This window comes from Azospirillum sp. NS33 (assembly GCF_059703765.1).
The window spans coordinates 55,577-110,980 of record NZ_BAAKJB010000012.1; the positions used below are offsets into that span (position 1 = coordinate 55,577).

50 protein-coding genes, 2 tRNA genes and 1 pseudogene (1 of these 53 running past the window's edge) are annotated in these 55,404 nt (G+C 70.4%); 26 read left to right on the plus strand and 27 right to left on the minus strand.

Translation table 11 applies throughout. The annotated features are described in order from the left end of the window. The 3 genes in view from AC6H2I_RS12570 to AC6H2I_RS12580 are tightly spaced (each overlapping or abutting the next) and all read left to right on the plus strand, a layout consistent with a single transcriptional unit that may run on beyond the window. Positions 1 to 201 carry the end of a hypothetical protein gene (locus AC6H2I_RS12570; RefSeq protein WP_497500982.1) on the plus strand. Its footprint begins 369 nt before the window's first position, so only the last 201 of its 570 coding nucleotides appear in the window; its start codon lies off the left edge, out of view; it ends in the stop codon at positions 199 to 201. Further along, positions 198 to 842, plus strand: a complete 645-nt coding sequence (locus AC6H2I_RS12575; protein WP_497500983.1) for a hypothetical protein — start codon at positions 198 to 200, stop codon at positions 840 to 842. Before AC6H2I_RS12570 ends, AC6H2I_RS12575 begins: the two co-directional genes overlap by 4 nt. Beyond that, entirely contained in the window at positions 839 to 1,432 is a 594-nt protein-coding gene (locus AC6H2I_RS12580) for a hypothetical protein (RefSeq protein WP_497500984.1), read from the plus strand. The genes AC6H2I_RS12575 and AC6H2I_RS12580 overlap by 4 nt, the downstream gene beginning before the upstream one ends. Before the next feature lie 16 nt (positions 1,433 to 1,448). On the opposite strand, the gene AC6H2I_RS12585 is transcribed toward AC6H2I_RS12580, so the two are convergent. Beyond that, positions 1,449 to 2,942, minus strand: coding sequence for a pyruvate kinase (locus tag AC6H2I_RS12585; protein ID WP_497500985.1), 1,494 nt, complete (start codon positions 2,940 to 2,942; stop codon positions 1,449 to 1,451). 162 nt (positions 2,943 to 3,104) lie between these two features. Here AC6H2I_RS12585 and AC6H2I_RS12590 point away from each other — a divergent pair, with 162 nt between their 5' ends. Further along, complete coding sequence (locus AC6H2I_RS12590; protein ID WP_497500986.1) at positions 3,105 to 4,928, plus strand: extracellular solute-binding protein; 1,824 nt, start codon at positions 3,105 to 3,107, stop codon at positions 4,926 to 4,928. 55 nt (positions 4,929 to 4,983) lie between these two features. On the opposite strand, the gene AC6H2I_RS12595 is transcribed toward AC6H2I_RS12590, so the two are convergent. Next, positions 4,984 to 5,808: an IS5 family transposase gene (locus AC6H2I_RS12595; protein WP_497500987.1), complete on the minus strand. Its 825-nt coding sequence runs from the start codon at positions 5,806 to 5,808 to the stop codon at positions 4,984 to 4,986. 54 nt (positions 5,809 to 5,862) lie between these two features. Between AC6H2I_RS12595 and AC6H2I_RS12600 the strand changes: the two are divergent. After that, positions 5,863 to 6,441, plus strand: a pseudogene (locus tag AC6H2I_RS12600) (Mu-like prophage major head subunit gpT family protein); the annotation flags it as partial. Positions 6,442 to 6,711: 270 nt separating this feature from the next. On the opposite strand, the gene AC6H2I_RS12605 reads toward AC6H2I_RS12600, so the two are convergent. The 6 genes from AC6H2I_RS12605 to AC6H2I_RS12630 all read right to left on the minus strand — a co-directional run bounded on the left by AC6H2I_RS12605 (position 6,712) and on the right by AC6H2I_RS12630 (position 12,198). After that, positions 6,712 to 7,674, minus strand: a complete 963-nt coding sequence (locus AC6H2I_RS12605; protein ID WP_497500988.1) for a LysR substrate-binding domain-containing protein — start codon at positions 7,672 to 7,674, stop codon at positions 6,712 to 6,714. Between the two features lie 113 nt (positions 7,675 to 7,787). Further along, positions 7,788 to 8,033 carry a hypothetical protein gene (locus AC6H2I_RS12610; RefSeq protein WP_497500989.1) on the minus strand — a complete coding sequence of 82 codons (246 nt, stop codon included), beginning with the start codon at positions 8,031 to 8,033 and terminating at the stop codon, positions 7,788 to 7,790. A gap of 4 nt (positions 8,034 to 8,037) precedes the next feature. Next, entirely contained in the window at positions 8,038 to 8,529 is a 492-nt protein-coding gene (locus AC6H2I_RS12615; RefSeq protein WP_497500990.1) for an aromatic-ring-hydroxylating dioxygenase subunit beta, read from the minus strand. A 4-nt stretch (positions 8,530 to 8,533) separates the two neighbouring features. Further along, the gene (locus tag AC6H2I_RS12620) at positions 8,534 to 9,700 is read right to left on the minus strand and encodes an aromatic ring-hydroxylating oxygenase subunit alpha (protein ID WP_497500991.1); all 1,167 of its coding nucleotides are present in this window, start codon (positions 9,698 to 9,700) and stop codon (positions 8,534 to 8,536) included. Further along, positions 9,697 to 11,136, minus strand: coding sequence for an MmgE/PrpD family protein (locus tag AC6H2I_RS12625; protein ID WP_497500992.1), 1,440 nt, complete (start codon positions 11,134 to 11,136; stop codon positions 9,697 to 9,699). Before AC6H2I_RS12625 ends, AC6H2I_RS12620 begins: the two co-directional genes overlap by 4 nt. A gap of 108 nt (positions 11,137 to 11,244) precedes the next feature. Next, on the minus strand, positions 11,245 to 12,198 hold the full coding sequence (locus tag AC6H2I_RS12630) for a PDR/VanB family oxidoreductase (protein ID WP_497500993.1): 954 nt from the start codon (positions 12,196 to 12,198) through the stop codon (positions 11,245 to 11,247). 203 nt (positions 12,199 to 12,401) lie between these two features. On the opposite strand from AC6H2I_RS12630, the gene AC6H2I_RS12635 reads away from it, so the two are divergent. Genes AC6H2I_RS12635 through AC6H2I_RS12645 form a run of 3 tightly spaced genes read left to right on the plus strand, consistent with a single transcriptional unit; the run spans position 12,402 to position 14,732 of the window. Further along, complete coding sequence (locus AC6H2I_RS12635) at positions 12,402 to 13,169, plus strand: Rieske 2Fe-2S domain-containing protein (RefSeq protein WP_497500994.1); 768 nt, start codon at positions 12,402 to 12,404, stop codon at positions 13,167 to 13,169. A 27-nt stretch (positions 13,170 to 13,196) separates the two neighbouring features. Continuing rightward, the gene (locus tag AC6H2I_RS12640; protein WP_497500995.1) at positions 13,197 to 14,075 is read left to right on the plus strand and encodes a hypothetical protein; all 879 of its coding nucleotides are present in this window, start codon (positions 13,197 to 13,199) and stop codon (positions 14,073 to 14,075) included. A 9-nt stretch (positions 14,076 to 14,084) separates the two neighbouring features. Then, positions 14,085 to 14,732, plus strand: coding sequence for a glutathione S-transferase family protein (locus tag AC6H2I_RS12645; protein WP_497500996.1), 648 nt, complete (start codon positions 14,085 to 14,087; stop codon positions 14,730 to 14,732). 31 nt (positions 14,733 to 14,763) lie between these two features. On the opposite strand, the gene AC6H2I_RS12650 is transcribed toward AC6H2I_RS12645, so the two are convergent. The 4 genes from AC6H2I_RS12650 to AC6H2I_RS12665 are packed head-to-tail and all read right to left on the minus strand — an operon-like array spanning position 14,764 to position 17,716. Further along, the gene (locus AC6H2I_RS12650) at positions 14,764 to 15,600 is read right to left on the minus strand and encodes an alpha/beta fold hydrolase (RefSeq protein WP_497500997.1); all 837 of its coding nucleotides are present in this window, start codon (positions 15,598 to 15,600) and stop codon (positions 14,764 to 14,766) included. Positions 15,601 to 15,617: 17 nt separating this feature from the next. Next, entirely contained in the window at positions 15,618 to 16,037 is a 420-nt protein-coding gene (locus tag AC6H2I_RS12655) for a VOC family protein (RefSeq protein WP_497500998.1), read from the minus strand. 34 nt (positions 16,038 to 16,071) lie between these two features. Beyond that, positions 16,072 to 16,866, minus strand: coding sequence for an ABC transporter permease (locus AC6H2I_RS12660; RefSeq protein ID WP_497501000.1), 795 nt, complete (start codon positions 16,864 to 16,866; stop codon positions 16,072 to 16,074). 4 nt (positions 16,867 to 16,870) lie between these two features. Beyond that, positions 16,871 to 17,716, minus strand: a complete 846-nt coding sequence (locus tag AC6H2I_RS12665; protein WP_497501001.1) for an ABC transporter ATP-binding protein — start codon at positions 17,714 to 17,716, stop codon at positions 16,871 to 16,873. Positions 17,717 to 17,984: 268 nt separating this feature from the next. On the opposite strand from AC6H2I_RS12665, the gene AC6H2I_RS12670 reads away from it, so the two are divergent. The 9 genes from AC6H2I_RS12670 to AC6H2I_RS12710 all read left to right on the plus strand — a co-directional run bounded on the left by AC6H2I_RS12670 (position 17,985) and on the right by AC6H2I_RS12710 (position 28,714). Continuing rightward, positions 17,985 to 18,977, plus strand: a complete 993-nt coding sequence (locus AC6H2I_RS12670) for an ABC transporter substrate-binding protein (RefSeq protein ID WP_497501002.1) — start codon at positions 17,985 to 17,987, stop codon at positions 18,975 to 18,977. Between the two features lie 199 nt (positions 18,978 to 19,176). Continuing rightward, positions 19,177 to 21,066 (plus strand): extracellular solute-binding protein, encoded by a 1,890-nt coding sequence (locus AC6H2I_RS12675; protein ID WP_497501003.1) that lies wholly within the window; start codon positions 19,177 to 19,179, stop codon positions 21,064 to 21,066. Positions 21,067 to 21,103: 37 nt separating this feature from the next. Beyond that, complete coding sequence (locus AC6H2I_RS12680; protein WP_497501004.1) at positions 21,104 to 22,213, plus strand: microcin C ABC transporter permease YejB; 1,110 nt, start codon at positions 21,104 to 21,106, stop codon at positions 22,211 to 22,213. A 1-nt stretch (position 22,214) separates the two neighbouring features. Then, positions 22,215 to 23,333 (plus strand): ABC transporter permease, encoded by a 1,119-nt coding sequence (locus tag AC6H2I_RS12685; RefSeq protein WP_497501005.1) that lies wholly within the window; start codon positions 22,215 to 22,217, stop codon positions 23,331 to 23,333. 32 nt (positions 23,334 to 23,365) lie between these two features. After that, positions 23,366 to 24,988, plus strand: a complete 1,623-nt coding sequence (locus tag AC6H2I_RS12690) for an ABC transporter ATP-binding protein (protein ID WP_497501006.1) — start codon at positions 23,366 to 23,368, stop codon at positions 24,986 to 24,988. 92 nt (positions 24,989 to 25,080) lie between these two features. Beyond that, a complete protein-coding gene (locus AC6H2I_RS12695; protein WP_497501007.1) occupies positions 25,081 to 25,386 on the plus strand; it encodes an STAS domain-containing protein in 306 nt (101 codons plus the stop codon). Positions 25,387 to 25,395: 9 nt separating this feature from the next. Next, a complete protein-coding gene (locus AC6H2I_RS12700; protein ID WP_497501008.1) occupies positions 25,396 to 26,235 on the plus strand; it encodes an ATP-binding protein in 840 nt (279 codons plus the stop codon). Further along, positions 26,232 to 27,488 carry a response regulator gene (locus tag AC6H2I_RS12705; protein ID WP_497501009.1) on the plus strand — a complete coding sequence of 419 codons (1,257 nt, stop codon included), beginning with the start codon at positions 26,232 to 26,234 and terminating at the stop codon, positions 27,486 to 27,488. The genes AC6H2I_RS12700 and AC6H2I_RS12705 overlap by 4 nt, the downstream gene beginning before the upstream one ends. A gap of 50 nt (positions 27,489 to 27,538) precedes the next feature. Beyond that, positions 27,539 to 28,714 carry a PP2C family protein-serine/threonine phosphatase gene (locus AC6H2I_RS12710; RefSeq protein WP_497501010.1) on the plus strand — a complete coding sequence of 392 codons (1,176 nt, stop codon included), beginning with the start codon at positions 27,539 to 27,541 and terminating at the stop codon, positions 28,712 to 28,714. A 78-nt stretch (positions 28,715 to 28,792) separates the two neighbouring features. Here AC6H2I_RS12710 and AC6H2I_RS12715 read toward each other — a convergent pair whose 3' ends face one another. Further along, a complete protein-coding gene (locus AC6H2I_RS12715; RefSeq protein ID WP_497501011.1) occupies positions 28,793 to 30,448 on the minus strand; it encodes a putative bifunctional diguanylate cyclase/phosphodiesterase in 1,656 nt (551 codons plus the stop codon). A 389-nt stretch (positions 30,449 to 30,837) separates the two neighbouring features. Here AC6H2I_RS12715 and AC6H2I_RS12720 point away from each other — a divergent pair, with 389 nt between their 5' ends. Then, a complete protein-coding gene (locus AC6H2I_RS12720; protein ID WP_497501012.1) occupies positions 30,838 to 31,677 on the plus strand; it encodes a universal stress protein in 840 nt (279 codons plus the stop codon). Between the two features lie 210 nt (positions 31,678 to 31,887). Here the strand turns inward: AC6H2I_RS12720 and AC6H2I_RS12725 are convergent, their stop codons facing one another. Further along, positions 31,888 to 32,331, minus strand: a complete 444-nt coding sequence (locus AC6H2I_RS12725; protein ID WP_497501013.1) for a hypothetical protein — start codon at positions 32,329 to 32,331, stop codon at positions 31,888 to 31,890. Between the two features lie 192 nt (positions 32,332 to 32,523). On the opposite strand from AC6H2I_RS12725, the gene AC6H2I_RS12730 reads away from it, so the two are divergent. After that, positions 32,524 to 32,600 (plus strand) — tRNA-Arg (locus AC6H2I_RS12730). An 864-nt stretch (positions 32,601 to 33,464) separates the two neighbouring features. Here AC6H2I_RS12730 and AC6H2I_RS12735 read toward each other — a convergent pair. The 4 genes from AC6H2I_RS12735 to AC6H2I_RS12750 form a co-directional block, all read right to left on the minus strand. Beyond that, the gene (locus AC6H2I_RS12735; protein ID WP_497501014.1) at positions 33,465 to 34,565 is read right to left on the minus strand and encodes a HEPN domain-containing protein; all 1,101 of its coding nucleotides are present in this window, start codon (positions 34,563 to 34,565) and stop codon (positions 33,465 to 33,467) included. Between the two features lie 224 nt (positions 34,566 to 34,789). Continuing rightward, positions 34,790 to 35,050, minus strand: coding sequence for a hypothetical protein (locus AC6H2I_RS12740; protein WP_497501015.1), 261 nt, complete (start codon positions 35,048 to 35,050; stop codon positions 34,790 to 34,792). Between the two features lie 175 nt (positions 35,051 to 35,225). Then, positions 35,226 to 35,666 (minus strand): hypothetical protein, encoded by a 441-nt coding sequence (locus tag AC6H2I_RS12745; RefSeq protein WP_497501016.1) that lies wholly within the window; start codon positions 35,664 to 35,666, stop codon positions 35,226 to 35,228. Positions 35,667 to 35,782: 116 nt separating this feature from the next. Beyond that, the gene (locus AC6H2I_RS12750; RefSeq protein ID WP_497501017.1) at positions 35,783 to 38,287 is read right to left on the minus strand and encodes a MobA/MobL family protein; all 2,505 of its coding nucleotides are present in this window, start codon (positions 38,285 to 38,287) and stop codon (positions 35,783 to 35,785) included. Between the two features lie 221 nt (positions 38,288 to 38,508). Between AC6H2I_RS12750 and AC6H2I_RS12755 the strand changes: the two genes are divergently transcribed. Further along, a complete protein-coding gene (locus AC6H2I_RS12755; RefSeq protein WP_497501018.1) occupies positions 38,509 to 38,883 on the plus strand; it encodes a hypothetical protein in 375 nt (124 codons plus the stop codon). A gap of 451 nt (positions 38,884 to 39,334) precedes the next feature. Beyond that, positions 39,335 to 39,643 carry a hypothetical protein gene (locus AC6H2I_RS12760; RefSeq protein ID WP_497501019.1) on the plus strand — a complete coding sequence of 103 codons (309 nt, stop codon included), beginning with the start codon at positions 39,335 to 39,337 and terminating at the stop codon, positions 39,641 to 39,643. A 394-nt stretch (positions 39,644 to 40,037) separates the two neighbouring features. Here AC6H2I_RS12760 and AC6H2I_RS12765 read toward each other — a convergent pair whose 3' ends face one another. The 4 genes from AC6H2I_RS12765 to AC6H2I_RS12780 all read right to left on the minus strand — a co-directional run bounded on the left by AC6H2I_RS12765 (position 40,038) and on the right by AC6H2I_RS12780 (position 43,777). After that, positions 40,038 to 41,309, minus strand: coding sequence for a replication initiation protein (locus tag AC6H2I_RS12765; protein WP_497501020.1), 1,272 nt, complete (start codon positions 41,307 to 41,309; stop codon positions 40,038 to 40,040). Positions 41,310 to 41,776: 467 nt separating this feature from the next. After that, entirely contained in the window at positions 41,777 to 42,928 is a 1,152-nt protein-coding gene (locus AC6H2I_RS12770) for an integrase (protein WP_497501021.1), read from the minus strand. A gap of 69 nt (positions 42,929 to 42,997) precedes the next feature. Further along, positions 42,998 to 43,071: transfer RNA gene (locus tag AC6H2I_RS12775), tRNA-Gly, on the minus strand. 91 nt (positions 43,072 to 43,162) lie between these two features. After that, positions 43,163 to 43,777 carry a GNAT family N-acetyltransferase gene (locus AC6H2I_RS12780; RefSeq protein WP_497501022.1) on the minus strand — a complete coding sequence of 205 codons (615 nt, stop codon included), beginning with the start codon at positions 43,775 to 43,777 and terminating at the stop codon, positions 43,163 to 43,165. 407 nt (positions 43,778 to 44,184) lie between these two features. Between AC6H2I_RS12780 and apaG the strand changes: the two genes are divergently transcribed. After that, positions 44,185 to 44,577: a Co2+/Mg2+ efflux facilitator ApaG/CorD gene (gene apaG / locus AC6H2I_RS12785; RefSeq protein ID WP_497501023.1), complete on the plus strand. Its 393-nt coding sequence runs from the start codon at positions 44,185 to 44,187 to the stop codon at positions 44,575 to 44,577. Positions 44,578 to 44,816: 239 nt separating this feature from the next. After that, positions 44,817 to 45,407, plus strand: a complete 591-nt coding sequence (gene folE, locus AC6H2I_RS12790; RefSeq protein ID WP_497501081.1) for a GTP cyclohydrolase I FolE — start codon at positions 44,817 to 44,819, stop codon at positions 45,405 to 45,407. 6 nt (positions 45,408 to 45,413) lie between these two features. Here the strand turns inward: folE and AC6H2I_RS12795 are convergent, their stop codons facing one another. Both AC6H2I_RS12795 and AC6H2I_RS12800 read right to left on the minus strand, forming a co-directional pair. Continuing rightward, positions 45,414 to 46,022: a helix-turn-helix domain-containing protein gene (locus AC6H2I_RS12795; RefSeq protein WP_497501024.1), complete on the minus strand. Its 609-nt coding sequence runs from the start codon at positions 46,020 to 46,022 to the stop codon at positions 45,414 to 45,416. A 248-nt stretch (positions 46,023 to 46,270) separates the two neighbouring features. Next, positions 46,271 to 47,155 (minus strand): Rossmann-fold NAD(P)-binding domain-containing protein, encoded by an 885-nt coding sequence (locus tag AC6H2I_RS12800; protein ID WP_497501025.1) that lies wholly within the window; start codon positions 47,153 to 47,155, stop codon positions 46,271 to 46,273. Positions 47,156 to 47,234: 79 nt separating this feature from the next. Here AC6H2I_RS12800 and AC6H2I_RS12805 point away from each other — a divergent pair, with 79 nt between their 5' ends. Then, positions 47,235 to 48,092 (plus strand): hypothetical protein, encoded by an 858-nt coding sequence (locus AC6H2I_RS12805; protein ID WP_497501026.1) that lies wholly within the window; start codon positions 47,235 to 47,237, stop codon positions 48,090 to 48,092. A gap of 275 nt (positions 48,093 to 48,367) precedes the next feature. Then, the gene (gene recQ, locus AC6H2I_RS12810; RefSeq protein WP_497501027.1) at positions 48,368 to 50,254 is read left to right on the plus strand and encodes a DNA helicase RecQ; all 1,887 of its coding nucleotides are present in this window, start codon (positions 48,368 to 48,370) and stop codon (positions 50,252 to 50,254) included. A gap of 77 nt (positions 50,255 to 50,331) precedes the next feature. Here the strand turns inward: recQ and AC6H2I_RS12815 are convergent, their stop codons facing one another. Further along, positions 50,332 to 51,378, minus strand: a complete 1,047-nt coding sequence (locus AC6H2I_RS12815) for a Fe(3+) ABC transporter substrate-binding protein (protein ID WP_497501028.1) — start codon at positions 51,376 to 51,378, stop codon at positions 50,332 to 50,334. Positions 51,379 to 51,719: 341 nt separating this feature from the next. Between AC6H2I_RS12815 and AC6H2I_RS12820 the strand changes: the two genes are divergently transcribed. Next, positions 51,720 to 52,232 (plus strand): invasion associated locus B family protein, encoded by a 513-nt coding sequence (locus AC6H2I_RS12820; protein WP_497501029.1) that lies wholly within the window; start codon positions 51,720 to 51,722, stop codon positions 52,230 to 52,232. A gap of 184 nt (positions 52,233 to 52,416) precedes the next feature. Here AC6H2I_RS12820 and cobT read toward each other — a convergent pair whose 3' ends face one another. Then, positions 52,417 to 54,294: a cobaltochelatase subunit CobT gene (cobT, locus tag AC6H2I_RS12825; RefSeq protein WP_497501030.1), complete on the minus strand. Its 1,878-nt coding sequence runs from the start codon at positions 54,292 to 54,294 to the stop codon at positions 52,417 to 52,419. Between the two features lie 104 nt (positions 54,295 to 54,398). Continuing rightward, a complete protein-coding gene (gene cobS, locus AC6H2I_RS12830; protein WP_497501031.1) occupies positions 54,399 to 55,403 on the minus strand; it encodes a cobaltochelatase subunit CobS in 1,005 nt (334 codons plus the stop codon). Position 55,404: the final 1 nt, after the last annotated feature.

Sequence of the window (55,404 nt, forward strand, 5' to 3'; positions counted from 1 at the left end):
GCCATCTATCTTTTGTCGATCCAGCCGGAGCATGTCCGCACCGCCGAGGCCTGGATGCAGACCGACCCCAAGCACGAGAAGGCGGTCCGCCGCATCATGCGCAACGACCGCCGCTACGCGGCCCTGATGACGCGCCTGTCGGAACACGACGCCCGGGCGTCCGCCGCTCGCCACCGCCACGAGCCAGGAGGTCCCCGATGACGGCCATCGTCAAACCGGAATCCCCCATCTACGACACCGCGCCCGAGGATTTGAAGCCGGTGCTCGCCACCCTCGCCGAGGCGCTGGCCGACGAGCCGGACTGGGCGCTGCGCAAGGAATCCCTGCTCGACGTGCTGATGGCGGTCGACGGCATGACGGCGCTGTCGCCGGACCAGCAGGCCGATCTGGCGCGGGTCATGGAGGAGGTCGAAAGCGGGACGATCGACGAGGCCGAGGCCGAGCGCGCCCTGGCCGAGATGGACGCCCGCCGTGAGGCCGAGGCCCGCGCCGCGGCCGGCGCCGGGCCGGACGACGACGAGGCGAGCCCGCCGCCCGACCTGCTGCCGATGTTCATCGGCGCCATCCTGGAGCGGCTCGACGAGCCGCGCATCGAGTGCGCCGAGCAGGCCGGATTCTACCTCCTGTCGGTGCAGCCCGAGCACGTCGAGGCGGCCGAGACGTGGCTGCAGCGGGCGCCCGAGAACATGGACGCGTTGCGCGCCGTGCTCGACGGCGACGGCGCCTACGCCACCCTCTTCGACCTCCTGCTCGGCAGCCCGGACGGCGACGGCGAGGCGGTGGACAAGGACCTGCCCGAGGCCGCCAACGACGACCGCCCCGGCGGCGGGGCGGACGCGTGAGGACGACGGCGATCCGCGCCCCCGCGCGCCCCGTCTATCCGGAGCTGGCGCCCGAGCTGCGCGAGCAGGTGGACAGGATGGCCGAGCGGGTCTCGGCCGGTGTCAACTGGAAGGTGCGCAAGAAGACCCTTCTCGACATCCTGGTGACGCTGGGGGCGCTGGCCGCCCTGCCCAGGGAGACCCGGGAGGCGATGTTCCGCCGCCTCGAGGCGGAGCAGGGGCGCCCGCCCGCCCCCGGGGAGGACGCCGGGGAGGACGCCGGGGAGGACGGCCCGCCGGAGAAGCCGGAGACGCTGGTGCTGCTGTACACCGGGGCCATTCTGGAGCGGCTGGACGAACCCGCCATCGCCAGCGCCGAGCAGGCCGCCATGTACTCCCTCTCGATCCATCCCGAACACGGCGAGTCGGTGTTGGAGTGGATGAAGGCCGATCTCTACAACGCCCGCGCCCTGAAGCGGCTGCTGCGTGCCGACCGCCGCTTCCGCACCCTCCAGCGCGCCATCGACGCCGCCGTGGGGCACGACCCCGGCGGCGACCCCGGTGGCGGCGACCCGGGTGGTGGCGGTGCGGACGGCACGCCGGCGCGGTGAGGCCGCGCCGCCCGGGTCACGCCTCGCGGTCGGCCCAGCTCTGCAGCGCGCGCAGACGGGGCGTCTTCTTGGTCTGATGCTCGGCCATGCGGCCCAGCATGCGGTGCAGGGCCGCCACCGCCTCGGCCAGGTAGGGTCCCTTGTTCAGCATCACGCACTCGGCGCGCGCGGCCATCGCCGCGTCGGTCATCTCGCCGCGCGACGGCAGCCCCTTCTTCACGAGCCCCTCGAGCACCTGGGTCGCCCAGATCACCGGGACATGGGCGGCCTCGCACAGCCACAGCAGCTCCTCCTGCATCTCCGCCAGGCGCTCGAAGCCGAGCTCCACCGCCAGGTCGCCGCGGGCGATCATGACGCCGAAGGGCTGATGCCCCATGCCGCGCACGATCAGGTCGGGCAGGTTGCGCACGGCCAGCGGCGTCTCGATCTTGGCGATCAGCCCGAGGCGGCGCCAGTCGGGGCGGCGGCGCGCCAGCTCCTCCTGCAGGCGGGCGATGTCGGCGGCCCGCTGGACGAAGCTGTAGCCGACGAGGTCGGCGTTGGCGGCGACGAAGTCGAGGTCCTCCAGATCCTTGTCGGTCAGCGGGTCGAGGGGCAGCGGCGTGTCCGGCAGGTTCAGCCCCTTGTCGACCGCCAGCCTGGCGCCCTTCGGCCCGGTCCGCTCGACCGCCAGCCAGGCGCCCTCCGGCCCGACCCCGGCGACCACGCCCGCGAGCTTGCCGTCGTCGAGGAAGACGCGGTGCCCCGGCCGGAGCTGCCCGACCACCTCGGGCTGGGCGAAGGTGGTCCAGGCGACCGCCGCCGCCACGGCGGCGTCAGGCGGCCGCTCGGCCAGCAGCAGCCGGTCGCCGGCCTTGAGGCGCCGCCGCCCCTCGGGCAGGCCGACGGCGGCGGTGCGCAGCTTGGGGCCACCGAGGTCCATCAGCACCCGCAGCCGCCGGCCCGCCGCCGACTCCGCGGCGCGCAGATTGGCGATCATCGCCGCCCAGGCCGCCGCGTCGTCGTGGGCGCAGTTGATTCGCACCGCGTCGGCGCCGCTGTCGACCAGCCGGTGCAGCAGGGCCGGATCGCCGGCCGCCTCCGACGGCAGGGTGACCAGCACCCGGCCGCCGCCGGCGCGCGTCGGGCCCAGCAGCGCAGCGGCGTGCAGCGCCAGCAGCCGCTCGCCCCGGAAGAAGGCGCGCGGGCCGGGAAAGGCGGCGCCGGCGTCCCCCGCCATGCGGGACAGCGCGGCGATCACGGCGTCGAGGTTGGCCACCACGCGGCCCTCCAGACGGCCTAGGGACGACAGGCCGAGCGGCATCAGCGCGGTCTGCAGGCCGCGCAGGTCGCGCCGGCGCAGCGCCAGATACTGGGCCAGGTTCAGCAGCGACGGCCCGGCCTCGCGGCGGTCCACCTGCGGCGCCCAGCGGGCGTAGCGGCCGCGCCCCTCGGCGTCGACCGCGGCGCGGAGCGCGCGCAGGCGTGTCAGAATCTCGTCCGGCTGCGGCGCCGGGCTCGGCGATGTCATGGCGGTTCTCCCCAGAGGCGGCGTCCTCGATGCCCGAAAGCCTGATCGGTGGAGACGCGTGATCGGCGGAAACGCTTGATCGGCGGAAACGCTTGATCGGGAGACGGGCGGGGCAATCTATCGGGGATGCCCAGATCCTACCACGGTGCGGTCCCCCTGCCCATGCGACGCTTCCTCCCGACGCTCCTCATCGCCCTCTCCGTCCTGGCCGCCCCGGCGCTGGCGCAGACCACCACCAGCCACGCGCTGCGCCAGTTCGGCGAACCCGAGTTCGGGCCGGACTTCACCCATTTCCCGCACGTCGACCCCGATGCCCCCAAGGGCGGGTCCATCGTCGTCGGCTCCAACTTTCCGGCCAGCTTCGACAGCCTCAACACGGTGATCCTGCGTGGCATTCCGCCGCGCCAGATGGGGCTGATCTACGACACGCTGATGACCGGGTCGGGCTGGGAGCTGGACGCCGCCTACGGCCTGCTGGCCGAGAGCGTCGAGGTGCCCGACGACAAGAGCTGGGCCCTGTTCACCCTGCGCCCCGAGGCGCGCTGGCACGACGGGACGCCGGTCACGGCGGGCGACGTGGTGTTCGCCTGGGACTCCATCCAGGCCCATGGATCGCCGTTCCTGAAATCCTTCCTCGACAAGATCGGCGCGGTCGAGGCGGTCGACGACCACCGGCTGCGGATCGCCCTGGCCAGCCGGGACGAGGTGAAGCCGATCATCGACTTCGCCACCACCGTCGGGCCGCTGCCGCGGCACTGGTGGACGGCCGAGGGGCGCGACATCGCCAAGACCACGCTGGAGGCACCGCTCGGCTCCGGCCCCTACCGCATCACCGCGGTCGATCCCGGCCGCTCGCTGACCTTCACCCGGGTCGCCGACTACTGGGGCCGCGACCTGGCGGTCAACCGCGGTCAGTACAACTTCGACACGGTGACGGTCGATTTCTACCGCGACGACGACGTCATGTTCGAGGCGTTCAAGGCCGGGGCCTACGACGTGCGCATGGAGAACCGGGCGCAGCGCTGGACCACCGGCTACGACTTCCCCGCCATGCAGGACGGGCGGGTGGTGCGCCGGGCGATCCCCCGCGACCTGCCGCTGGGCGCCCAGGCCTTCCGCTTCAACACCCGGCGCCCCACCTTCGCCGACCCGCGGGTGCGCGAGGCGTTCGGCTATCTCTTCGACTTCGAATGGATCCAGAAGACCATCCTGTACGGCCAATACTCCCGCACCACCTCCAACTTCCCCAATTCCGACTACGGCGCCCGCGGCCTGCCGGGACCGGGCGAGCTGGCGCTGCTGGAGCCGCACCGCGACGCGGTGCCGCCACGCCTCTTCACCGCCCCCTACCAGCCGCCGCAGACCGACGGCTCCGGCCGCTCGCGCGACAACCTGCGCGCCGCCTTCCGCCTGTTCAAGGCGGCGGGCTGGGAGCTGCGGGACGGGCGCCTGCTGAACGCCGCAACCGGGCAGCAGATGGCCGTGGAGTTCCTCGACGCCGGCGGCGGCATGGCCCGGGTCGTCCAGCCCTACATCGAGGCCCTGCGCAAGGCCGGCGTCGACGCCCAGCTGCGCATCATCGACACCGCCCAGTACCAGCGCCGCACCGACGATTTCGACTTCGACGTGGTGATCACCAACTTCGCCTTCCCGAGCCCGCCGGGCACCGAGCTGCGCAACTATTTCGGCTCCGCCGCGGCGCGGACCCCCGGCTCGGCCAACCTGGCGGGCATCCAGGACCCGGTGGTGGACGCCCTGATCGAGCGGGTCGTTGCGGCCAAGAGCCGCGACGACCTGCTGGCGGCCACCCGGGCGCTCGACCGCGTGCTGCTGTGGGGCCAGTACATGGTGCCGCACTGGTACAACGACGAGAACTGGGTGGCGATGTGGGACAAGTTCGGCACGCCGGACACCGATGCCCCCTACGACGACAGCCTGCGTGTCCTCTACTTCTCGCCGGCGTGGTGGGCGAAGTCGGCGGCGTGACGGCGGCCGGTCCGGGGGGGGCCGGCGAAACCGGCTTAGAGTCCGTTTGACAACCCTATCTGTGGCAGACTCGCCGGAGTAGCAGGCTCGCCATAGCGAGTTGAATCATGCCGCCGGAGACGTCGATCCTGGCTTCGTAGTCGCGGACAAGACGTCGCCAGCGGGTCATCCATCCGAAGGTCCGCTCGACCAACCACCGCCGCGGCACGACCTTGAAGCCTGGTTCGGTATCGGTTCGCCGGACCACCTCGATGGTAAAGTCGAGAAAGGCGGCCTTGTCCAAGAGCTTTTTGCGGTCATAGGCGCTGTCGGCGAAGAGGTGCTTCATCCACGGCCAGCGCTGACGCATTGCGTCGAGGATCTTCTGGGCTCCGGCGGAGTCGGAGATGTCGGCGGTGGTCAGGTTCATCATCAACAGGCGGCCATCGGTGTCCACCGCGATGTGCCGCTTGCGCCCTTTGATCTTCTTGCCGGCATCGTAGCCGCGCTCCTTGCCTGCGGGTGCCTTCACCGACTGGCTGTCCACAACTCCCGCGGTTGGGCTCGCTTTACGGCCGGCACGTTCACGGTCGATCATCAACACCACGTCGTGGATCGTCTGGAACAGCAAGCGCCGAAGGAGACGTCGAAACCACCAATACACCGTCTGCCACGGCGGGAAGTCCTTTGGTAACAGCCGCCAGCCACAGCCCGTCCGAGCCAAATAGCGCAGCGCATTCAAGATTTCCCGCAGGTCGACCGCCCTCGGGCGCCCCGTGCGCGCCTGCTTCGGCATCAGCGGTTCTATCATTGACCATTCCTCATCGGTCAGGTCCGTCAGATACCGCTTCGTCTTCTTCTCGATCTTGGCCATCCGGCCGCGCGTCGCTTCCGTCCACATAGGAAGGTTGAATCATAACACGCCGCCGGTGCCAATCGTTTTCAAACGGTCTCTGAGCACCCTGACGAACTGGTGTTCACGCTGCTGAAGAACGGCTTCGCCGAGAAGTGCTATGATGGCGCGGCCTTCTTCCATGATGCGCACCCGGTCGGGGACGGGACCGTCAGTAACGTTCAGGATGGTGGCGGCCCCCCATGGTTCCTGCTGGATTGCAGCCGGGTCATGAAGCCCCTGCTGTTCCAGGAACGCATGCCCTACAAGTTCGGCCGTCGAGATGACGAATCCGATTACAACGTCTTCTTCCAGGACACCTACATCTATGGCGTCCGAGCGCGCGTCAACGCCGGCTTCGGCCTTTGGCAACTCGCGTTCGCTTCGAAGGCCCCGCTGACCGCGGAAAACTATGAAGCTGCCCGGCAGGCGATGACTGCGCTGAAGGGGGATGCGGGGCGTCCGTTGAACATCAAGCCGGACACCCTCGCGGTGCCCACGGCGTTGGAAGGGGACGCGATGCGTCTTCTGAACAACGGGGTTCGCATCGTCAGCGTCGGAGATCCGCCGCAGCATGTCGCTGTCACCAACGAATGGTCAGGGACCGCGCAGCCCATCGTGACGGCTTGGCTGAACGCTTGATCTGCGCGCGCCACGAAGCCGTCCATTGCGACCGGACGGCTTCGTGCCTACTGTCCAACCTTGGAAGCCGGGCGACACGGTGAACCTTCCAGCCGTAGCACGGCGGGCGACCGTCGGAGCGTCATGTGGGGGAACTGGAAGTCCCCACCCCGGTTTCCACTTTGCACGCGACCGGCGTTCTCATCCCACATGATCCCGGAATATCCGGCTTCATCCCGCTTCCCAGCGCAGAATAATCCCTGCCAGTGCAGAACAATGATAGCCCTTTCATTAGCCGCAGATGCGGCTCGCCACCACGGTCTCCCGGGTGAGGTCGATCAGATCCTCCAGGGCCGACGAGATGCGCCGCTTGAAGTGGTGGATGGCCACCAGGTTGGAGCGGTCCTCCTCGCCTTCGATCGGCAGGTAGACGGCGCGGTGGCCGCTCGGCAGCATGAAGTTCAGCAGGGAGTAGCCGAAGCCGTTCGACACCAGGCTGCGCACCATGTCGGCCGAGGTGACGCGGTGCGCGATGGTGGGCTGGAGACCCAGCGAGCCGAAGACCGACAGGAAATAGTCGCGGGTGCGCGGGATGTCCAACAGGATGAAGGGCTCGTGGGCCAGCGCGGCGAGGTCGATCGGCCCTTCGGCCAGCCGGTGACCCTGCGGCAGCACGCACAGCGCCGGCGTCTTGTGCAGGACGGTGTTGCGCAGGGTGGGCGTGCTCTCGAAGTCGAGGGCGATCACCAGGTCGAGGTTGCCGTCCTTGAGGCGCTGCATGAGCGGCCCGTACTCGCCCGTCGACCACTTGATCTCCACGTCGGGGTGGCGTTCGGCGAAGCCGCGGATCAGCGGCGGCAAGATGGCCGGGCCGATGTCGCCGAGGCAGCCGACGAAGATCGGGCGCTTCTGGTGGGGCTGCGCCCGCATCCGGGCCGACTCGATCTCGTGCACGCGCTCGACGATGTCGCGCACCTCCAGCAGCAGCTGCCGCCCCTCCTTCGTCAGGACGAGGCCGCGCGCGTGCCGCCTGATGAACAACTGCTCTCCGAGCACACTTTCCAGGCAGGATATCGCGCCGGAGATGGCCGGTGGTGAAACGTTGAGCTCCTCTGCCGCGCGGATCGCGCTTTCATGCTTGGCGGCCGAGGCAAAGTAGACCATCTGCCGCAAGGTGATCCGGGGTATGGTGCCCTTGACCGTTTCCATCAACTTCGAGTTGCTGTCAGGGCGCGCCGGGGACGGTGACAACATGGCCGATGTTCCTGATGCGACGGACCGGGCGAAGCGCCGCGGCTCCCGGCTCCAGCAAGTTTCGTGCCTCCGGCCGCCCCGGCACCCCGGGGCGGGCAGCGGGCGGCGCCAGGTCAGGCATCGTCCGTGTCCTCCGCGGCGGCGGGAAACAGATGGCCCGCGAGGTTGTCCGGCCGCTCCCGCGCCAGGCAGGCGAGGGTCAGGGCGTCCAGCAGGACGCACGCCTGCCCCGTCAGATCCTCGATCAGGAGGCGCGGGTCATGCCCCCGCAGATCCAGCGAGACGCGCACCCGCGCGAACTCGTTGGCGACGATCCAGCCCCCGGCGCTCGGCGGGCCCTTGCCAGGTGTCTCCGCCACGCCGCTACACCAGGAAGCCCAGGGCTTCGAGCGGTTCGTCGCTGGCCAGCAGGTTGACCTGCTTGCGCACGATGGCCCACGACCCGCCGCTGCGCCGCAGGGTGAACAGGCAGCGCGCCGGGTAGATGGTCTGGCGGTGGCGCGCCAGCTCGGCCAGGACCATGACGCAGGTCGCCTCGACCTCGGCGCCGTCCCCATCGCCGTCGCCGCTCACCACCTCGACGGCCACGTTGGAGACCAGCCGGCTGGTGCGCGAGGCGGGGTCCTGGGCGTAGGCCTGGCCCGAGGCGAGGCGCTTGACCCGCTTGGCCAGGGCCGCCCGGTCGTCGTGGATGATGGAGACGTGGCGGGAGGGGTCGATCGCCTTGCGCCCGGCCGGCACCCAGTAGAGGGCGTCCTCGGCGAACAGGGCCAGCCACTCCTCGTTGCGGCCCTCGTCGAGCAGGCGGGCCTCGGCGAAGAGGAAGGCTTCGACGTCGCGGTGGAGGTCGCTCATGGTCTCACTCCGCCGCCATCGCAGGCACCGCGGCGTCGGTCATCCACCGCCTCCAGTTCTGGTACATGCCGCGGTGCTGGGTCTCGTCGGACATGCCGCCGGTGACGTAGCCGCCGCGCATTTCCTCGCGGTTCAGGCCGCGCGAGAAGACCAGCCAGTCCACCGCGTTGCTGGCCAGCCCCTGCTGGGTGCGCTCGAAGATGTCGAGGTCGTCGGCGAAGAAGGTGCCGGCGGAGCCGAACTCGAACTCCTGGTCGCGCATGCGCTGCAGGTTCACCGCCTCGTCGCCGCCCTCCAGCTTGACCACGGAGGTGATGATCTCGGTGCGGTCGACGGCGATCGGCCGCACCGTGCGGATCTGGCTGCGCAACACGATCAGGTTGGGGAAGATCACCAGGTTGAAGCCGCCCGACAGGCTCGCGTCCACCGGCATCGGGCCCCAGTCGGAGTGGTCGGTGACGCCGTGGCCGTCCATGGCGATGACCGCGCCACGGCCCTGCCGGTAGATCTTCATGGCCTCCGGCGAGGCGGCGCTGGCGTGCAGGGCCCCCACATGATAGGGGTCGACGCCGTTCTCGAGCTGGTACTTCCAGTTCCCGTTGTAGGCGCATTTCTGATAGCCGTCGAAGACGCCGATCCGCCCCGTCGGCGACACCGCGACGAAGGCGTCGAGGAAGCGTGTCACGCCGCCCAGATGGGCCTCCAGGTCCGGTCCCTCGGCGGCCAGGCTGCCGAAGACGAAGCCCTGGTAGCTGGCGACCCGCGCCACCCGGCGCAGGCCGAGGTCCTCCTTGCGGAAGTCGGGGCCATAGCCCTGGGGCATCGGCACGGCGACGAGGTCGCCGCCGTTGTTGTAGGTCCAGGCGTGGTAGGGGCAGCGGAAGAACTTCGCGTTGCCGGTCTCGTTGCGGCAGACCACCGGGCCGCGGTGGCGGCAGCGGTTGATCAGCGCGGTGATCCGGCCGTCCTCCAGCCGGGTCACGATCACCGGATGGCGGCCGATGGTCGCCGTCTTGTAGTCGCCGGGCTGCTTGATCTCGCTCTCGTGGGCGAGGAAGACCCAGGTGCGGCCGAAGATGCGCTCCATTTCCAGCTCGAAGATGGCCGGATCGGTGTAGACCAGCCGGTGCACGGCGTCCGGCCGGATCAGGTCCTCGATGGGCGGGATCATGAATGTCGGTCCTCTTGCGGAAAACCTTGGGGGACGACGGCGTCGACCAGGGCGCGCACGTCGGGCAGCGTGTCCAGCCGGCCGGCGAGGTCGACGCACCGCGCGATGCGGTCGTCGCCCAGCCCGCCGAGGGCGGCGTTGCTGCGGAACTTGTCGGCCACCGCCGCGAAGGGCAGCGGGCGGGCCGGATGGCCGGGCGGCACGGCGACGCGGGCGCCGAGGCGCCGGCCGTCGGTGGTGACGATCTCCACCACGCCGGGCTCCAGCCCGCCATGGACGTTGAGCGCCGGGTCATGGCGGTGGACGACGCGGGCCGCCATCGCCAGTGCGGCGGGCTGGGCGCGGCCCAGGGCGGTCATGTCCTCCAGCGCCACCGCGCCGTTGACCAGCGCCTTGGCGACCAGGAAGGGGATGCTGTTCATGGCCGCCGAGGCGGTGGCCGGCGCCCGGCGCTCGGCCGCCGGCTCGCACATCGCCCGGCCCCAGCCGCCGACCCCCAGCACCACCCGCTCCACGTCGCCGGGACCCAGGCGATGGTCCTGGAGGATCGACAGGGCCGCCTCGACGAAGGCGTGGGCGACCAGGGTGCCGGGCATGCTCTTCAGGCAGCGCTCGCCGCTGCGGAAGCGGCTGCCCAGCCCCCCGGTCAGCGCCTCCGCGTCGAAGCGGCCGCCGTAGAAGGCGGCGAACAGCCCGGCCTCCCCGGCCAGCGGCTCGCCCAGGGCCGGCACCCCGTGGCGGGCCATCAGCGCGGCCTGCACGCCGCCTTGGTTGCTGAAGCCGGCGTAGAGGCACTTGCCGACGCTGCGGGTGGCGTGAACCACCATCTCCTCGGTGCCGGTCGCCTGCATCATCGCCAGGCCGAGCGCGTTGCGCATGCCCGCGGCGTCGAGGCCCAGCACGCGCCCGGCGGCCACCGCCGCGGCAAAATAGCCGAACACCTGGGTGGCCAGCATGACCGGGAACCGCGTGCCGTCGAAGGTTGGGGCGATGGCGGCGGCAAGGCGCGCCTGCACCTCGCTGCCGGCGACCACGGCGGCCAGCAGGGTGCGGCCGTCCACCGGCCGCGGCGCCGCCTCGGCGACCGCCAGCGCCGCCGGCACGACGCAGACCGACACATGGACCTGGGGAAACTCGATGATGTCGTCGTAGTCCAGGGCGCGGGCGTGCAGGGTGTTGGCGAACGCCGCTCCGGCGGTGTCGATCCCCTGCCCGGTCGCCCACAGCCGGGCGCGCGGCCGGCCGCTCTCGGCCAGCGCGTAGGCCACCGCCTCGCGGAAGCCCTCGCCCACCGCGGCACCCGCCAGGGCGACGCCGATGGTGTCGAGGATGGCGTGGCGCGCCTGCTCCGCCACCGCCGGCGGCAGGTCCTCGCCGCGCAGCCCGGCGGCGAAGCCGGCCAAGCGTTCCGTCACCTGATCCAAGGGAGCCGTCATCGTCGTTCCACGTCGTCGTGCATCGTCGGAAAGGGTAGCGGGCCGGTGGCGGGGCGAAAGAAGGTTCACCCCCCGCAGGGGTTCAGGAAATCCGAACCCACCCGCCGGTCAGAGGTCGAGGACCAGCCGCCGGCCCAGGCACCGGGAAACGCAGAGCATCATGCGGTCGTTGGCCTGGTGCTCCTCCGGGCTGAGGAAGAGATCGCGGTGGTCGGGCTCGCCGTCCAGCACGCGGGTGAGGCAGCTCCCGCACACCCCCTGCTCGCAGGAGAGCGGCAGCACCATGCCGGCGTCCTCCAGCACCTCGGCGATGCCGCGCCCGGCCGGGATCAGGTGGACCTCGCCGGTGCTGGCGATCTCCACCTCGAAGTCGTGGCCGCCGTCGGGCACCCGGTCCGCCGCCTCGAAGTACTCCCGGTGCAACGCGCCATCGGCCCAGCCGAGGGCACGGGCGGTCGACAGCACGTGCTCCATGAACCCCGTCGGGCCGCAGACGTAGAGGTGGCGGCCGGGCGCCGGGGCCCCGATCGCGTCCGAGCAGACCAGGCGCTGCGCCTCGGGCCCGTCGTCGAGATGAATGTGGACGTGGCCGGCGAAGGGGGCCTCGGCGAGGCGGCCGCGGAAGGCGAGGCGCGCCTCGGTGCGGGCGCAGCAGTGCAGGTCGAAGGACCGGCCCAGCGCGTGCAGGCGCTCCGCCATGCAGATCAGCGGCGTCGCGCCGATGCCGCCGGCGAGAAGCAGGCTGTGGTCCGCGCCCTCGTCAAGGGGGAAGAGGTTGCGCGGCTCGGAGATGACAAGGTGGCTGCCGACATGGATGCGCTCGTGGAACAGGGACGAACCGCCGCGCGACGGCTCGGCCCGCAGCACGGCGATCTGGTAGCGGCCATGCTCGTCCGGCGGGTTGCACAGCGAGTATTGGCGGACGACCCCGCCCGGCAGATGGACCTCGACGTGCGAGCCCGGCGCGAACGGCGGCAGGGCGCCGCCACCCGCACGCACCAGGTCGAACAGGCAGATGTTCTCGGCCTCGTCGACCCGCTTGGCGACCACGACGTCGATCATCTCGGCACGGCCCTCGCAATCCGGTCCTCCGCCTCCGCGACGGTCTGGACGACCATCACGTTTTACGGCGCGCCGGGCCCGGCCCTCGTTCAGAAATGCTGACCCAAGGCCCGGATTTTCCGTATTGGCGCGGGCCACGGCCTCTGCCTAGGCTTGCGCCACGATCGCCGGAAACCGGCACACCCACCACCGGGAGCCTGCCCATGGAAGCCACCTGGTACCCGCTGACGGCCAGCGACCGTCTGCGCCGGGGCGCCATCCTGCCGACCGCCCTGCTGGGCGAGCGCGTGGTGGTGTGGCGCACCGGCAGCGGTGCCGCCAAGGCGTGGCGCGACCGCTGCCCGCACCGGGGCATGCGCCTGTCCTACGGCGCCGTGCAGAACGAGACGATCCTCTGCCCCTACCACGGCTGGACCTTCGACACCGCCGGCCAGTGCGTGGCGATCCCCGCCCACCCCGGCCTCAAGCCGGCGCGCGGCGCCCGGGTCAGGGCCTTCGGCGTCGCCGAGGCCCACGGCCTGGTGTGGGGCTGCCTGGAGCCGGCCGAGGGCTCCGCCCCGGCCTGGCCATTCGACGGCGCCGTGGCGCTCGCCCCGCTGCGCGCCATGCACCTGCCGCTGCCGCTGGCCGCCGCCGCCGCCGCGCTGCCCGCCGCCCTGGCCGGCGACGGGGACCGGGACGGGGACCGGGACGGGGACCGGGACGGGGACGGGGCCGCCGGCAGCGTGGCGGCGATGACGCGGGACGGCCTCACCCTGGTTCCGGTCGCCGCGGACGGCGCGGAGGGCGCCGTCCTCCTGCAGCCGATGGACGCGGGGTCCTGCATGGCCCACCTCGTCGCCCCCGGCTCCCTGGGGGATGGCGCGCGGCTCTCCCTGGTGCGCCGCCTTGCCGCCGCCCGGCGCCGGCTTCCGGCCGCCGTGGCCACCCCGCCCCTGGCCAGGCCGGTGCCCGCCGGCGCGGCCGCCTGACCCCATCCCGTCGCCCGAGAGGCCGCCATGCCCAAGACCACCGATCCCGTCGCGCTGAACGACTGGTACGCCGTCGGCTATGCCGCCGACATCGCACCGGGGGCGCCGCGCCGAACCCGGCTGCTGGGACAACCCGTCGAGGTCTTCCGGTCGGCCGACGGCACGCTCGCCGGCGAGGAACGGCCGGACGACGGCGGCGCCCCGACGCCGCTGCCGCACCTGACGGAACGCTACGGCTTCGCCTGGGCGTCGCTGGGCGACGCCCCGCGCGCGATGGTGGAGGTGCCCGAGCTGGAGGCCCCGGACGGGCGCCGCTTCCTCCACCGCGGGCGCATCCGCGTGCCGGTCTCGGCGCCGCGCATCGTCGAGAACTTCTTCGACCTGTCCCACTTCTCCTTCGTCCACACCGGCACGCTGGGCGGCTACGCCAGCGCCGAGGTGCCGACCTACGAGGTGGCGTTCCGCAACGACGGGCGCGAGATGTGGGCCCTGGGCTGCAGCTTCGTCCAGCCCAGGGCCTCGGCGGCGGCCGCCGGCGGGGCGCAGACCATCTACTACGATTACCGCGTGCCCAACGCCTTCAGCGCCATCATCTACAAGGACAGCCTGGTGCGGCGCGGCAGCAAGGACCTGATCGGGCTGTTCATCCAGCCGGAGACCGAGGAGCTGTCCACCGTCCACTCCTTCGCGCTGCTGTTCGACGAGACCAACAGCGACACCGGCATCCTGCACTTCTACCACGAGATCTTCGCCCAGGACCGGGCGATCATGATCCACCAATGGCCCAAGACCCTTCCCGTCGGCGCGACAGCCGAGGTGCCGACGCTGTCCGACGCCAATTCCGTCGCCTTCCGGCGCTGGGTCGACCGGTCGGGCCTGGCCTATTGCGTCCATCGCGCCGCCTGAGGACCCGCCATGATCCTGCACGACTACATCCTGTCCGACGACTGCTACAAGGTGCGCCTGTTCCTCGGCCTCCTCGGGCTGGAGTGCACGCTGGCGCGGGTCGACGTGCACCCCGGGCGGGAGCATGAGGGCGCCGCCTTCAAGGCCGCGGTGAACCCCACCGGCCGCCTGCCGGTGCTGACCGACGGCGCGGAGCGGGTCGAGGAGGTGCCGGCGATCCTCACCTATCTGGCGCTGCGCCACGACGCCGGGCGGCGCTGGCTGCCGGCCGGGCCGGCGGCGGCGGCGCGCGTCGCCCGCTGGCTCGCCTTCGCCCACCGCGACCTGGCGCCGCTGTCGGCGCTGCGGCTCGCCCTGTTCACCGACGACACCCTGCCCACCGACCATGACCGCGACCGCGCTCTGGCCGGCGAGGCCCTGGCCGTCCTCGACGACCACCTGGCCGAGCGGGAGATCGCCGGCGAGGACTGGCTCGCCGGGCCGCAGGCGACGATCGCCGACATCGCCGCCTTCGGCACCGTGGCGCTCGCTCCCGACGCCGGCTTCGCGCTGGAACACACGCCCGCCATCTGGCGCTGGGTGGAGCGGATGCGCCACCAGCCCGGCTTCGTCGTCATTCCCGGGGTCTTCCCGGTCATTCCCGACCTGGCGGCGTGACGCGCCGGCGCAGGCCGGCGGCAGGGGCCCGTCACCGCACCAGGAAAGGCAGCACCGCGGCGGCGAAGCCGGCGGGGTTGTCCTCGGCCACCATGTGGCCGGCGGCCGGCACCTCGACCGCCCGGCCGTCGCTGAGGGCGGCGACCATCTCGGCGACCATCGCCGGGGTCAGCAGATCGGACAGCGCGCCGCGCACCAGCAGGGTCGGACAGGCGATGCGCCGCAGGGCCGCCCAGGTGCGCGCCGCCGGATCGGGTGTCAGGCGCGGGTCGAAGATGGCACGGTCGAGGCGCCAGGCGAGCCGCCCGTCGGGCGTCCCGGTCAGCATCCACGTGACACGGGTGTCGATCGCCGCCTCCGGCGCCAGGGGGTGCAGGCGGCGCAGGAAGGCGCGGGCGGCGGCCCGGTCGGCGAAGGACGCCGGCGTCTCGCCCAGTTCGCGGCGCAGGCGCGCCAGCCCTTCGGGCGCGAGCACGGGCGAACTCTCCGCGATCACCAGCCGCTCGACCCGGTCGGGGTGCGCGGCGGCGTAGTTGACCGCGTTGGTGCCACCCATGGAGTGGCCGAGCAGCGCAAAGCGCGCGAGACCCAGGGCGTCGACCAGCCGGGCCAGATCCTCCACATAGGCGTCGGTGGCGTAGTGCCCGTCCGGCGCCCACCCGGAGCCGCCGCGCCCCCGCTGGTCCAGCGCGATCACCCGGCGGCGCGGCGCCAGGGCGGCGGCGCAGGGGTCGAACCAGTGGGCGAAGGCGCGCAGGCCGTGGAGCATGACCACGGCGGGCGCGCCGGCGTCCCCCCATTCGACGTAGCGCAGGCGGACCGGGCCCTCGACGAAACCGTCCCGGACATCCGGCGAGCCGAGGCTCATGGTCGCGGCCTCCCGGCTCAGGGAAAACGGACGGGGGTGCGGGCATAGCCCGCCTTGAGCTCGACCTCGTAGCCGTCGGGGTCGCGGATGTAGACCGAGGTGCCGAACCCGCGCGCGCCGTAGACCTCCATGGGGCCCATGCTGGGCGCGATGCCGGCGGCGGCCAGGGCGGCCACGACCGCGTCGATGTCGCCGTCGAGGTTGAGGCAGAGGTGGTCGATGCCCCGCGCGCCCGGCGCCGCAAGCCCCGTCTCGCCCGCCGGAACGATGTCGATGAGGTTGGCGCCGCAGCGCAGCTGGCGCAGGCCGATCGACTCGTAGATGCGCTCCAGCGTCAGGCCGAGAACCCCGGTGTAGAAGGCGACGGTGCGGTCGGGGTCGCTGACCCGCAGGACGACGTGGTCGATGCCGGTCAGGCGGCCGGGTAGGACGGGCATGGCATGGTTCCTTGGGATGGCAGGGGGGGGGCCGTCAGTCGTCCGCCTTGGGCACGCTCCAGGGGAACAGGAGGCGCTCCGTCAGCGTCACCGCGTAGTAGAGCGCCAGCGAGAGCGCCACGAGCACGAGCAGCGCGGCGAAGGCCTGGGGCACCCGGAACAGCGCGGTGGAGGTGATGAGCAGGTAGCCCAGGCCGGAGTCGGACGCGACGAACTCGGCGATCACCGCACCGACCATGGCCAGCGTCACCGACACGCGCATGGCGCCGAAGATGAACGGCACCGCGTAGGGGAGGCGGATGTGCAGGTAGCGCCGGTGCCTGCCGGCGTTGAGCGACTGGGAGAGCTCCAGCAGCTCCGGCGGCGTCGCGCGCAGCCCGGCCGCCGTGCCGACCACCAGGGGGAAGAAGGTGATCAGCACCGTGATCACCAGCCGCGACAGGCTGCCGGCCCCCAGCGCGACGATGATGATGGGCGCCACGGCGGCCACCGGCGTGGACTGCACGACCACCAGCAGCGGCACCACGGACCGCGACAGCAGCGGGCTCTCCACCAGCAGGATGGCGAGCGGAAGGCTGATGGCCATGGAGATCGCGAAGCCCGAGAGCACGATGGCCAGCGTCGCGCCGATGCTCTCCGCCCAGGTCGGCAGGCTGATCGCCAGGGCGGCGTCGGCGACGGCGCTGGGGGCGGGCAGAATGAACTGGGGGATCGCCAGGCCGCGGCAGGCCGCCTCCCAGGCGACGACCACGGCGACGAGGGTGGCGAGCGGGGCGAGGCGGCCGGCGAGAGCGGCCAGGGCGGGGGGGACGCGGACGGCGCGGCGCATGGCGTCACACCTCCCCGGGCCGGGCGAAGACCAGGCGCCGGATGCGGTTGCACACCTCGCTGTAACTGGGGTGTTCGAGAGTGTCGAGGCCGCGCGGCGGCCCGAACGGCACGTCGACGACGCTGTGGACCCGCCCGGGGCGGGCCGACATGACGACGATGCGGTCGGCCAGCAGCACCGCTTCGGGAATCGAATGGGTGACGAAGACCACGGTCTTGGGCCGCTTGCCCAGCATCCGCAGCAGTTCCAGGGACAGTTCGTCCCGGGTCAGGGAGTCCAGCGCCGAGAAGGGTTCGTCCATCAGCAGGATGTCGGGATCGTGCAGCAGCGAGCGGGCGATGGCGGCGCGCTGCTGCATGCCGCCGGACAGCTCGCTCGGGCGGTGGCGGGCGAACTCGGCCAGCCCGACCGTCTCCAGCAGCGTGCGGGCGCGCGCGAGGGAGTCCGGGTCGACCCGGCCGAAGCGGTGGCGGACGGGGAAGGTGACGTTGTCGAGAACGTTCAGCCACGGCAGCAGCGTCGGCTTCTGGAAGACGATGCCGATGTCCTCGCGCGGGCGGCTCACCGGCAGGCCGAAGACCTCCACGCTGCCGCGGGTCGGCGGGACCAGCCCGGCGATCATCCGCAGCAGGGTCGACTTGCCACACCCCGACGGCCCGATCAACGCGACGAACTCGTGGAGCGCGATGCTCAGCGACACATCGGTGAGCGCCGTCACCGTTCTGCCGCCCGCGCTGACGAAATCCTTGCCGGCGGCGACCGCGACCACCGCGGGCCGCGCCGTCTGCGGGCGCACGCCGACGGCGGACGCATGTTCGAGGGGCAGTTCGATCGGCGTGTCCTGATGCATCCGGGCATCCACTGCCAAGGGTCGATGGAGCGATCCTCATCGTAGAGGCCGGCGCGCGGCCCCCGCCAATCAGGAATAGCCGGCCGTTGGTTCAGATTTTCCGAGCCCGCGGCCCGGCCGGCGCGCCGCCGCGGTGCGGCGGCTGCGTCAAAAAAACGGAACCAATCGCCGGGGCAATCCTTGTTACCGCCCCCCGTCCCCCCGCTTAGCCTTTCCCGACGTTTGGGCACCGGCGCGGCGCGCCACGCCATCAACCTCGGAGGCCATCATGATGGGACTGCGTTGCAAGGCTCTGTTGCTTGCCGGCGCGATGTGTGTGAGCGCGGCCACCGCCCGGGCGGCGGAGAAGGTGACCTTCGTGCTCGACTGGTTCCCCGCCGCCTACATCGGCTTCGTCCATGTCGGCAAGGCCAAGGGGTTCTTCGCCGACGAAGGGCTTGACGTGGACATCGAGCTGGGGCGCGGCGGCGCCGACGCCCTGGCCCGGGTCGCCAGCGGAAACGCCCACTTCACCGCATCCAGCATGGGCTCGATCCTCAACGCCGCCGTCGGCTCCGCGGTACCGGCCAAGGTGGTGATGTCGGTCTACACCAAGGCGCCCGACGCCATCATCACCTACGAGGGCAGCGGCATCGACTCCATCGCCGACCTGAAGGGCCGCACGCTGGCCAGCGGCACCTATTCCGGGTCCAACGCCGCCTGGCCGGTGATCGCCAAGCGCAACGGCATCGCCGCCGAGGAGGTCACCCTGCAGAAGGTGGACTTCAACGCCCTCGGGCCGATGCTGGCGACCGGGCGGGTGGACGCCATCATCGGCTGGGTGACCACCAAGCCGATCAACGGCGCCCTTCTGAAGGAAGCCGGCAAGACCATCAAGGTCCTGCCCTGGTCGGATTTCGGCATGGCCGGCTACAACTGGTCGCTGATGGCCTCGGACAGGATCATCGCCGAGAAGCCGGAGGTCGTCGCCAAGTTCACCCGCGCCTTCGAAAGGTCGGTCCAGTATTTCATCGCCAGCCCCGAGCAGGCCGGCCGCGACATGCACGAGGTGGTGCCGGACACCATGGTCGACATCAACATCGCGGAGATCGAGGCGATGCTGCCGCTGGTCAGCAACGAGATCACCAAGCGGGACGGCTTCGGCACGCTGACGCCGGAGCTGGTCAAGGCGTCGTGGGAGATGATCGCCGAATCCCAGGGCTATGCCCTGGACAAGCTGGACCCGGAGACGGTGATCGACCGCTCCTTCGTGCCTGAGTGACGGGATCCGCTGGCGCCCGGCCTGGGTCTCCCGGCCGGGCCGCCGGTTCGCCGCCGGCTGAGGGCGGCTGAGGGCGGCTGAGGGCGACGGCCGGCCGCGCCACGCCTTTCCGCGCCGCCATGCCTTGATTGTGCCACCTTGCGCTCCCTACCTTACCCCCAGTGCTGCGGCGTTCCGCAGCGGCCGGTCGAGAGGCGAGATGACAGGGTTCGGGATGAAGTCCGCCATGGCGGCGGCATGGCTGGGCGTCGTTCTGACCGGCGCCCCGGTGGCGGCGCAGGACGCGCCGGCGCCGGCGACGGCGGCGGCGGCGGTGGAGTCGGCCGACGGGGTCACCAAGGCCTGGGCGATCGCCGAGTTCGGCCAGCCCCTGTACGGCCCGGACATGGCCCACTGGCCCTACGCCAACCCCGACGCGCCCAAGGGCGGCACGATCACCCTGGGCGCCTTCGGCAGCTACGACAGCCTGAACACCCTGGTCGAACGCGGCTCCTGGCCGGCCGGCATCGGCCTGACCACCGACGGGCTGACCACCGGCTCCGGCGACGAACTGTCCTCGGCCTACGGGCTGATCGCCCGGAGCATCGAGTATCCCGCCGACAAGAGCTGGATCCGCTTCCATCTCCGGCCCGAGGCGCGCTGGCACGACGGCACGCCCATCACCGCCGGGGATTTCGTCTACGCCTTCGACTTCGTGCGCCGGGAGGGGCGGCTGTTCCTGCGCTCCTTCTTCGACGACATCGAATCGTGCGAGGCGCCGGAGCCCCAGGTGCTGACCTGCACCATGCGCACCCGCGACACCATGAAGCCGCTGATGGCCGCCGCCGGGCTGTGGCCGATGCCGCGCCACTGGTGGCAGGCGGAAGGGCGCGACCCCACCAAGACGACGCTGGAGCCGCCGCTGGGCTCCGGCGCCTACCGGATCAAGGCGGTGGACCCCGGCCGCTCCATCACCTACGAGCGGGTGAAGGACTACTGGGCCGCCGATCTTCCGGTGAACCGGGGCCTCAACAACTTCGACGAGATCCGTTACGACTACTACCGCGACGACAACGTACAGTTCGAGGCGCTGATGGCCGGGCGGACCGACTTCCGCGAGGAGAACCGGGCGCAGCGCTGGGCCACCGGCTACGAGACCGACGCGGTGAAGCAGGGCCGGCTGGTCCGCACCGAGGTGCCGGACAACGCCCCCCACGGCATGCTGGGCTATGTGTTCAACACCCGCCGGCCGCTGTTCCAGGACATCCGGGTGCGCCAGGCGCTCAACTGGCTCTATGATTTCGAGACCATCCAGCGCCAGCTGCTCTACGGCCAGTACAAGCGCATCAAGAGCTGGTTCCCCAACTCCGAATACGGCGCCAGCGGGCCGCCGACGGCGGAGGAGAAGGCGGTGCTGGAGCCCTTCAAGGACAAGGTCCGGCCGGAGGTGCTGACCGAGGCTTTCGAGCCGCCGGCCACCGACGGCAGCGGGCGGTCGCGGGAGAACCTGCGCAAGGCCTACGCCCTGTTCAAGGAGGCGGGGTGGGAGCACAAGGACGGCCGGCTGGTCAACACCGCCACCGGCCAGCCCTTCGCCTTCGAGATCCTGCTCTACGATCCCGGCATAGTGCGGGTGGTCGAGCCCTACGTGACGGTGCTCAAGCGCGCCGGGGTCGAGGCGTCGATCCGCGTCGTCGACAGCGCCCAGTACAAGGTGCGCACCGACGAGTATGATTTCGACGTGGTCAGCCTGGGCCTCACCTTCTTCCCGCCGCCGGGGCCGGAGCTGCGCTCCTACTTCTCCAGCGTGGTGGCCGACGTGCCCGGGCAGGGCAACTTCGCCGGCATCCGCGACGGTGTGGTCGACGCCCTGTTGGAAACCATCGTCACGGGCACCGACCTGCCCACCATCCAGGCCACCACCCGGGCCATGGACCGCGTTCTGCTGTCGGGCTGGTACGTGATCCCGACCTGGTACAACGACGTCTCGCGCCTCGCCTACTGGGACCGCTTCGACCACCCGGAGACGATGGCGAAATACTCCCACGGCTTCCCCACCACCTGGTGGCTCGACACCGCCAAGGACCAGGCGCTGCGCAAGGCCCCGTAAGCGCCCCCGCCCCCGCAGGAACAGGACACCCGCGCCGATGCTGGCCTACATCATCCGCCGCCTGCTGCTGATCGTGCCGACCCTGATCGGCATCATGGTGATCAACTTCCTGATCGTGCAGATCGCCCCGGGCGGACCGATCGAGCAGATCATCGCCCGCATGCAGGGCACCGCCGTGGAGGCCACCGCGCGCATCGGCGGCAGCGGCGGCGGCGACGCCGCCCAGGGGGCCGGCGCCCAGGCGGCCGGCGGCGACGCCACCAGCCGCTACCGCGGGGCCCAGGGGCTCGACCCCGAGTTCATCCAGCAGCTCGAGCGCGAGTTCGGCTTCGACAAGCCGCTGCACGAGCGCTTCCTGCACATGATGGGCAACTACCTGGTCTTCGATTTCGGCACCTCCTACTTCCGCGACCGCCAGGTCATGGACCTGGTCCTGGAGAAGATGCCGGTGTCGGTGTCGCTGGGGCTGTGGACCACCTTGATCGTCTACCTCGTGTCGATCCCCCTGGGCATCGCCAAGGCCACCCGGGACGGCACGCCCTTCGACGTCTGGACCTCGGGCGTCGTCATCGTCGGCTACGCCATCCCCTCCTTCCTGTTCGCGGTGCTGCTGATCGTGGTGTTCTCCGGCGGCCGCTACCTCGACTGGTTCCCCTTGCGCGGCCTGGTGTCCGACAACTGGGCGCTGCTGCCGTGGTGGCAGCAGATCCTCGACTATTTCTGGCACCTCGCCCTGCCGGTGACCGCCCTGGTGATCGGCGGCTTCGCCAGCCTGACCATGCTGACCAAGAACTCGTTCCTGGAGGAGGTCAACAAGCAGTACGTGGTCACCGCCCGCGCCAAGGGCCTGGCGGAGCACCGCGTCCTCTACGGCCACATCTTCCGCAACGCCATGCTGATCGTCATCGCCGGCTTCCCCGGCGCCTTCATCGGCATCCTGTTCACCGGCTCGCTGCTGATCGAGGTGATCTTCTCCCTCGACGGGCTCGGCCTGCTGGGCTTCGAGGCGGCGATCAACCGGGACTACCCGGTGATGTTCGGCACCCTCTACTTCTTCACCCTGCTGGGGCTGCTGATGAACCTGCTGGGCGACATCATGTACGTGGTGGTCGACCCCCGCATCGACTTCGAAGCGCGGAAGGTGTGAGATGGCCGCAGCCCGCTTCCTCGGCATGCCGATCACCCCGCTGACCCAGCGCCGCCTGCACAATTTCCGCGCCAACCGCCGCGGCTACTGGTCCTTCTGGATCTTCATGGTCATCTTCGTGGTGACCCTGTTCGCCGAGTTCATCGCCAACGACCGCCCGCTGCTGGTCGTCTACGACGGCGCCTACTACTCCCCGGTGACCGAGGATTATCCGGAGACCACCTTCGGCGGGGAGTTCGAGACCAACGCCGACTACCGCGACCCCTACGTCCAGGACCTGATCAACGAGAAGGGCTGGATGGTGTGGCCGCCGGTCCCCTTCGGCTACCGCACCATCAACTACGGGCTGGAGGTGCCGGCCCCGGCCCCGCCATCGGCGGAGAACTGGCTGGGCACCGACGACCAGGGCCGCGACGTGGTGGCGCGCCTGATCTACGGCTTCCGCATCTCGGTTCTGTTCGGGCTGACCTTGACCATCCTGTCCTCGATCGTCGGCGTGGCGGCGGGCGCCGTGCAGGGCTATTTCGGCGGCCTGACCGACCTGCTGTTCCAGCGCTTCATCGAGATCTGGTCGGGGCTGCCCACCCTGTTCCTGCTGATCATCCTGTCCAGCGTCGTCACCCCGAACTTCTGGTGGCTGCTGGGCCTGCTGCTGCTGTTCTCCTGGATGTCCCTGGTCGGCGTGGTCCGGGCGGAGTTCCTGCGGGCGCGCAACTTCGACTATGTCCGCGCCGCCCGGGCGCTGGGGGCCGGCGACACCGTCATCATGGTGCGCCACGTCCTGCCCAACGCCATGGTGGCGACGCTGACCTTCCTGCCGTTCATCCTGAACGCCTCGATCACCACCCTGACGGCGCTGGACTTCCTGGGCTTCGGCCTGCCCCCGGGCTCGCCGTCCCTGGGCGAGCTGCTGGCCCAGGGCAAGGCCAACCTGCAGGCGCCGTGGCTCGGCCTCACCGCCTTCTTCGTGCTGGCGATCATGCTGAGCCTGCTGATCTTCATCGGCGAGGCGGTGCGCGACGCCTTCGACCCGCGCAAGACCATCGGCGCCCTCGCCACCGGCCCCGCCGCCGCCGACGCCACGGTCGGCGCGGCCGGAGCGGCCAAGGCGGCGGAATGACGCGGCGGAACAACCCAAAGGTGCTCCCGGCCATGCCCGAACTCCTGTCCGTCCGCGACCTGTCGGTCGACTTCCGCTCCACCGGGGGGGCGATGCACGCGGTGCGCGGCGTCTCCTTCGACATCGCCAAGGGGGAAACCCTGGCGCTGGTCGGCGAATCCGGCTCCGGCAAGTCGGTGACGGCGCTGTCTATCCTGCAGCTCCTGCCCTACCCGGTGGCGCATCACCCCACCGGCTCCATCCGCTTCCTCGACGAGGAGCTGATGGGGGCGGAGGAGAAGACGCTGCGCCGCGTGCGCGGCGACCGCATCGCCATGATCTTCCAGGAGCCGATGACCTCGCTCAACCCGCTCCACACCATCGAGCGGCAGGTGAACGAGACGCTGTTCCTGCACAAGGGGCTGGACCGCACCGCGGCGCGCCGGCGCACCCTGGAGCTGCTGGCCCTGGTCGGCATCCCGGAGCCGGAGAAGCGCCTGGGCGCCTACCCCCACGAGCTGTCGGGCGGGCAGCGCCAGCGGGTGATGATCGCCATGGCGCTGGCCAACGAGCCCGACCTGCTGATCGCCGACGAGCCGACGACGGCGCTGGACGTCACCATCCAGGCGCAGATCCTGGAGCTGCTGAAGGACCTGCAGCGGCGCTTCGGCATGGCGCTGCTGCTGATCACCCACGACCTGGGCGTGGTGCGCAAGATGGCCGACCGGGTCTGCGTGATGAACCAGGGCGAGATCGTCGAGCCGGCGGCGGCCCCCGACCTCTTCCTGCGGCCCCAGCACGCCTACACCCGCAAGCTGCTGGCCGCCGAGCCCAAGGGCGACCCGCTGGAGCCGCCGGCCGACGCGCCGGAGGTGATGACGGCGCGCGACATCAAGGTCCACTTCCCGATCAAGAAGGGCGTGCTGCGGCGCACGGTCGACCACATCCGCGCCGTCGACGGGGTGACGGTGACGGTGCGCGAGGGCCACACCGTCGGCGTGGTCGGCGAGTCCGGATCGGGCAAGACCACCCTCGGCCTGGCGCTGCTGCGCCTGCAGTCCAGCGAGGGCGCCATCCTCTTCAACGGGCAGGACATCCAGGGCCGCCAGGCGCGATCCCTGCGCCCGCTGCGCCGCGAGATGCAGGTGGTGTTCCAGGACCCCTACGGCTCCTTGAGCCCGCGCATGTCGGTCGGGCAGATCATCGGCGAGGGGCTGAAGATCCACCGCATCGGCACCGCGGCCGAGCGCGACGCCATGGTCGCCACCGCGCTGGAGGAGGTCGGGCTGCCGCCCGAAGCGCGCAACCGCTACCCCCACGAGTTCTCCGGCGGGCAGCGCCAGCGCATCGCCATCGCCCGGGCGCTGGTGCTGAAGCCCCGCTTCGTCGTGCTGGACGAGCCGACCAGCGCGCTGGACATGTCGGTGCAGGCGCAGATCGTCGACCTGCTGCGCGACCTCCAGTCCCGCCACAACCTCGCCTATCTCTTCATCAGCCACGACCTGCGGGTGGTGCGCGCCCTGTCCAGCCACGTCCTGGTGATGAAGGACGGCAAGGTGGTGGAGCAGGGGCCGACCCGGCGCATCTTCGAGCAGCCGCAGCAGGCCTACACCCGCGCCCTGCTGGCCGCCGCCCTGAACCTGGAGGCGGTCAAGGGGGACGCGGTGCGGATGTGACGGGCGCCCGGCGGCGACGGCGCCCTTGACGCCGGTGCCCGGTGGGGCCGACAGTTCCAGGACCCACGGCGCAAGCAGGAGATCGCCGCGCGATGGAGTACGGTATCGACGTTCAGGAGCAGGAGGCGGTGGTTCGGCTGCGCGGCCGCCTGACCTTCAACGACCACGCCACGCTGCGTGCCTTGATCCGCGAAATGCTGCAGAACGTGGCCAAGCGCCAGGTGCTCGACCTGAAGGGGCTGGAGTTCGTCGATTCCGCCGGCATCGGCATGCTGCTGATCGCCCGCGAGGAAATGGTGAACGTCGACAAGCAGCTGGTCCTGCGCGCGGCGACCGGGCAGGTGCGCCGGGTGCTGACCGTGGCGCAGCTGGACAAGATCGTCGTCATTGAGGAGTAGGGTCCGACGGTGACCGCCCCCCGCTTCGAGGCGCTTTGCGGAATCGGCGTGCCGGCCGAGCGGACGCGGCGCCTGTCGCGGCGGCTGGGCCTGCCATGGCCGCCCGACGGCACCACCCCCGGGGTGCCCCAGGGGACGCCCCGGGCGGCGGTGGCCGGGACGCCGGCCGCGGACGGGCGCGCGGCGGCGCTGCTGGACGCCCGCCACGACGGCGCGACGGCCACGGAGCCGGCGGTGTGGCACCGGCCGGTCGCCGCCTGGGTGGACATCGGCGCCCTGCCCGACGACGCGGTCGCGACCGTGCTGGAGGAGGCCGCCGCCTGCGACCTCTACGCCAGCTTCACCACCGCCGCCGCCAACCGGGTGCCCCTGGCCGCGCGCATGGTCGCCGCCGTCGCCGAGCGCCGCCCCCTGTCCGAGGCCGGGCGCGACGGCATGGAGCTGGCTCTGCACGAGGCCATCGCCAACGCCGTGGTGCACGGCAACCTGGAGGTCGGCACCATGGAGGGCTGCAGCGCGGCCGCCCTGGAGCGCTATTCCGCCGAGCTGGCGCGCCGCCTGGCCGACCCCGCCCTGGCCGAACGCCGGGTGGTCGTGCGCTGCTGGCTGGAGCCGCAGGCGGTGGTCGCCGAGGTCGCCGACGAGGGAACCGGCTACGCCGCCGCCGACGGCGCCGGCCTCCACGCCCCCCGATCCGAGGCCCCCCGATCCGAGGGCGCCCGGCCCGAGAGGACCCCCAGCGACGGCCAGTCCGCCAGCGGCCGCGGGCTGGCCATGATCGCCGCCGTCGTCCAGTCCTACGAGGTCCTGGACATGGGGCGGCGCATCCGCATGCGGTTCGCCTCATGAGCGGCGCCGCGGCGACGGCCGGGACGGCGGACCATGCGGAACGGCCGCCGGTCCAGGGCTGCCACATCCTGGTGGTCGACGACACCGACATGAACCGCTCGGTGATCGGGGCCGTGCTGTCCACCGCGGGCTTCCACGACATCGCCTTCGCCAACGACGGCTTCGAGGCGCTGGAGCGGGTCGCCGCACGCCTGCCGGACCTCATGCTGCTGGACCTCATGATGCCGGGGATGGACGGCTTCGAGGTGTGCCAGCGGCTGCGCGCCGACCCCGCATACGCCGACCTGCCGGTGCTGGTGCAGACCGCCCTGTCCGGCAGCGACGACCGCAACCGGGCGTTCGCCGTCGGCGCCACCGACCTGATCTGCAAGCCGCTGGACCGGGCCGAGCTGGTCGCCCGCGTGCGCATCCACCTGGAGAACCGGCTGCTGATCCGCGACCTGCGCGCCTACCGCGCCCGGGTCGAGGGGGAGCTGGCGACGGCCCGCGCGCTCTACGACCACCTGCTGCCCTCGGCCGAGGCGCGGGCGGCGCTGGGCGCCGTCTCGGGCGTGGCGGTGCGCGCCGACACCGTGCTCTCGACCGACCTCGGCGGCGGCATCTGGGGCATCCTGCCCGTCGACGGCCGCCGCTTCGGCGTCTATCTCCTGGACATGGAGGGGCGGGGCGTCGGCGCCGCGCTGAACGCCTTCGGCCTCCACAGCGCGATCCAGGAGCTCTCCGGCCAGGCGGCGGAGCCCGCCGCGTTCCTCGACGCCCTCAACGCCCGCGCCACGGAGCTGCTGGAGCGGGGCGAGCGGGCGGCGGTGCTCTGCGGCGTCGTCGACCCCGCCGCCGGCCTGTTCCGCTACGCCGCCGCCGCCGCCGCGGCACCGCGGCTGTGGAGCCGGGACGGCGGGAGCGTGATCGCCGACGGCCCGCCGGACCCGGCCATCGGCGCCGCCCCGGACACCCGGTACACCGAGCACGCCCTGCCCTGGCCCGCCGCGGCCGCGCTGGTGCTGCGCTCGTGCACCGGCCGGGCCGGGGCGGGCGCGAGGGCCGGCGGCGCCTGGGATGCCGGGGACGCCGGCAGCGGGACCGCCGGGGGTGGGGACGGTTCGCCGCTGGAGGCGGTGGTGGAGCGGGCGCTGGCGGCGCCGGAGGCGGCCGGCGACCGTTTCGCGGGGCTGGCGCAGGCCGTGCGCGACGCCCTGGCCGAGGGCGTCGCCCGCCGCGACCACACCCTGGTGTGGCTCGATCGGACAGGCTGAGAATGCGCACCGACCCGGCATCGGTCGCGGCGGCGACGGGGACAGCGACCATGGACAACGCACGCGCGACGGCGCCGCGGCTCGACGAGGCGCGGGTGATGGTCGTCGACGACAACCGCGTCAACCGGACGCTGCTGGCGGCGCTGCTGGAACGCGGCGGCATCCGCCGCGTCGAGACGGCGGGGGATGGCGACGAGGCGCTCGCCCGGCTGGAGAGCTTCCGCCCCGACCTCATCCTGCTCGACCTGATGATGCCGAACCTCGACGGCTTCGCCTTCACCCGGCACCTGCGGGCCACGCCGGCGTGGTCGGACCTGCCGGTGCTGGTGCAATCCGGGCTCGACGGGCCGGGCGACCGCGCCCGGGCCTTCGCCGCCGGCGCCACCGACTACGTCGCCAAGCCGATCAACGCGGCGGAGCTGATGGCGCGCGTGCGCATCCATCTGCAGAACCGCGCGCTGCTGGACGATCTGCGCCACTACCGGCGCCGCTCCGAGACCGAGCTGGCGCTGGCCCGGCGGATGCAGGAACGGCTGATGCCGGCGCCGCACCGCTGGGCGGCCCTGGGCGGTCCCGGCCTGCGCGTCGACGCCCACGTCGCGCCATCGTCGGAGCTGGGCGGCGACATCTGGGACCTGCGCCAGGACGGCGGCGGCCGCCCCATCGTCCAGCTCGCCGACTTCTCGGGCCACGGCGTCGCGGCGGCCCTGAACACCTTCCGCCTGCACGCCATCACCCGCCAGACCGACGTGGACAGCTTCGATCCCGCGGCGTTCCTCGCCACCATCAACGGGCGCCTGTGCCCGCTCCTGCCCAGCGGCCAATTCGCCACCATGCTGGCCGGGGTGCTCGACGCCGACAGCGGCCGCTTCCACTACGCCGCGGCGGGGTGGACCCGGCCGATGGCGTGGGGGCCGGAGGAGTCGGAGCCGCGCCTGGGCGACGGCAGCGGCCTGCCGCTCGGCCTGGTGGAGCACGCGACCTACGAGACGCGCAGCCTGACGGTGCCGCCGGGCGGCCGGCTGTTCCTGTTCTCCGACGCCGCCATCGAGATTCCGGTGGCCGGCGGGGTGCTGGAGGAGACCGGGCTGGCCCGGCTGGTCGCCGCCTGCGGCATGCACGACGGCGACGGCGCCGCCTTCCTGGACCGGCTGTGCCGCGCCCTGGCCGAGAGCGGCCCGATCGACGACGATCTCACCGCGGTGCTGCTGACCCGGGCCGCCTGACCCGGCCGTTCGGAGCTGGCCGTTCGGAGCTGGCCGTTCGGAGCTGGCCGGTCGGAGCTGGCCGGTCGGAGCCGGCGCCTACACGCCGTCGCGCCAGGGCGGCTCCCCGGTGACCAGCGCCTCGGCCTCGGCGGGCGGCACCGGGTAGGAGTAGTGGTAGCCCTGGCCGTAGTCGCAGGCCAGCGCCCGCAGGAGGTTGGCGTCGGCGGTGGTTTCGATGCCCTCGGCGATGACGTCGAAGCCGAGCAGGCGGGCGAGGTCGACGATGATCCGCACGATCGCCCGGTTCTCCTCCGACTGGTGCATGGCCGAGACGAAGGAGCGGTCCACCTTGAGGCTGTCGATGGGCAGCTTGTGCAGATAGCTGAGCGACGAGTAGCCGGTGCCGAAATCGTCGATCGACAGTTTGATGCCGAGGCCGCGGAGCTGTTGCAGCAGCTTGATCGACTGCTCCGCCTTCTCCATGACGGCGCCCTCGGTCAGCTCCAGCTTCAGCCACGACGGCTCCACCCCGGTCTCGCGCAGCACGCCGCGCACGACGTGGACGAAGCCGGGATCGCCGAGCTGGATCGGCGACAGGTTGACGCTCATGAACAGCGGGGCCGAGCCCGGCGACCGCTTGTCCTGCCAGTCGGCCACCTGGCGGCACGCCTCGCGCAGCACCCAGGTGCCGAGCGCCACCACCAGGCCGGTGCTCTCGGCGATGGGGATGAAGATGCCGGGCGGGATGTTGCCGCGTTCGGGATGGGTCCAGCGCGCCAGCGCCTCGAACCCGGCGAGGCCGCCGGTCACCATCTCGACGATCGGCTGGTAGGCCACCCACAGCTCGTCGCCGCGCTCCAGGGCGCGCCGCAGGTCGTGCTCCAGCCGCACCTGCTCGACCATGCGGGCGTGCATCGCCGGATCGAACCAGGCGTGGCGGCCGCCGCCGGCGCTGCGGGCGTGGCCGGTGGCGATCTCGGCGTCGCGCAGCACGTCCTCGGGGCGCTCGTGCGCCTCCGACCAGCAGGCGATGCCGACGCTGGCGGTCAGGAACACGGCGGCGCCGGAGCTGGAGCGCGCCGAGCGCACGATGCCGGCCACCGTGTCGACCCGTTGCTGCATCGCCGCCGGGTCGCCGCGCCCGGCCATCAGCATGGCGAAGGCGTGGTCGCTGATGCGGGCCAGCAGGTCGATGGCGCCGCCGTCGCGCGCCAGCCGGTGGGCGACGTCGATCAGCAGCTCGTTGGCGAAGCCCTGGCCCAGGCTGGTCCGGACCTCCTGGAAACGGTCGACGTCGATGGTGAGAAGGGTGAAGGCCTCCCCCACCGCCTGGTAGTCGGCCATGTGCTTGACCAGGAGCAGGCGGTTGGCCAGGCCGGTCACCGGGTCGTAATAGGCCAGACGGAACAGGTCGTCCTGGATCTGCCGCCGCTCCGTCAGGTCCTGGAGCAGCACGAAATAGCCGGCCACCGACCCATCCGGCCGGCGGTGCGGGGCGTGGACGCGCTGCATGTAGCGCTGGCCGCCGGCGGGATCGGGCAGCCAGCCCTCGGCCACCACCACCTCGCCGGCCAGGGCGCGCTCGATGGTGCCCTGGTTGGCCCGGAACACGTCCTCGCCCATGGGCGAGGCCACGGTCTGGCCGGCCAGCTGCGCCATGGTGCAGCCCATGAACTCCAGGTAGGCACGGTTGGCGTAGATGTGACGGCGTCCGACGTCGAGCAATCCCACCAGGGTGGGCATGGAATCCATGACCTGCATCAGCGTGTTGAGCGCCGGAGCCGAACCTTCGGTGCCCGTGAGGGCCGCAACCAGAGCGTCGAGATGGGGATCCGTATTCATAGGCACGCGGAAAAGGAGGGCGCGGACGGTCGGCCGATCGCGAACACTTACGCGATACCCAACCCGCGCGTCAAAAGCAAAGCGGTCAGGCACCGGGCCGGCCCGCGAGATCGCGCGCGCCCGGTGCCGCCGGGTCACGCCCCGCCGCCACCGCGGCCCCGGGACGGCCTCCCACGCGGCCCTGTGTTGAGAACGCGGGGCGTCGTATTCCCCGCGGTGGAGGGGTATAATTCCCAGGCTCGCGCGGGTCGGGGCCGAGGACGTCCCCGGGGCCCCGCGGGCTGCATGGAGACGACGACATGGCTCTCAAGGATCTGCTGGTGGTGGTGGACGACGGCGCCACCGCCGCTGCGCGCATCGACGTGGCCGCCCAGCTCGCCACCCGCCACGACGCCCACATCACCGGGCTGTACGTGATCGCCCACGCGCCGCTGCCGGCCTATGTCGCGGCCGAGCTGCCGGAGGAGGTGCGCCTCGCCCAGCGCCACGCCGCCGCGGAGCGCGCCGCCGCCGCCGGGCGGGCCTTCGACGACCGGATGCGCCGCTTCGGGCTGGCCGACCGCGCGGAATGGCGGGTGGTGCGCGGCGACCCCACCCAGGCGGCGGCCCTGCACGGCCGCTACGCCGACCTCGTGGTGGTCGGCCAGGTGGAGCCGCGGCGCGACCGCGACGCCCCCGTGGTGATGCCCCAGGACCTGGTGTTCGAATGCGGCCGGCCGGTGCTGGTGGTGCCCTTCGCCGGCACCTTCCCGACGGTGGGCGAGCGCATCCTGGTCGGCTGGAACGCCGGGCGCGAGGCGGCGCGCGCCGTCGGCGACGCGCTGCCCCTGTTGAGCACCGCCCAGCGGGTGGTGGTGATGGCCGTGAACCCGCCCTCCGGCTTCGCCGGGCTGGGCGACGAGCCCGGCGCCGACATCGCCCGCCATCTCTCCCGCCACGGCTGCCGGGTCGAGGCCGCCCACATCACCACCCGCCAGGTCGAGCCCGGCGACACCATGCTGAACGCGGTGGCCGACGAATCCTGCGACCTGGTGGTGATGGGTGCCTACGGCCGCTCGCGCTTCCGGGAGCTGGTGCTGGGCGGCATGACCCGCCACATGCTGCAGCACATGACGGTGCCGGTGCTGATGACCCATTGACGGGGCCGGGCGCACGCGCCATCGCGGCCACGGACCGTGCGGCGGCGGCGATTTTCCGTAGGTCGGAAAGTTGGTCGCCGGCGTTTGCCGGGCGGCCGCGCGGCGGCTAGGGTCCGCTCATTCGATGGGTTGCAACACAGGTTGGACGCTTCTGAAACCACTGGGCCCGCCCTCACCGGCGGGCCTTTTTTTCGTCCGGCCCGCGGCGGCTCAGCGGACCAGCGGCGTCCAGTCCGTCGGGTCGGTGGTGGGGGCGCCGAGCGGCCCCGTCGCCCGGTCGAACCCGGCGACCTCGCGCCACGGCACGCCCTCCAGCCAGGTGGTGCCGAGGAAGGGGGCGGCGCGCAGGTCGGCGGCGTCGACCACCATCCGCCGGCCCAGCGGGAACAGCGGTGCGCCGCCGTCGACCACCACCACCCGTGCCTTGCCGTCGGCACCGGTCCGCACCTCCTCGATGTTGCCGAGGATGTGGCGGCCATCGGGCGTGAGCACCATCAGGCTGGTCAGCTCCAGCGGCCCGTAGGCGGCGGCGGTCGTGGCCGGCAGGGTGTCGCCGCCGGCGCATCCGGCCAGGGCCAGGGCCAGCGCCCCGGCGACGGCCAGGGGGGCGACGGGGGCGACGGGGGCGAGGGGGATGGCGGAACGCGGGCGCATGGGGACCTCCGGCAGGGGGGCGGGACGGTGGGGCGATGGGGGAACAACGGCCAAGCCCACGCCGCGTTGCCGGCACCGGCCGTCGCGTTGGCGGTACCCCGATCGGCCGGGTGCGCGGCGGTGGCGCGCCGCCACGGCGCGGCAAACGCCCGGTTGGCAAGCGCCGGCGCTTTCATTATGGTGGGCCGCGGCGGTCCCGTAGCTCAGCCGGATAGAGCATCGGTTTCCTAAACCGAGGGTCACAGGTTCGAATCCTGTCGGGATCACCACCGGAATCGCAAAAGGCCGGCGCTCGGACGCCGGCCTTTTCGTTTTCGCCGGGCCGCCGTGCAGCCCGCGGGGACGCTCGCGCGCGATCGGCGCGACGCCGTGGCCGGCGGTCCGTGTCGTAGATTGTGAATTGGGAGGCGTGTTGGAGCGGGTGAAGGGAATCGAACCCTCGTCGTAAGCTTGGGAATCTGTTCAGGCACCCGCGGCATTGCTGGCGTTTCCTCACTTTTCCTAATCATTCAAAGGCTTGCCGTTTCCTGTGGGTTCCTCGGATCTCCCGAAATTTCGCCACTCGTGTCACGGATTGTCACGGGCGTCACAGTAATGTTGACAACCGCCGGGTGCAAAAGTCGTTGACAGTTTCCCTGGATTTCCGCATAGTGCATTTGTTGGGGTTGCCGGCACCTTACGTAATCGCCGCAATGCGCTGATGTCGCGCCGCCGAGGGGCGGGCCTCATCGGCGCGAGGCTGGTAAGGGTCCATCGAAATCACCCGTCCTCCCTTTGGCACGGCAAGCCAGTGGGTTCCATGGATGGGTTTAGCATGTCCGGAGCCTACCTGACCCGGCGCCAAGTTGCGGCGCGTTACCCTCTCTCCTACTCGACGCTTGCCAAGATGGCGATGGACGGTCGCTCCGATGGCCCTCCAGTGGTCCGTATCGGCCGAAAGGTCCTTTACCGCGTCTCGGACATCGAAGCTTGGCTCGACGGTCACTTGTCCCTCGCCGCCGCTCCTCCTCCTAAGCGTGGGCGCCCGACGAAGGCGGACATCATTGCCCGACGGGTGTCTCGCACTTCCTGATGTCTCTGGTGCGCCGGGGCACGCGCCTCGGCGCTGGAGACGATGCGGGCGCACCAGCGCGTCAGGCTCCAAACCACGGCGGGCGCCCTATTTCGAACTCAGCGCTGCCCAGATCGTGGATTCCTTCCAAGGCGGCATCTTCAATCAGCTCCTTCAGAACCCTCAACGTAATAAGATAGCAGTTAAAGCAGTCCTTCACGTTCTCACGGGAGCCAACAGCATAGCGGAGGGTGGTTGTCTCCTTCCAGCGGGGGAGGGACTTCAGTAGATCTCTGCTAACTGACAGAGGTTTGATAGCATGGACATCATCATACAGCGTAAATAGGTCGTGCGTTTCCCGGAATTTCCCGGTCTTGTGCATGGCAACCGCCTTGAAGGCCGTTTCGGCAGCCATTTGCAGTTCCCAATATGCCTTCTGCACATAACTGGGATCTTGAGAGGATATGTAATCGACAAAGGTCTCAAGATGCCGAATGGTGCCCTTTTGCAATCCGAGAATCGGCCCTTTTCCCCCGGCTCCCATAAAGTTCGTCCGAATGGATCTCAGTGCGGATGACACCTCTTCGATATCCCGCTCTAGCTCATTTCGGATCTCCGGCGGCATGCCTGCCAAGTTCGGTGGCTTAACAATCCAGGAAGAAACGTCTTCGCCTTCAAGAACCGTGCTCGGGAAACGGATCCATACAGACTGGTTGAACTCACCGTCGCCCGGCTTGCCTGGCCTTGATACAATTGCTGGGATCGTGATTATGAAAGGAACCCCATAGGCCATCACAGCACCTTTGATAACATTCTCCTTGGATGTCATCGCAGTGCCGAATCTGTCTTTGTACCACTTCTCCACATGCTGGAAAATTATGCGGAAAGCAGGGCTTGCGACAAAATCAGAGATTTCGCCTGGCTTGAATGTCTCACCGTTACCGTCGTCAATTCCCTGTACATACGTCTCTGTAAACTCGATAGCTGCTCTGAACGGACGTTCACTTAAGGGAAGCCCGATGGACTCCAAATAAGGTTCAATATCCTTTTCCAGGCACTCCGCAATCGCTGCGCCCAGATCATTGGTCTGCTCCGCCACGGCCATTCCCCTTTTCAATCGATCTGCCTCGGCGTCGATACCAGAGGCCGTTCGGCGGCCTGCGCGGCGGCAGGGGTCGAACATGTTTTCCGGATTAGCAAAATTAATAAATGTTGCTGGCGGCTGTCGCAGCCCTCTTCAACATCAGGAGCTGTCAGCCGGACAGCGCAAGGGCGTTCGGCGTTCCCAGTAGGACGTGCCAGACGGATCATTACGCATGGAGCTCTGCTGGAACCACAGGGCTCCATGCGTAATGATCCGTCTGGTTTGGCGCATTAGCGAGCGCTTCCCGTTAGCCTTGGTCGCGTTTATTCGTCCCTGTTACTCTCGCAGCCTGGACACTCCCAGCACACTTGAGACATGGCTTCTTCAATGAGCTTGTCGGCTTCGTCTTGCCCGACCTCTTCCGCCAATTCGGTGCGAACTGCATCAACAGCCTCGCTGTCATCCTGATCGACCGGATATTCGTGGAACTCGCACCGCTCTACGGCCCCTGCATCGATCAAACGCTCAAGAACGCTATCGACTTCGGCGTCATGATCTTCCTTCGCGCGTTTTGCCCCACCCACCTTCAGCCTCCTATCGATAGTGGAATTCATAATATGGGTGAGCTGCCAGGAATGAGCAATAAGGTCCGGCCTCGGCCTGCTGGAGCGAGCTTCAGGTCAATAGCTCGCCGCAGGAGGTTCATGCCCTTACCCTTCCAACCCAGTTACATACAGAAGGATTGTCTGGCGCACGCCACTAGTTCCTCAAAGCCTTCATGATCAAAGCCTTGGTGTCCTGCTTCAAAGCGTCGTGAGTGGTCTGCAAGCGTCTCATATGGACACGATCAATGACCCTCTCCAGCAGGCTAGCGATAGTGTTCCTGCTCGTCGGCGCAGCGCTGAACTCCGCAAACAGAGCAGTTGAAATGGCCTCTTTTCCGATTCCGCGTTCCCTATGTTTGCGGACGCGCTCTGCGCTGGGAACGCCGGTCCTCGGACGTCCAGCGTGAGCCTCCTCCACCACATGGACGGCGCCACGGGGTGCCTTCTGTGTCTCGGCCTCGGCTTCGGCCATCGACTGGCTAGGCCAACGGGAGGCTTTACCGGCCGGGGCAAGGGTGACGATCCCGGCCCTGTCGATCTTCAGATAGCCGAGGTGCTGTCCCTCGACTGTCTGTCTCCGGATGCGGAACGACACCGCCCCTCCCTTCCTTTTCGTTACCGTAACGGGAACAAGGTCACAGTCCTGCTGGAAACGTCAATGGAATTCGTTACGGAAACGTAAAACCGGAATCTGTTACTGTAACGAAAAATCTATTTCATGCGTAGTTGGTGCCCAGCGTTCGGATTGGCGGCGAGCTCCTTGGCGAGCTCCAGCGCGTGTTCCCGGGACTCCGCTCGCTTGGCCACGATCTGCCTCTCCATGTCGCCGAGGCGGCGCAGAATGTTATCGGGGACGGTCGGTTGCCCGTATTGCCGTTTCATCAGTTCCGTCAGCTTGAACTGGCCGTGGAGCGCCTCCAGCCGCTCCTTGACCGCACGGCCTTCCGGCCCAAGGGCTTCAAGCACCTCGGCCTCTTTGCGACCGGACTTGATGGTTCCCCGGTTGATGACCTTGGCGTACTCGTGGGCGGCCTTGGCGATGCGCGGCCAGTCCACCTTGACCTCGGCCTTCGGCTTGGCGGGAACATCGGCGGCATCGTGCGCGGGTTTGCCCGCGCCCGTCTCTCCCCCGGGGGGGAGGGACGGTTGGACTGGGGGAGGGGGCGATGCGGAAGCCGGCCGGAACTCGGAAGGCTGTCCCTCGCGGACGCGGACGCGCTCGGCGTCGCGGAAGCGTTCCGCCGCCTCGCGGAGGCGTTCGTCCAGTTGGGCCATGGCCTCGCACCATTCCTCGGGATCGAGGCCCGGGCCGATCGGTGCGCCATCGCCGCCGCCCGACAGTTCGGGGGCTTCAATCCAGCCGGTTCCCTCGTGTAAAGCCTGCTCCATAGACTTCCCGGAACCGCTGCCGCCCACGGCTCCGCCGCCTCCGCCATGGTTCCCCGAGGAACCGGCGCCAACGCTCGGACGCCCTCCGGCCTTGGTCGGGGCCGCAGCTTCCTTCGGCTGCGTGCCGGTCAGTCCTCGTCCGGCTCCGAGGTTGATGCTGGCTTTGACCTGTTGGAGCTTGGCGCCTCCCCCGGTCTGAACAAACTGGGCTTGAGCCGCGCGAACTCGCGCGAGAGTTCCTGCTGAGAGAGTTCGAGGCCGTTGAGCTTGGCTATGACCGCCTGAAGGAGATCCACTATCTGGTGAAGCGGGTTCTCCCCGTCGCCCTCCTGCGGCTCGGTCAGCATCTCGATGATCTGCCGCGTGTCCGTGCGGACCTCCGTCGCCGTGCTGGCGATCGCCTTCACCTCCCTTTCGATCTCCGGGAACGCCAACGCCGGCGGCGGGATCGGATCGGCTTTCTTCGGGGTCGGCTCCGCCTTCGGCTGGGTCGGCTGCGGGGCTGGGGTCTCGGCCTTCGTCGCCGCGCTGGTCTCGGCGTTCAAGGTCTTGGGCTTCTTCTTTGGGGGATTCGACGAGGCGGAGGTGGCCTCCTCGCTCGGCTGCGGGGATGGCTGCGACTTCGGCTTCGAGGTGTCCGACGTCGATGTCGGCTTGGCCTTCTTCTTCGTGCCAGTCGTGGTCGTGGGCGAGGGCGCCGCCGGACGTGCCCATCCGAACGCCTCGGCGATCCGTGCGAGTGTTAGCATTCAACTTCTCCCAGGCTTCGGCCAGCTTCCCGCGGCGGGAATCGGCGGCGTGGATGATCCCCGCGTTCGTGAGCTTGCCGTCCGTGTCGTGCAGCTTGTCCTGCCAGAGGCCGTTCGGCTCCTTGGGCTTCGGCTCCGGCATCGGCGGCAGCGCCTCGGCCTCCGCCTCGGCCTTCTTCCGGTCGGCAAGGCTGATGACGTTGTCCGCCTCGATCAACGTCTCGACGGCCAGCTCCTTGAGGGACAGGTACTCGCGGCGGGCGTCCTGCCAATCGAGCATGGCGGCGTAGCGGTTGGGGAACTCCTCGCGGCGCGGCTGGCGTCCCTCCTCCTCGGCCTTGTCGATGACGCGCTGCGCCATCCTGAGTTCGTACTGCGGGACATGCGGCGGCGGCGGAAACTCGTCGGCGGCGGCTTCCTTGTTGCTCCTGAACTCGACGCGGATGTCCAGCTTCTGGGACTCCAGCCATGCGTTCATCCGCTCCGTGGTCTCGGCGCGGAAGCCGCGGAGGGCATCCGAACGGGGAAGCCTCGACACATCGGACTGTGAGCGGGCGAAATCGCCGCCGAAATAGGCGTTCCACTCTCGGGCGTCCTTCTTCGTCTTGGCGAATCCTTCACCGTCTACCGCCAGCCGCCGCATGGTGAGGGTGTAGTGGACGTGGTCCTGCGGCAGCCCATCGGAACCCGTGATGCGGTGGATCGAGAAATCGACCACCATGCCCATGGCCACCCACGGCTTCGCCATCTCGCGGGCGAACTCGACCTGCTGGTCGTCGGTGAGGCCGCGGGGCAGGGCGACGTCCACGGTTCTGGCGGTCTGGGAGTTCTTGCGGGTCTCCGCCTTCTCGGCCTCGCTCCATAGCATCGCCCGGTCGTAGACCCAGGCGGGTGCGCCCTCGGGCGCCATGATCTCCGAGTGTCCGACCTCCTCGCCCTTCGTGGCGGTGTAGTCGAAGGTCTCGCCGGTGCGGGGGTCGGTCAGGCGGTCGGCGGCGACGTAGGCGGCACGGCGGCAGGCGGAGCCGCCTGAGCGCCGCTGGACCACACCGACCGAGACGTGCCTCGCACCCGACATGCCAAGGATTCCTCAAGTAGTAATGTTGACAAGTTCCCGGCCATAAGGGCCGGGCGAGCGACAAACTGCGAAGCAGTTTGTATAAGCGAGCACAGCCTTGGTATCCGCAAAGAACTCACTGAGCCAGAACCTTGCATTTCCATGATTCCACCATAGAATGAAATTGGCAACACAAACACGCGCAGGCGTCGAGCCGGCGGTGCGGATACCAGGAGGCGGAGATGACGAGAGGGCAGAAGGAGCGGCTGCGGAAGCTGGCCGACCAGGGCGACGTCCAGGCGAAGCGGCTGCTGGAGGCACAGGAGAGGATCGAGCGGGACACCATCAAGGCGATCAAGGCGGCGGCGACGGCGGACCAGCAGAAACGGAAGGAGGCGCTGTGCGCCGTGGGGGACTGCGTCCTCGACGAGGCGGCCGCCGATCCCGGGTTCCGCGTCGTGCTGGACGGGATCATCAAACGCCGCGGCGCCGGCAAGTTGGAGACGATCCGCCGGTTCCGGCCCGACGCGCTGCTGGACTCCCGGGAGGTCGTGGTGTCGGTCGGCGGCGAGGACGGCGGAACCGGCTTCCTTGAGGGCGACGGCGATGACCAGTGACCCGTACGGCCTCGGCGCCGTGGCGCACTTGGCCGCGGACGGGAAGCCCCGATCCTCTAAATCCCTCCATCCTTGAGTCCCGAGCGAGCGAAGATGGGCGCCGATGGCGCCCATTCTCGTTCCCAGCTTCCTTCCATCCCGTCGTCCGTCGCATCGCTGGGGTCGCCCGGATCGGGGCGGCGGTCGCCGTCAAGGACCGCGAAGCGGCCCGGCTTGCCGGGTTGCCTTGACGGGGGCCGGCGGCTCGATCAGACCCCAGAAAGCGATGCGGCGGGCGGCGGGATGGACTGCGGATTCCCCCGGCTACCCACAGCCCACGATATGAAAACGGCGTCCAGCGGGCTTCTAATCCAATGTTGACACACCAGGGGGCAAGCGGAGTCTAAACTTGACGTACAAAGCCGCGGCGCAGCAGTCTTCCAAATGAAACATCCCAACTGGAGGCAGCCTCGTGGATACCATCATTTCGAAGATTAGGCCTCATTATCCTTCCATCATCATTGCGATGTTCCTTGCACTGACTCTGCCTGTTGATGTCGTGTTCCTCGACTATCACGACAAGAGCCTTGCGGCAGGGCAGTACCATGACCTGCCGAGAGAGGGCGACTGGCGTGGCCGGTTCGCGGCGCTTGCGCTGGTGGTCATGTGGAACGGAGCGGCGACGATCGCGCTGAAGCGCGTCCTCGAACGCGTCTATGGGCCGACCGCCGGCTTGGCAGCCGATGTTCAGGGCTCCCATCCGCTCGGGTTGCGGCCGTAGCAGCGCACCCATTTCACAACACCCGTCACGAACAGGCCCACGGGAACAAGCCAGCGGAACCAATAGTAATCCGATGCCCACAGCGGAACCGAACCGTCGGGTCCCACAGGTGCAAAGGTGCCTGCGGGGGGCAGGTAGAACCAATCCCAGATTTTGATCGCAATGAACGCAGCGACGGCGAGGGCGGACCAAAGCTTGAGATGATGGATACAGGGGCGAGCCATAAGCCTCTCCGAGATGGACACGTATGCGACGAACGCCAAGGGACGCTGCATACCATCACGAGCGGTGGGGGTCCAGCAGCCACACCGACGCGCTTCCCCTCCCCGGCCCCCTCCCCATCGCCATGGCGCTGTGGTGCCGGCATGCGGGGAGGGATGTCAGCGTGCCAAGCCTACGCAACCCTTCGGCCCGGCCCTACCGGGCAGGCACCGGGCGGGGCGACCGCCCGTGGCACCCTGTCAGGAGCAATAGGAACAGCTCCCGTCACTCCCCCGTCCAGGCACAAGGCCTGGACTCCCCCGTTCCTCCTTTGCTCCGCGAGGGTGCCGTACATGGCATTGGCGGCGGCGGGATCGTACAGGAAGGTGGGGATGCCGTCGGCGTCGAACGTGACGGGACCATCGGTTGGGCAGGTCGCAGCCTTGTGCCGTGACGGCAGCAGGGGCGGAGGCTGATCCCCGGCTGCCCCCGGTGAACATCCTATCTGATAGGACACCGTCTGACACCTTCCGCTCGACGCTTCCGGAGCCGTATGCCAGTACCGTTTCACGGTCTCCAAGCTCACGCCCGCCCGCTTCGCGACGGCCTTCTGGGTCGGCTTGGCGCCCTCGTCGATGATGGCTTGACGGGCGGCCGCGATCGCCGCGACGGAACCCGCCTTCTGCCGGCCGGCGATGAAGCGGCCGCCGGCGGCCTGCCTCTCCTTCAGCGACATACCCTTCGGCAGCAGCATGCGCACCTCGCCGCCAGCCTTGTCGTACCGCTTCCAATCGAGCCGGTTCCAGCAGAACCGGTAGATGCTCCGGACGACGCAGTCGGTCTCGTAGGCGTCGAGAGCTTTGTCGCCGAGCGCCGCGTTGGCCTCGGCGACGAGTCCCCTGATCTCGGCGCGGAGGCCGTCGCCGTCGCCGGTCCGTTTGTAGCGGCCGGTGAGGCGGTAGGCCTTGTGCCTGACCTCCTCGAAGATGGCCTTGTTTCGGGAACCGGCACCCTGCTTCGCCAAGGCGAGCCCCTTTGGGCGCTTCCTGCGCTCCTCGATCCACAGGTCAATGTCGAGCTGCCGGGCGAGGTCGTCGAGCGTGACGGGAGCGCCGCCGAACCAGACCACCTCGTGGTCGGGGTGAAAGGGGTTCTTGGTGTGGAGCATGGCATAGTCCGGATCGGCCCCCAGCGTCCAGGCTAACGCCTCTCGGACGAGCTTCAGCTTCTCTTGGGGCGCCTTCCGTGCCCCCGGGGTGCGCAGCACCGGTTCGGCGAGCTCCCATGTGACGTGGTAGCGGCCGGCGTTCCGGGTCCCTTCCCTGTTCCGCACGGCGAACAGAGGCCGGGCGAGGCCCTTGTCCTTCCATCGGAGGATGTCGTCGTGGTCGCAGTCCTGTGAAAGGAACCGGACGGCAAAATCGTGGTTGAGGCCGACCCCCTTTGCGTTCTTCCAGGTCTCCATCAGCCACTTCGGCTTCCTCACCGTAGAGCGGATTTTGGATTCCAAATTCCTATTCTTTCTGACCTTCCTTTTCAGTTTGTCATCAAGATGAAAATACGCCCATGGCCGGGCAGGCAACGCGGCCCATAGGGAAGCCACATCTTGGACCGGAAGGAACTGAAATTTGGTCTTTGGCTTTTTGGCTGGCGGAACCGATTTCGGCTCCGCTTGTATGCGTCTCGCAGTTGCGACCATGTCTACCTCCTAGTGGAGGTCCGGCCCGCTGATGCATTTAGGTCTTGGCCACTGCGACAGCCTGCGCTATCTCTCTGGTCATGACTTGCCGCCTCGAACAGCAGGTCCCGAACCCTCAGGTTCCAGTCGGCGTCCGCTTGCTACGGGCGCCGACTTCCTTTTAGGGGTAGCGCATCCCCCGGTCGTGGCCAAGTCATTGTTATGAAAGCAAAAAATGTTGACAGCGGGAGCCATCAGCCTGGCTTCACGTTGAGCCTGCCGCCCGGCAGCCGTTCGCCGAGCCGGTCCCCGCGAAGGTGGGTGTAGCGGCCGAGCATGGTGGGTGTGAGATGTCCGGTGATGGACATGATCTCGTGGTCGCGAAGGTCAGTCAGTTCGAACAAGCGGCTGATCGCCTCGTGCCTGAGGTCGTGCCAGCGCAGGTCGGGGAAGGCGTCGCGTTGGGCTTCTTTGTCGGCGGCGCTGATCGCATCCCTGAAGGCGTGAGCGATGGCGCGTGGCGTTTCCACCGGCAGAACCGGCCGAGGGCCGATTACGCCGTCCGCAGGCAACAGTTCCCGGAAGGCAGCGACGGCACGGGCCGACAGCGGCACGAGCCTGGGCTGGTCGTTTTTGGTCCGGTCCAGCCCTGCCGAGGGCCGCACGTCGAGGCGCACCCGATCCCACGTCAATCCGGCGAGTTCCCCTTGCCTCATACAGGTCTCAATGGCGATGATCACCGCCGGGCGCAGCCACGGCCTTGACGACTTCGCGCACGCCGCGAGGAGGCGGGCCTCCTCGTCGTTCCCTTGCTCGTCTGGATGCGGGTTCAGCCGCCGCGTTCGGCCCGAAGGCATTCCAGGGCGGACGTTGGGTCCTACCGGGTTGGCGAGTTCCACATGGTGGGCCAGCGCCCAGAGCTGGTACACCCGACTCAACGTGTTGAGGCGGTGGATGACGGTCTGCGCCGTGCATTCGGCTTCCGGCCCAGCCGGCTCATCGCCTTCGGTGCCGTCTTCGTCGAGAACCCGTCGACGCCAACGAATCAGATCCCAGGGCTTGATGCTGACGAGGGACCAGTCCGCGAATTCGGAGCCCTTCCAGTAGCGCAGCTTTGAGAGTTGGTTCTTGGCGTCTGGGGTGTTCAGCTTACGCTTGCCCGTCTTCGGGTCCAGCGGTGCGACGTGGTCCGTGTACCAGTCCATCGCCTGTGACAGGGAGGTGTCACGGGCCTTCCGGCGGTCCTGGTACTCGTCACCGATGACCTTGCCTTCCAGGATGGCGGCCCACTCCTCGGCCTCCTTCCGCGTCTCGAAGGTCTTCGTCTCGCTAACGATCTTGCCGTCGCGCTTCCGCCGCACCCGTGCGCAGAACTGGTAGGGTCCCCGTTCCCAGATCGTAGCCATGTGACGCGCTCCTGCCCTCCGCCGTGGAAGGGACAGTGTCACGGATTGTCACGAAAAAGGCCAGGAAATTGGAGCGGGTGAAGGGAATCGAACCCTCGTCGTAAGCTTGGGAAGCTTCTGCTCTACCATTGAGCTACACCCGCGCCGCCGGGGCCGTGGCGGCCCGTCGGCAGTGCCCCTGGTCGGGGCTCGCTGTTTATAGGCAAGGTCCCCGGCCGTTGCAAGAGGCTCGTGTCAGGCCGCCCAGGCGGTGCGCCGTGGCACCCACAGGCCGGCCGACGCCAGCCCCGCGTTAGGGATCGCGCCGGCCAGGGCGACCTCCGGCGCCGGCGCCGTGGCGGCGGCGCCCGGCACCCGGCCGACCACGCCGGCGGCCCCGGCCAGCGCGCCCGGCACCAGCTCCAGGCCGAGGAAGCGGGCGGCGTCGACCGGGCCCGGCATCTCCAGGCCCAGGGTCAGGTCGCGGGTGAAGCCGAAGCGGGCGTAGTAGGGCGCGTCGCCGACCAGGATCACCGAGCGATGGCCCGCCGCCGCGGCCTTGTTCAGGCTCATGCGGATCAGCTTGCTGCCCAGGCCGCCGCCCCGCCAGTGCGCCGTCACGGCGATCGGGCCCAGCATCAGCGCCGGCGTCATGCCGCCCAGCGTCACCGGCCAGTAGCGGATCGTCCCTTCCAGCACCTCGTTGCCGAGGTCGTCGTGCTCGATGGCGACCAGCGACAGCTCGCGCAGCGGGTCGACCCCGTCGCGCAGGCGGTAGGCGGTCTTGGAGTGGCGGTCGGGGCCGAAGGAACGGTCGAGGAGGGTTTCGATGGCGGCGGCGTGCCGCGGCTCCTCGGTGGTCACGATCATCGATGGGGTCTCCCGGCAGGGAAGAAGGTCGGAAGGGCGGATCGCGCCTTCGCCGGGAGGGGGGCCGGTCAGTTCCAGCCGGTTCCCCGGGCGTCCGCACGCGATCCGTAGACGTCCGCGCCCGCGCTCAGCGGCGCGCCGGTCCGTCGTCGGATGCTGATGATGTGCTGACGCAACATGACCACAGCTCATGGGCTGTTTCGGGGTGGGTCGCATATACCATCGGCCCCGGCGCCACGCAAGGGCCGGTTCGGCGCCACCCCCGTGCAGCGCCGCGGGGTGTGGCATGCCGGCACGGCATGGCCGCCCCGGCCCTGGACGCGGCCGCCCTCCCGGCCCTGGACAGCACGGCGGCGGCACCCCTATTCTTGGCCACGAACAGTGCGCCCGTGCGCGGAGTCCCGGTCATGTACAGCAACGTCACGCGGTCGATCCGCGTCACCGTCAACCCGATCTTCCTCGAGGACCAGTCGGTGCCGGCGGAGAACCACTACGTCTGGGCCTACCACGTCCGCATCGAGAACGAGGGCAGCGAGACGGTGCAGTTGCGCACCCGCTACTGGCGGATCACCGACGGGCTGGGGCGGGTGCAGGAGGTGCGCGGGCCGGGCGTGGTCGGCGAGCAGCCGGTGCTGGAGCCGGGCGAGGCCTTCGAGTACACCAGCGGCACGCCGCTGGCGGCGCCGTCCGGCATCATGATGGGCGCCTACCAGATGGAGACGGAGGACGGCGAGACCTTCGACGTCACCATCCCGGCCTTCTCCCTGGACAGCCCGCACCAGTCCAAGCGCCTCAATTGACCGCGACCGCAGGCGCCGGTCCTTGACTTCGGGCGGCCGACCGCCGACGTGGGATGTTCGCTCCGGCCAACCGGCCGATGACCGCCCCCGGCCGGTGATCCGAAGGGGCACCCGGCGCCGTAACCCGTGAGACCCCGCGCGCCGCATCCATGAGGACCCGCACCGTGACCGTTCCCAAGCCCCCCCTCGCCGCCAACGTCGTCCGCGGCCCCGGCCACCCCCGCCGCGGCGGCGTCGCCATCGAACGTCCCACCCAGGCGGAGGCCGAGGAGGCGGTGCGCACGCTGATCCGCTGGGCCGGGGACGACCCCGGGCGCGAGGGGCTGCTCGGCACGCCGGACCGCGTGGCCCGCTCCTACCGCGAGTTCTTCGCGGGCTACGATGCCGATCCCGTCGAGATCCTGGAGCGCACCTTCGAGGAGACCGACGGCTACGACGAGATGGTCGTGCTGCGCGACATCCGCATGGAATCCTACTGCGAGCACCACATGGTGCCGATCATCGGCAAGGCCCACGTGGCCTATCTGCCGCGCCACCGGGTGGTCGGCATCTCCAAGCTGGCCCGGGTCGTGGAGATCTACGCCAAGCGCCTGCAGATCCAGGAGAAGCTGACGGCCCAGGTGGCCAACACCTTCGACGAGGTGCTGCAGCCCGACGGCGTCGCCGTGGTCATCGAGGCGCAGCACCAGTGCATGACCACCCGCGGCGTCCACAAGCCCGGGGTGACCATGGTGACCAGCCGCATGCTCGGCGCGTTCCGCACCGACCCGTCGACGCGGCGGGAGTTCCTGTCGATGATCGGCAACCCGGTCAACCGCACCGGCGAGTGAGGGCGCTCACGCCTCGCGGATGCCGTGCTGGCGGATCAGGTTGTAGAGGGTGGGCCGGCTGACCTCCAGCAGCCGGGCGGCGGCCGACAGGTTGCCGCTGGACTGGGTCAGGGCGTGCTCCACGGCGCGGCGCTCCGCCTGCTCGCGCACCGCGCGCAGCGGCACCGGCCGGGCGCGGCGGCGGCATTCGGCCTCCAGCTCGTGGCGGTGGAAGGCCCGGTCGACCAGCAGCGCCAGCTCGCGCAGGCCGCCGCCGCCGCGGACGACGTCGTGGGCGCCGGCGGCCACCGCCTGCACGGCGGCGCTGCGCGGCTGGCGCCCGTCGTCCAGCATCACCACCTTGGTGGCCGGCGATGCCGCCAGCAGGTCGTCGAGCACGGCCAGCCCGTCGACCGGGCCGCACGGCGCCGGGCGCCCGTCCGCGCCCGCCGGCGGCGGGATGTGGAAGGCCACCAGCGCGACCGGCGGCCGATGGGCGCGGGCCACCCGCCGGGCGTTCTCCCGGTCGGCCGTGCTGACGATGCGCCACGACGCCAGGGCGCCGACCAGCCGGCCGCCGAGATCGGCGTCGTCGTCCACGAGTAGCAGCGTGCGCGCCACCTGGCAGCCCTCCATGTCGGGTTCGGGGACCGGCGCCGGCGGACGCCGGCGGCGGGTACGGACGCCCCGAAACATCGCCACGACGGTCCATCCTGTCCAACGCGCGTTGGCATGAGCGGCGCCGCATTTTGGACGGATTCCAGGAACCGAAAGGGGTGCACCACCCAGCGTCGCACCACCGCATCGGAGGGGCGACGGGCGCGGCCGGGCCGCCTCGCCCGGGCCGCCGGACGGCCGCCGTCCGGTCGAACGGCGCTCCGCCGTCAGGTCGAACGGCGCTCCGCCGCGAAGAGCGCGTCGAGGCCGGCGCGGTAGTCGGGGTGGCGTGGCGCCCACCCCAGCGCGCGCTTGATGCGGTCGTTGCGCACCCGCTTGTTGTCGGCCCAGAAGCTGGCCGCCATGGGCGACAGGCCGGCCTCCCCGATGGGCACCAGCGGCGGCGGCGGAAGGCCGAGCAGGTGGCAGGCGTAGGCCACCACCTCGGGCTGCGGGCAGGGGTGATCGTCGCACACGTTGTAGACGGACCCGGGCCGGGGCCGGGCCATCGAGGCTTCCAGCGCGTCCACCGCGTCCTCCACATGGATGCGGCTGAACATCTGGCCGGGCTTGTCGATGCGCCGGGCGGTGCCGTCGCGCGCCTGGTCCAGCGCGCTGCGGCCGGGGCCGTAGATGCCGGGCAGGCGGAAGACGTGCGCCGGCACGCCGCGCTGGCGGTAGAGGTGCAGCCAGCCGCGCTCCGCCTCGACGCGGCGGCGCTGGCGCTCGCCGGTCGGCCGCAGCCAGTCCCCCTCCCCCACCCAGGCGCCGCCGCGGTCGCCGTAGACCCCGGTGGTGGAGAGGTACCCGGCCCATTCCAGGCCGGCGAGGTCGCCGATCGCCGCGGCGTGGTGGGCCAGCGCCGAATCGCCGTCCTCGCCGGGCGGCGCGGAGTCGAGGAGATGGGTGGTGCCGGCCAGGGCGGCGGCCGCGTCGGCCAGGGGCGCGTCGCCGGCGAAGCGGTGCGCGACGATGCCGCGGGCGGCCAGCGCGTCGCACGAGGCCTGGGTGCGCCCTGTCCCGGCGACCGCCCAGCCCCGCGCCAGGGCGCGCGCCGCCAGCACCGACGCGGTGTAGCCCAGGCCGAAGACGAACAGGCGGGGTCGGGTCATGGGCGGGCCATCCTCACTGTCGCGCCCCCGCGCATCGCGCTTGCATCGGCGGGCCGCGATGGCGGAGTGTAGTCGTGCCATGCATCGACGCAAACCCCTCCCGTTCCTCGCCCTTTCCGCCCTCGCCCTCGCCCTTTCCGCCGCCCTGGCGCCGCCATCCGCGGCCGCCCAGGAGGACGGGCGCCTGGCCGCCTGTCTGGCCCTGGCCGAAACCGCGCCCGACGCGGCCATCGAACAGGCGCGCCTGTGGGGGGAGCGTGGCGGCGCCGGGGCCGCCCGCCTCTGCCGCGCCATGGGCCTGTTCCACCGCGGCGCCTTCGCCGAGGCCGCCGCCGGGCTGGAGGCGCTGGTGCCGGAGCTGGCCGCCGAGGACGACGCCGCGGCCGCGTCCCTGCTGGGCCGGGCCGGCTGGGCCTGGCTGCGCGCCGGCGACGCGACGCGCGCCGAGGCCGCCTACGGCCGGGCGCTGCGGCGCACCCCGGACGACGCCGACCTGTTGATCGACCGCGCCTTCGCCCGCGCCGAGGCGGAGCGGTTCTGGGACGCCATCGACGACCTCGACGCCGCCATCGCCCGGGCGCCGGAGCGCGCCGACGCCTGGCTGTACCGCGCCGCCGCCCATCGGGCGCTGTCCCACCTCGCCCAGGCGCTCGACGACGTGGCGCGGGCGCTGGAGCTGCGCCCCGGCGACCCCGACACGGTGCTGCTGCGCGGCAACCTGAAGGCCCTGTCCGGCGATCTGGCCGGTGCCCGCGCCGACTGGGAGCTGGTCGGCGACCTCGCCGGGGACGGCGGTTCCGCCGCCGCCGCCGCCGCGGTCAACCTGGAGCGCACCGCCGCCCCGCCGTCACCGGGCGCCACGCCCGCCGCGGCTCCCACGGCGGCTCCCACGGCGGCTCCCACCGGGACTCCCTCCGGACGCGGCGCGCTGCGCTGACCCGTCGGGCGCCGGCGCGCCGGTGCGGTGGAGGCGCAGGAGCACGGCCGCCACGGCGAGGACGGCGAGGTTGAGGACGAAGGTGTGGTCACGAGACGTCGCGCGACCCATGCCGGCCCTCCCGCTGCACCGTCACGGCCGACCAACCGCACCCCGGCCGGGCCGGTCCGTTCGGGCCGGAGTCGCGCTTGCCTCCTTGCCCCGGCGGGGGCGGATGTGCCAAACCATAGGCATTGGGCTCGCGTTGGCTTTCGGCCCCCCAGATGTAGCGTGCGATGGGTGTGGATTCGCTGTTTTCCCTGAACGCCCCCGAGGGCGACGCGGCGCTGCGGGCGCTGCGCTCGGTGTTCGGCTACGAATCGTTCCGCGGGCCGCAGGGCGAGATCATCCGCCATGTCGTGGCCGGCGGCGACGCGCTGGTGCTGATGCCGACCGGCGGCGGCAAGTCCCTGTGCTACCAGATCCCCGCCCTGGTGCGGCCGGGCGTGACGGTGGTGGTGTCGCCGCTGATCGCCCTGATGCGCGACCAGGTCACGGCGCTGCGCCAGCTCGGCGTGCGGGCCGCCTTCCTCAACTCCTCCCTGGAGCTGGCCGAGGCACGCGAGGTGGAGCGGGCCATGACGCGGGGCGAGCTCGACCTGGTCTACGTGGCCCCGGAGCGGCTGGTGACGCCGCGCTTCCTCGACCTGCTGGAGCGCACCGAACTGGCCCTGTTCGCGCTCGACGAGGCCCATTGCGTCAGCCAGTGGGGCCATGATTTCCGGCCGGAGTACCTGCAGCTCTCGATCCTGCATGAGCGCCACCCCGCGGTGCCGCGGATCGCGCTGACCGCCACCGCCGACGCCCAGACCCGCGCCGAGATCGCCGAGAAGCTGGGGCTGACCGAGGCCCGCGTCTTCGTCTCCTCGTTCGACCGCCCCAACATCACCTACCGCGTGGTGCCCAAGGCCAGCGAGCGCCAGCAGCTCCTGGGCTTCCTGCGCGACCACCATCCCGAGGACGCCGGCATCGTCTACTGCATGTCGCGCGCCAAGGTGGAGGACGTGGCGCAGTGGCTGTCGGCCCAGGGCCGCGAGGCCCTGCCCTACCACGCCGGCCTGCCGCCGGCGGTGCGCGAGGCCAACCAGGACCGCTTCCTCAAGAGCGAGGGCATGGTGATGGTGGCCACCGTCGCCTTCGGCATGGGCATCGACAAACCCAACGTCCGTTTCGTGGCCCATCTCGACCCGCCCAAAAGCCTGGAGGCCTACTACCAGGAGACCGGGCGCGCCGGCCGCGACGGGCTGCCGGCCAACGCCTGGATGGTCTACGGCATGGCCGACGTGGTGATGCTGCGCCAGATGCTGGAGCAGTCGGAGGCCGGCGACGCCCACCGCCGGGTCGAGCGGCGCAAGCTGGAGGCGCTGCTCGGCTTCTGCGAGACGGCACAGTGCCGCCGCCGGGTGCTGCTCAACTATTTCGGCGAGGCGCGGGCGGAGCCCTGCGGCAACTGCGACAGCTGCCTGGAGCCGATGGAGACCTGGGACGGCACGGTGGCCGCCCAGAAGGCGCTGGCCGCCGTCTACCGCACCGGCCAGCGCTACGGCGCCGGGCACCTCATCGACGTGCTGCGCGGCAACGCCACGGACAAGGTGGTGCAGCAGCAGCACGACCGGCTGAAGACCTTCGGCGTCGGCCAGGACCTGTCCAAGACGGAGTGGCAGTCGGTGTTCCGCCAGCTCGTCGCCGCCGGCTTCCTGACCGTCGACGTGGAGGGGTACGGGGGGTTCCGCCTCACCGACGCCGGCGTGCCCGTGGCCAAGGGGCAGCAGGCGGTGCACCTGCGCAAGGACCCGGTGCGGGAGACGCGGCGCGGGGTGCGCGACTCCCTGCGGCGCGGCGCCGGGGCCGGCGGGGGCGGGAGCGGCGGCCGCGAGAGCGGCCGCGGCCCGCTGTCGCCGGCCGACGACGCGCTGTGGCACGCCCTGCGCGCCTGCCGGCTGGAGCTGGCGCGCGAGCAGGGCGTTCCGCCCTACGTCATCTTCCACGACAGCACGCTGCTGGAGATGGTGGCGGGCCGCCCGCTCGACCGCCACGCCTTCGCCCGCCTGCCCGGCGTCGGCGCCCGCAAGCTCGACCTCTACGCCGACAGCTTCCTGGAGGTCATCCACCGGCACGCCTGAGGGCACCGGAAGGCGCCCCGGCGAAACCGGGCGCGCCTGTGCGGCGCGCCCTTGGCAGGACCGTCCTGGCCGGTGGCCTACTTCCAGCCGGCGCGGTCCATGACCTTCAGCGCCTCCGCGTTGTTCTTCCCGTAGACGGCGGCGTTGAGCTCGTCCTCCTTGAAGGGACCCCAGGCGGCCACCACCGGCGCGACCTCGGCACCGGCGACGATGGGGTACTCGTAGTTCAGCTCGGTGAAGATCGTCTGGGCCTCGGGGGTCACCAGATACTCCAGGAACCGGACCGCCGCGTCGCGGTGCGGCGCGTTCTTGATGACGCCGCCGCCCGACACGTTGACGTGGGTGCCGCGCCCGTCCTGGTTGGGGAAGATGACGCCCAGCTTCGACACCACCGCACGGTCCTCGGGCTTGTCCGACGCGGCCAGGCGGGCGAAGTAGTAGCTGTTGGAGACGGCCACGTCGCCTTCGCCGGCGGCCACCGAGCGGATCTGGTCGGTGTCGCCGCCCTGGGGCTTGCGCGCCATGTTCCCGACCACCGCCTTGGCCCACTCCTCCGTCCATTCCGCGCCGTGGGTGGCGATCAGCGAGCCCACCAGCGACTGGTTGTAGACGTTGGTGGAGGAGCGCACCAGCAGGCGGTCGTCCCATTTCGGGTCGGCCAGGTCCTCGTAGCTCCTCAGCTCCGACGGCTCGACGGCGACCTTGTTGTAGACGAGGATGCGCGCGCGCTTGGACAGGCCGAACCAGTGGCCGTCGGGCTCGCGCAGGTGGGCGGGGATCGCCTCTTCCAGGATCTTCGAGTCGACGGGCTGGAGGATGCCCGCTTCCTGGGCGCGCCACAGACGACCGGCGTCGACGGTGATGAGAACGTCGGCGGGGCTGTTGCCGCTCTCGCTCTTCAACCGCTCGATCAGCTCGTCGTCCTTGCCTTCGATGAGGTTGACCTTGATCCCGGTCGCCTTCTCGAAGTTGTCGTACAGGGCCTTGTCGACGTCGTAGTGCCGCGCGGAATAGACGTTGACCACCTTGTCCTGAGCGTGGCCGGGACCGGCTGCCAGCGCGACCGCGCCGAACGTCGCGGCACCGAGCGCGGCGGCCATCAGGCCGAGCGTCTTGTTTCGCATCCCTTTGATCCCCTGCTTGCGGTCGTTCCCGTCTTTGCGAATTGTTCGCATGGGCACCTTGGCGACCGCACCCCGGGGTGTCAAGCGCGATTGAAAACCGTTCGCATGCACGCGCCGGTCCGCCCCGCCGCATCCCCCTGTTGCCGAAGTGGCGCAGCGCTGTGGCAACCGTTCGGTCAATTCTCCGGTTTGAACCGTAGTGGATTGGTTCTCATACGGCTTCGCCTAAAATGCCGCGGACGTGAGGGGCGTTTTTTCCGCAACACTGTGCTTGCGCCCGCCCGTTCGAAAGATATCATGCGGGCGGGGTTAGCCCGAATGGATCGCAAAGGACCGCACCGATGCGCTGGACGCTTGTACTGACGTTGCTCGCCGGGCTCATGTCCGCCATCACCATGACGCCCGCCAGCGCCGTCGACCTCGCCAAGTCCAGCGCCGACTTCGGGCCGGAGGGGGCCTGGGCCAACTACTGCGAGGTGGACCGCATGACGGACGCCAAGACGTGCCGTCTGCTGATCTACCGCCTGTTCGACGAGGGACGCGAGGTCGGGTTCGTGGCGCTGAGCGTCATCCCCACCGGAACCGACTACCACCTGTTCCTGACCACCAGCCAAGGGCTGATCGAGAGCTGCGCGATTCGCATCGACCGCCAGCCGCGCATCGAGACGCACATCGCCACGATCAACATGTGCATGTTCCCGAACTTCGTCTCGGGCCGCATCGCCGACCAGTTCCGCAACGGCTCGACGGTTCTGGTGCGCGTCAACTTCCTGCGCGCCGGCAAGCGCGACATCGACTTCCCGCTCAACGGCTTCAGCCGCAATTTCGAAGAGATGCAGCGCAGCCTGCAGTAGCGGCGCGCGGCGTCGCGACCCAATCCCCCCGACGAAACGACTCCCCCGAAGAAACGACTCCCCCCGACGAAACGGCGATCCACGGCATGGCCGATTCGGCGGTCCCGCCGCCAGCGCCCTTGCCAGTGCCCCCGCCAGACCGTCCGGCCCGCGGTGTTGGCCCGGACGCCGGCCGGTGGGCCGGTCAGGCGCGGCGGCGCACCGGCCGCCCGGGCAGCGCGCGGTCGTCCTCGTCGAACAGCTCGGCCAGCTTGTTCATCATGGTGCCGCCGAGTTGCTCGGCGTCGACGATGGTCACCGCGCGCCGGTAGTAGCGGGTGACGTCGTGGCCGATGCCGATGGCCACCAGCTCGACCGGCGAGCGGTTCTCGATGTGCTCGATGACCAGGCGCAGGTGGCGCTCCAGGTAGTTGCCGGAGTTCACCGACAGCGTCGAGTCGTCGACCGGGGCGCCGTCGGAGATCACCATCAGGATGCGCCGCTGCTCCGGCCGGGCCATCAGGCGGTCGTGCGCCCACAGCAGCGCCTCCCCGTCAATGTTCTCCTTCAGGATGCCCTCGCGCAGCATCAGCCCGAGGTTGCGGCGGGCACGGCGCCAGGGCTGGTCGGCCGCCTTGAAGACGATGTGCCGCAGGTCGTTGAGACGGCCGGGGTTGGCCGGCTTGCCCTGCTGCAGCCACAGCTCGCGGCCCTGCCCCCCCTTCCAGGCGCGGGTGGTGAAGCCCAGCACCTCCACCTTGACGGCGCAGCGCTCCAGGGTGCGGGCCAGGATGTCGGCGCTGATGGCGGCGATGGAGATCGGGCGGCCCCGCATCGAGCCGGAGTTGTCGATCAGCAGCGACACCACGGTGTCGCGGAAATCGGTCTCCTTCTCCCGCTTGTAGGACAGCGGCAGCACGGGGTTGACGACGATGCGCGACAGCCGGGCGGCGTCGAGCATCCCGTCCTCCAGGTCGAACTCCCAGGCGCGGGTCTGCTTGGCCAGCAGCCGGCGCTGCAGGCGGTTCGCCAGACGCGAGATCACCCCCTGCAGGTGCTGGAGCTGCTGGTCCAGCATCAGGCGCAGCCGGGCCATCTCGTCGGGGTCGCACAGATCAGCCGCGTCGACCGTCTCGTCGAACTGGGTGGTGAAGGCCCTGTAGGCGTTCGGGTCGGGATCGTTGCGGCGGTTGTGGTCGGGGCGCCACGGCACGCCAGGGCCGGCCGGCTCCTCCGCCCCCTCGCCCTCGCCAAGGTCGCCCTCGCCGTCCTCGCCGCCCTCGTCGGCGCCGTCGCCCGAACCGCTGTCCTGCATCTCCGCCGAGGCGAGCTGGTCACCGGGGTTGGACACCTCGTCCTCGCCGCGGGTCTGGCCCTCGTTGGCCGGCTGCTCGTTGTCCTCCGATTCCTGCTGGTCCTGCTCCTCCTGCTCGGGCTCGGTCTCCGGCTCCTCACCCACCTCCATGTCGAGTTCGGACAACAGCGAGCGCACGGTGCGCGCGTAGGCGTCCTGATCGGCCATGGCATCGCCGAGGGCGCCGAGGTCGTGGCCCAGCTTCTCGCGGATCCACGGCCGCCAGAGGTCGACGGCGTGGCGCGCCGAGGCCGGGGGTGGGGCGCCGGTCATCGCCTCCCGGGCCACCAGGCGCAGGACCTCGGCCAGCGGCGCCTGCTCGCGCTCGACCACCTTGTCGAAGCCCTGCTTGCGGTAGCGCTCCTCCAGCGCGGCGGCGAGGTTGCTGGCCACCCCGGCCATCGCCCGCGCCCCCAGGGCCTCGCAGCGCGCCTGCTCCATGGCGTCGAAGGCGGCGCGGGCGGTGTCGCCCAGCGGCATGCGGTGGGCGTGGACGGCGCCGTCGTGGAAGCGCAGGCGCAGCGCCACGGCGTCGGCCGCGCCGCGCAGCGTGGCCACGTCGTGCGGGTTGAGATCGCGGGCCGGCACCGGCACGCGCACCCGGGTGCCGATGACCCCCGGCGGCTCCTGGGAGAAGCCCACCTGCACGTCCTCGCGCCCGGCCATCGTCCGGACGGTGGCGATGGTGGAACGCTTGAAGACCTCGATGGGGGATTCGCGATCGGACATCGGACGCAACTCGGCTCAGGAACGGGAAGGCAGCGGGGCGGCCCCGGCGGCACGGGCGCGGCCGGCCACCGCCGCCGCCCCGGCCGCCCGGGTGGCCGTCCGGGTCACACCAGGTTGACCGTCACGCCGGTTTCCGGCAGCTCGGTGCCGAAGCAGCGCTGGTAGTATTCCGCCACGGTCGGCCGCTCGACCTCGTCGCACTTGTTGAGGAAGGTGATGCGGAAGGCGAAGGCGACATCGCCGAAGATGTTCGCGTTTTCCGCCCAGGTGATCACCGTGCGCGGGCTCATCACCGTGGAGATGTCGCCGTTGACGAAGCCCTGGCGGGTCATGTCGGCCAGGCGGACCATGGCGCTCACCGTGTCGCGCCGCTCGGGCGTGTCGTAGTTCGCGACCTTGGCCAGGACGATCTCCACCTCCTCGCGGTGCGGCAGGTAGTTCAGGGTGGCGACCACGTTCCAGCGGTCCATCTGGCCCTGGTTGATCTGCTGCGTGCCGTGGTAGAGCCCGGTGGTGTCACCCAGGCCCACGGTGTTGGCGGTGGAGAACAGGCGGAAGGCGGGGTGCGGCCGGATCACCCGGTTCTGGTCCAGCAGCGTCAGCTTGCCCTCGACCTCCAGCACCCGCTGGATCACGAACATCACGTCGGGGCGGCCGGCGTCGTACTCGTCGAACACCAGGGCACAGGCGTGCTGCAGGGCCCAGGGAAGGATGCCCTCGCGGTACTCCGTCACCTGCAACCCGTCGCGAAGGACGATGGCGTCCTTGCCCATCAGGTCGATGCGGCTGATGTGGCTGTCCAGGTTGACGCGGATGCACGGCCAGTTCAGGCGGGCGGCCACCTGCTCGATGTGGGTCGACTTGCCGGTGCCGTGGTAGCCTTGCACCATCACCCGGCGGTTGAAGGCGAACCCGGCAAGAATGGCCAGCGTCGTTTCGCGGTCGAAACGGTAGGCGTCGTCGAGATCCGGAACATGGTCGTTGCGCTGGCTGAACGCCGGCACCTGCATGTCGGAATCGATGCCGAAGGTCTGGCGCACCGACACGGTGATGTCCGGCACGTGGTCGAACAGGGCCGAGGTGGCCTGTGTAGCTCCTTGGGATGGCATG

What these genes read in the sequence shown, in the direction of transcription:
- AC6H2I_RS12575 (WP_497500983.1), top strand. Translation starts at nt 198, where the DNA reads ATGACGGCCATCGTCAAACCGGAATCCCCCATCTACGACACCGCGCCC.
- AC6H2I_RS12585 (WP_497500985.1), bottom strand. Translation starts at nt 2,942, where the DNA reads ATGACATCGCCGAGCCCGGCGCCGCAGCCGGACGAGATTCTGACACGC.
- AC6H2I_RS12590 (WP_497500986.1), top strand. Translation starts at nt 3,105, where the DNA reads ATGCGACGCTTCCTCCCGACGCTCCTCATCGCCCTCTCCGTCCTGGCC.
- AC6H2I_RS12595 (WP_497500987.1), bottom strand. Translation starts at nt 5,808, where the DNA reads ATGTGGACGGAAGCGACGCGCGGCCGGATGGCCAAGATCGAGAAGAAG.
- AC6H2I_RS12605 (WP_497500988.1), bottom strand. Translation starts at nt 7,674, where the DNA reads ATGTTGTCACCGTCCCCGGCGCGCCCTGACAGCAACTCGAAGTTGATG.
- AC6H2I_RS12615 (WP_497500990.1), bottom strand. Translation starts at nt 8,529, where the DNA reads ATGAGCGACCTCCACCGCGACGTCGAAGCCTTCCTCTTCGCCGAGGCC.
- AC6H2I_RS12620 (WP_497500991.1), bottom strand. Translation starts at nt 9,700, where the DNA reads ATGATCCCGCCCATCGAGGACCTGATCCGGCCGGACGCCGTGCACCGG.
- AC6H2I_RS12625 (WP_497500992.1), bottom strand. Translation starts at nt 11,136, where the DNA reads ATGACGGCTCCCTTGGATCAGGTGACGGAACGCTTGGCCGGCTTCGCC.
- AC6H2I_RS12630 (WP_497500993.1), bottom strand. Translation starts at nt 12,198, where the DNA reads ATGATCGACGTCGTGGTCGCCAAGCGGGTCGACGAGGCCGAGAACATC.
- AC6H2I_RS12635 (WP_497500994.1), top strand. Translation starts at nt 12,402, where the DNA reads ATGGAAGCCACCTGGTACCCGCTGACGGCCAGCGACCGTCTGCGCCGG.
- AC6H2I_RS12640 (WP_497500995.1), top strand. Translation starts at nt 13,197, where the DNA reads ATGCCCAAGACCACCGATCCCGTCGCGCTGAACGACTGGTACGCCGTC.
- AC6H2I_RS12645 (WP_497500996.1), top strand. Translation starts at nt 14,085, where the DNA reads ATGATCCTGCACGACTACATCCTGTCCGACGACTGCTACAAGGTGCGC.
- AC6H2I_RS12650 (WP_497500997.1), bottom strand. Translation starts at nt 15,600, where the DNA reads ATGAGCCTCGGCTCGCCGGATGTCCGGGACGGTTTCGTCGAGGGCCCG.
- AC6H2I_RS12655 (WP_497500998.1), bottom strand. Translation starts at nt 16,037, where the DNA reads ATGCCCGTCCTACCCGGCCGCCTGACCGGCATCGACCACGTCGTCCTG.
- AC6H2I_RS12660 (WP_497501000.1), bottom strand. Translation starts at nt 16,866, where the DNA reads ATGCGCCGCGCCGTCCGCGTCCCCCCCGCCCTGGCCGCTCTCGCCGGC.
- AC6H2I_RS12665 (WP_497501001.1), bottom strand. Translation starts at nt 17,716, where the DNA reads ATGCATCAGGACACGCCGATCGAACTGCCCCTCGAACATGCGTCCGCC.
- AC6H2I_RS12670 (WP_497501002.1), top strand. Translation starts at nt 17,985, where the DNA reads ATGATGGGACTGCGTTGCAAGGCTCTGTTGCTTGCCGGCGCGATGTGT.
- AC6H2I_RS12675 (WP_497501003.1), top strand. Translation starts at nt 19,177, where the DNA reads ATGACAGGGTTCGGGATGAAGTCCGCCATGGCGGCGGCATGGCTGGGC.
- AC6H2I_RS12680 (WP_497501004.1), top strand. Translation starts at nt 21,104, where the DNA reads ATGCTGGCCTACATCATCCGCCGCCTGCTGCTGATCGTGCCGACCCTG.
- AC6H2I_RS12685 (WP_497501005.1), top strand. Translation starts at nt 22,215, where the DNA reads ATGGCCGCAGCCCGCTTCCTCGGCATGCCGATCACCCCGCTGACCCAG.
- AC6H2I_RS12690 (WP_497501006.1), top strand. Translation starts at nt 23,366, where the DNA reads ATGCCCGAACTCCTGTCCGTCCGCGACCTGTCGGTCGACTTCCGCTCC.
- AC6H2I_RS12695 (WP_497501007.1), top strand. Translation starts at nt 25,081, where the DNA reads ATGGAGTACGGTATCGACGTTCAGGAGCAGGAGGCGGTGGTTCGGCTG.
- AC6H2I_RS12705 (WP_497501009.1), top strand. Translation starts at nt 26,232, where the DNA reads ATGAGCGGCGCCGCGGCGACGGCCGGGACGGCGGACCATGCGGAACGG.
- AC6H2I_RS12710 (WP_497501010.1), top strand. Translation starts at nt 27,539, where the DNA reads ATGGACAACGCACGCGCGACGGCGCCGCGGCTCGACGAGGCGCGGGTG.
- AC6H2I_RS12715 (WP_497501011.1), bottom strand. Translation starts at nt 30,448, where the DNA reads ATGGATTCCATGCCCACCCTGGTGGGATTGCTCGACGTCGGACGCCGT.
- AC6H2I_RS12720 (WP_497501012.1), top strand. Translation starts at nt 30,838, where the DNA reads ATGGCTCTCAAGGATCTGCTGGTGGTGGTGGACGACGGCGCCACCGCC.
- AC6H2I_RS12725 (WP_497501013.1), bottom strand. Translation starts at nt 32,331, where the DNA reads ATGCGCCCGCGTTCCGCCATCCCCCTCGCCCCCGTCGCCCCCGTCGCC.
- AC6H2I_RS12735 (WP_497501014.1), bottom strand. Translation starts at nt 34,565, where the DNA reads ATGTTCGACCCCTGCCGCCGCGCAGGCCGCCGAACGGCCTCTGGTATC.
- AC6H2I_RS12750 (WP_497501017.1), bottom strand. Translation starts at nt 38,287, where the DNA reads ATGTCGGGTGCGAGGCACGTCTCGGTCGGTGTGGTCCAGCGGCGCTCA.
- AC6H2I_RS12755 (WP_497501018.1), top strand. Translation starts at nt 38,509, where the DNA reads ATGACGAGAGGGCAGAAGGAGCGGCTGCGGAAGCTGGCCGACCAGGGC.
- AC6H2I_RS12765 (WP_497501020.1), bottom strand. Translation starts at nt 41,309, where the DNA reads ATGGAGACCTGGAAGAACGCAAAGGGGGTCGGCCTCAACCACGATTTT.
- AC6H2I_RS12770 (WP_497501021.1), bottom strand. Translation starts at nt 42,928, where the DNA reads ATGGCTACGATCTGGGAACGGGGACCCTACCAGTTCTGCGCACGGGTG.
- AC6H2I_RS12780 (WP_497501022.1), bottom strand. Translation starts at nt 43,777, where the DNA reads ATGATCGTGACCACCGAGGAGCCGCGGCACGCCGCCGCCATCGAAACC.
- apaG (WP_497501023.1), top strand. Translation starts at nt 44,185, where the DNA reads ATGTACAGCAACGTCACGCGGTCGATCCGCGTCACCGTCAACCCGATC.
- AC6H2I_RS12795 (WP_497501024.1), bottom strand. Translation starts at nt 46,022, where the DNA reads ATGGAGGGCTGCCAGGTGGCGCGCACGCTGCTACTCGTGGACGACGAC.
- AC6H2I_RS12800 (WP_497501025.1), bottom strand. Translation starts at nt 47,155, where the DNA reads ATGACCCGACCCCGCCTGTTCGTCTTCGGCCTGGGCTACACCGCGTCG.
- AC6H2I_RS12805 (WP_497501026.1), top strand. Translation starts at nt 47,235, where the DNA reads ATGCATCGACGCAAACCCCTCCCGTTCCTCGCCCTTTCCGCCCTCGCC.
- recQ (WP_497501027.1), top strand. Translation starts at nt 48,368, where the DNA reads ATGGGTGTGGATTCGCTGTTTTCCCTGAACGCCCCCGAGGGCGACGCG.
- AC6H2I_RS12815 (WP_497501028.1), bottom strand. Translation starts at nt 51,378, where the DNA reads ATGCGAAACAAGACGCTCGGCCTGATGGCCGCCGCGCTCGGTGCCGCG.
- AC6H2I_RS12820 (WP_497501029.1), top strand. Translation starts at nt 51,720, where the DNA reads ATGCGCTGGACGCTTGTACTGACGTTGCTCGCCGGGCTCATGTCCGCC.
- cobT (WP_497501030.1), bottom strand. Translation starts at nt 54,294, where the DNA reads ATGTCCGATCGCGAATCCCCCATCGAGGTCTTCAAGCGTTCCACCATC.
- cobS (WP_497501031.1), bottom strand. Translation starts at nt 55,403, where the DNA reads ATGCCATCCCAAGGAGCTACACAGGCCACCTCGGCCCTGTTCGACCAC.